Raw genomic sequence first — 57,671 nt, 5'->3', positions numbered from 1 at the left:
GTAATCGTGCCGAACAGCTGTGGCATTCCTCCCGCCTGTTGAACCCCCGCCTCTGCCCGCTGAGCCAGATCGCCTAACCCCATGTTGCAAGGAGTAATTGTGCTAAATCCGTTGGCTACGCCCACAATTGGCTTTGAAAAATCGTTGTCCTCAAAGCCAACAGCCCGCAACATAGCTCGGTTAGGAGTTCGTTGCACTCCCTGCGTAACGACTTGGCTTCTACGGTTATCCGACATGATGATTATGTCCGTCTGCTCTCAAAATTGCTCATCCAATCCTATCGAATGCGGTGGCTTCCGTTACATAGATGCAATCATTGAAAACCCATAAGCACAAACGCTTTGCGTAACTTAATGACCCTTTTACTAGCGGTTTACATATCTGCGCTTCTCGTCAAAAATGGCTGATTTTGTGAACAAAACAGTGTCCAACAGAAATCGCGTTAAGATTACTGAGCCGTGCTTTACGATGCCCCGTAAGCTTTTGAAAATTTGGGAAACGCTCCCAATTCCACCCTCGACAATAGCCCCTTTGCCAAAGCCGCGTTAGCGTAGGTAGCAAGCTAACGCAAGATGTTTTCCCAAGAATTCCTGAACCAGGATCAACTGTATGGATGCCAATGAAATAACAGCGCGATATGCCTCTGGGGAACGCGATTTTCGCGGTGCAGATTTGAAGGGCATTCGGCTTAAAAATGAAAACTTGAGGGATGTGAACTTCCGGCAAGCAAATCTGACTGGAGCGGATCTGTCAGGAGCCGATTTGAAGGGCGCAAATCTGCGAGAGGCTATTCTGACGAAATCTATCTTGCAGTATGCACAAATGGAGTTGGTAAATCTGATTGGCGCTGATTTATCCAATGCCAATATGAAGGGCGTGAACCTCGACGAAGCAGGAATTAGAGGCGCAAATCTGACATACACAATCCTAGAAAATGCCCGGATTCAAGATGCGAATCTCAACGAAGCTATCCTGGATCATGCCTTCCTCAGAGAAGCAAATCTGTCTCATTCAGCATTGAATCGATGTCATCTGATTGAGACGGATTTGACCTTATCAAAATTAGAAGGGGCTAGTTTTGCTAATGCAATTTTAACGGGGGCTACCTTGACCGGGGCCAGCTTGTCTACGGCACTGCTGAGCGGTGCCAATTTGGATGGTGCCGACCTTGGGGGCGCAGATTTAAGTCGAGCCAAACTTCAGGGCTGTACGCTGGTGAACGCTCAGCTTGTGCAGGCTAATTTGAGGGGAGCCAATCTAAGTTGGAGCTCTCTACGCGGAGCTGAGTTGCGAGGAGCAACATTCTATCGAGCCAAACTGAGTTGGTCCAACCTCAGCGGAGCAATGTTGAATGAAGCCGTTATGATCAACGCCAACATGGATTATGTCAATCTGAGAAATGCTGTTTTAACAGGTGCTATTCTGCCGGACGGGACGACTCACGATTAGACTGTCCCTCAGCAGTGCGATACGTTTTGGGTGCCCTTGGCGCCAGCCGATTAGCAACATCAGTTGGGCGAACGGGCAATCGTTCCAGCGTGTCTCGCCGCAAATTGGCAACTCGATGCTGAGCATCAATAAATTCTAAATGCAGCAGTGAGGCAATGCTCTTGAACGTTGGAGTGAAGCGATGGGTGAGACGATCTCGATTTGCTAACCATCGATCCACGCTCTTGGGGAGACGATCGCTATATCGAATGGGCAACTGGTCTGTCGAAAATAGCTGAGCATAATCCGAACTCAAAAAGGGCCGATACTGTTTTGCTTCGTGAGTTTGCTGCATCACAAAGCTCAACACCGTCCCATTCAAATAGTGCCGTAGCGGTAGCGTCTCTTCCTCAGGGTGCTCCGGCATAAAAGGAACTTGAGTTAAAGCAGGATTGATGTTTTGAGGATCGCCAACACTGAGATGAGTGCCTCCAATGATGGCGACGAGCGATCGCGGTCCCGTTAGCTGATTAAATGGGCGCAGCTGCTGATCCGATATTGAAGCAATGCCATCTTTAGTGCTGGTGATCACTAGAGTTGGGATCTTCACCTGGCGTAATCCCTTGTCGCCAAAAATGTGACCTGCCAGCGGATTCATCAAGACCAGCTGGGTAATCCGCGAATCTGCCAAACTATGGGGCGGTAACTCTGCGTCTGCCGCGGCACATTGAAACCAATCGGCGGGCGATGAAGCACCAATTGCTAGCCCATTACAGAAATTCGCAACCGCAACAGGATTGACCTTTCCGCCCGCTAGAACTAATCCGGTATAACCACCGAGAGAATGCCCTACCAGCGTGATCTTGTCCATCTTGAGGCGACCCTTGAGAAAGAAAGAATGTCGGTTCAGGTCCTCTAGACGATTTAGGATGAAGCTGACGTCCTGAGGTCGTTGAACAAACTCATGGGGCGGCAGTAGTGCCCCTTCTTCTTTGACTAAAGCATCAACGTTGCTTCCAGGATGTTCTAGGGCAACCACCGTTAGACCATGAGAAGCCAAATGTCGGGCTAAATAATCTAAGAAATGGCGATCAGCCCCGAATCCGTGGGAAAGAATCACCGTGGGACCCGGATTGAACTCAGTCCAATACAGATCGATGGGGATCACACGATCGCGCTCATGATCCCGAAAAGAAACCGACCACTGCTCAACGCGGCGATTGCCGGGGATGGAGGGTTCAAAGCGTCCTGAAAAAGGAACTGGAGATTTCTCTCGCAGCTCTTGATAAAGCACCTTACTGAGAGCAGTTTGTTCCAGATGTGACAGCCCTAATTGCGACAGCACTCGCAGAAGAGCAGCTCCATTGAGTGAGAGCGTTTCTCCTGGCAATGCCTGCAACAAACTGATTGCGGTCACGCCGTTGGCCCCTGCTTCAACTTCTCCTATCGCTGTTTGGATAGCTTCAGGCGTCAGGCTGGGGGCAATCTCTGAGAGCATGTTAACCAGAGGACGTCCATTTTCGGTTCCAATCAGATCTTGCAGAAAGCGATCGCGAATAGTGGGCTCAACATCGAGGGGATTGTAAAGGGTTTGCTGAAGCATAGGTGTCAGGAAAGAGCGATACAGCTTCAGCCGAGTGGGCACCTGTCCTGTCTGGGCAAATGACTCTAAATCACTGACGTGAATTTCAGTTTCAGCAGGACCTAACTCAATCGTAACCGTCTCAACAGCCTTTGCCGATGTCGCGACAGACACCAGCGTTCCCCCTGTTAATACCGCGACGCTAAAGCGTTTTATCCAGTTGTGAGCAAATCGTTTGATGGAATGAGACACGCGCATTGAAACAAACGAACCAAAATAAGAACCGAGCGGTAGTGATGAGCTAGGCGCCTATTCAATTTAAGTGACAACCCCGAGCTTTGGGAGTGGGCAGAATGTCAAATTTTGTTGCCGAAATTAACCTGAGCGTCACGCTGCTAAAGCGATCCATGGCCTGACGGCACTCCTAGTCTCTGATTCACTAGGGTTAATGTTCCCTCAAGAGAAGAGAGCCTAGCGAATGATACGGAAATTAGTTGGCATTATGGGACCGGGCGAAACCGCTTCAACAGTTGAAAAAGAGACGGCTTACGCTTTGGGACAGGCGATCGCCAAACAGGACTGGATACTCCTCACGGGTGGGCGCGCTACCGGCGTAATGGACGCAGCTAGTCGCGGTGCCCAATCAGTCAACGGTTTGGTGATCGGGATTTTGCCCGGAGAAAATAGGACAGCAATGTCAGCAGCTGTTGATATTCCCATTTTGACAGGAATGGGGAGTGGCCGAAATGTCATCAATATCCTCTCTAGTGAAGTCGTGGTCGCCTGCGGACTGGGAGCAGGCACGCTGTCTGAAATTGCCCTCGCACTGAAATTACAAAAGCCTCTTGTTTTAATTCACGTTCCTGATGCAGTTGTTGAGCAATGCCGCCTATTGGCTAAGGTGGCCATGGTTGATGTAGCAACGGTGGAAGTGGCGATCGCTCAGATCCAGGTGCTCATGGCAGCTGAGGAATAGATAGACCACTGTAAAGTAGGCCAATTGAGCGGGTTGTGCTGACGTTGAGAAATCCCGACGCCGCTATCGTATACAAACTTAATCTCCAACACATGGTGGGTCTAAGCCGTGACAGGCTCAGCTACAGAAGCAGGTTCGTAGAGATATTCGAACCAATTACCATCAGGATCTTTGCCATAGAACGAGGCTGTGCCGTCGCGATGTTCATGGATTTTGGTAACGTATACGCCCTGAGATTTGAGGCGATCGTAGGCGGAGTCAACTTCGGTGCGATCGCTAAACACAAAGCCGAAATGGGGACCTGCTTGTTCGTAGCTGGGACTTAGTAGGGCTAAGCCGTCATTTCCTGCTTTCACATAGGCCCAATCTTTATCGTGCCAAGCGACCTCCATGCCCAGGTTCTGGTAGAACTCAACAGCTTTATCAATGTCTTGTACGCAGATGGCGACATGGCCGAGACGATTCGGTTTCATGGGTTACAAATACTTTGCAGAACGGGCTAATTCTATTTTAGGGTAGCTATCTTTGGCTTGTTGCAGTCTGCGGTGCGTTGGCTGCGCCGAACACATCCTACAATTTCGTGAATGTCTTACTCCCCATGCTATTCAGCCTCACCAATCTGCCCTACTGGATCTTTTTAATCGCGGGTGTGCTGTTGTTTCTCTTCGTCATTTTGTCAGGCGGGGGAGACGATGACTTGGATATGGATGCTGACGTTGATGCTGACATTGACGCGAACTTGGATGCTGATGTGGATACAGGGCCATTGGACTGGGATTCTGAAATCGGCGGCGACGGGAATGGTGATTTTAGTCCGCTTCAGATCTTGACGTGGTTTGGTATTGGACGCACGCCGCTGATATTGCTGCTGGCGATGGATTTAACCTTATGGGGATTTGTAGGCTGGTTTCTCAATGTGGCGATTGGAAACTTTTTGGAGCGATCGCCTGCCGGAATTATCGCTATCGGCATCTTTTTTGGATCTCTGCTCTTTTCGTTGTTTGTGGGCAGTTTGCTCTCTCATCCCATTGGACAGATCTTTGCGGCCTTTGGCGAAGATGCGAGTAGCGATCGCCTGGTAGGTTGCTTAGGCATCGTGACTTCGGCCTTTGTCCCCTTTGAGCATTCCGGCAAAATTGGACAAGTCGATGTCAAAGATGCAGCTGCTAACTTTATCACCGTCAGTGCCAAATTGCCGGATTGGGCCACCATTACGCTACGACGGGGGGCTAAGGTACTGGTAATCGAGCGGTCTGGCGGCTACTACTTGGTGATCGCCCGAGACAGTCCCGATCAAGACCGCTGGCTGAGTGGTGAAAAGATTGCTTGATCAGAACTCTGCGAAATCGACGTTGGTCTAGTTGAATCTTGATTTGTGACGCTCACTATTGGTTATTGATCTACTGAGGCACCCATGCTGTACTGGCTTACTCTCCTGCAATCCCTGCCAACCATTCCTTCTGTTGACCTTTGGGACGAGCCGCATGCGACCGAGACCGTTGCCTTCACTGAAGAGATCCCCGTAAGTCCGACTCCAGTTGTAGGGCAGCTAGGCGGACTCGGCATTCTGGCCTCCAGTGGTGTGGTCACATTTATCATTCTGCTGTTGCTGGCAGTCGTCGCCTACACGCGGGTTTACACTATCACCCCGACCAACGAAGCCTTTGTCAAAACGGGGGGCGTCATTCGCAAGCAGAAGAAGGTCATTCTCAACGGTGGCTGTGTGGTGCTTCCTGGCTTTCATGAGCTGACGCGGGTGCCTTTGCGGGAACTCTCCATCGACGTAGAGCGAACGGGTAAGCTAGCCGTGCGGACCCAAGACTACCTACGGGCAGACATGCGCGTGACATTTTATGTCTGTATTAATGCGTCGGAGGATGATGTGTTGACCTCAGCAGCGCGACTGTCTCGCGAAGGCAGGATTACTCCGGAGGATATCAAGAACGCGCTAGAGAAAAGGGCTGATGATGGTATCCGCGCCGCCGCTAAGACGAAGACTTTGGCCGAAATCGACTCAGACAAGCTTGGGTTTGCTCAAGAGGTGCTGAACCTAATCGAACCAGATTTGAAGAAAGTCGGTCTGACGCTGAATAACTTGGCAATTTCAGAAATTGAAGAAAGCGATACCTACGACACCAACAACTTCTTCGATGCCCAAGGGGTGCGCCTCCGCACAGAAACCATCCAGCGCTCTATCCAGCAAAAGCGTGAGGTTGAACTGGTAACCCGAGTTGCCATTGAGCAGCGAGAACTGGATGCTGAAAAGCGATCGCTCGAAATTGCCAAAGACCAAGAAGACGCTAAGTTAGCGCAGTCATTACAAATCGAATCGCTTAAGGCGGAGCGCGATCGCGCCATTCAGGAAAAGCGCGATCGTGAAGCAGCAACAGCCCAGCGAACCAAAATTTTGCAGGAACAGTCCGTCGAGGAAGAAGAGATTCAGCGGAAGCTTAGCGTACGACAGAAGCAGATTGAAGCAGATATTGAACTAGAAGAACGCCAAAAAGCATTGAAGATTGCCCAGGCCCGTCAGCGAGAGGAATCCGACGTGGCTGAAGTTAATCGTCAGAAAGCGGTCGATTCTGCTCAATACCGGGCCATGGTAGATGTGGCGGAAGCTGAGAAGGAATCCAAAGTGGCGCAAGAGGAAGCGGCGATCGCGATCGCGGAACGAGAACGCAGCCGTTTCGAAGCTGAGGCCGAACGGGCACAAGCCGAAGCGGGTGTCCAAACGGCCACCGCTGTTGAGCAGGCCGAACGAGAGCAGCGCCTTACCGTAATTGCGGCTCAGCGAGCAGCTGAAGAACGCCGCATCGCCGATCAAAACGTCGTGGAAATCGATGTCTTCCGTAAGCGTCGGCAAGCTGAAATCGCTCGTCAAACGGCTGAATTAGAGGCGGAAGCCATCCGTACCCTGGCTCAAGCAGAACTCGATAAAGCCTTGGCTCAAGCTCAAGGAACTGAAGCTCAAATTGAGGCTCGGAACGCCATCAGCACCGCCAACCTCACCGCTGATGTTATTGCTCAAATCTGGCCCCAACTATCAGAACGTCTGCCTGAAGTTTTGCAAGCCCTAGCCCCTCAGCCCGGCGTGATTGGCGACGCCCGCATCTATGCTTTTCCGGGTGCTAACGGCAAGGGCAGCGGCAATGACAATGACAACGGCGCCGGCGATATCAATAAGTTGCTCTTGTCTACAAGCGGCCTCGCCTTAATCAACAGCCTGTTGGAAGACGGCAAACTCGGTGTGGTTCTAGAGCAAGTTAAGGGACTTATTCAGGGCAGTTCTACATCCGCTGACGCATCAAATCCTGAATCATTGACAAGAACGCCTGCATCGAGTGTCGGAACTGATCCAGAAAATCCAACAATTCAAATCACGTCTGAGGAAGAAACGACGAACTAGTACCGAGGCGGAATTTCAAAATACTCTACTCTTTGAGCACGCCAAAGGCGAACGGGAAGAGCAAAGCTCTCCAGAATTCAAAACTAAGGCAGATAAGCTTTCCCCGGCCCGTCGTCTTGTCCTAACGGAACTGACGACGGCTATATACCAATGCAAGATATTCTGACGATACGTTGATCAGATTCGCGGTGAATCTTCAACTATTGATCTTTGTCATCCACTATGTCACGTCTCATCCTGAAAGTTCCTCTCTATGGTGTTTTGATCCTGTGTCTTTTCCTGGGCAGCTATTTGCGTCTGAGTCATGTTGAAAAGAAGACCTTTTGGTATGACGAAACCTATACGGCAATCCCAGTGTCTGGACAAACCAAACGAGACGTGAAGGAAGACTGGCTACTGCATTTTGCTCAGACCGGAAGTGTTTTGCGAGCAGCTGATTTATCTCGATATCAAACACCGCAGCCAGGGACACATTTAATTGACGCGATCGCCTCTCTTGGCGCAGAAGAAGCTCATAACTCTCCCCTTTATTTTATACTGGCAAGACCCTTACTTAGCCTCACAACGATCTCACCGATCATCGGTATGAGAGGTCTTTCAATCTTCTTTGGTTTGTTATCGCTTGGAGGTCTGTTCTGGCTCTGTCAAGCGCTTTTCTCAAACGGGTTAATCAGTGGACTGGCAACATCTTTAATGGCAGTTTCGCCATTTCATATTCTGTATGCTCAAGAAGCCAGACAGTACAGCTTGTTTACAGCTACGGTTGTATTTTCAAGCGTCTTTTTGCTGAGATCACTTAAATCCAATAAACCTACCGACTGGCGCAACTATCTATTCGCGACCATTGCCGGACTCTACACACAGCCTCTTTTTATTTTCACAAATTTGGCTCACGGCCTCTACGTTTTGCTAGCGAGGAAGGTCTATTCCAAAGGCATTTTTCAGCGCTATTTAAGTGCTGCTCGTTGGAGTTATGTTGCTTTTCTACCCTGGGCCATTGTCATCTTGTTGACCTTAGGATCGATCGCAGATTGGCGCCGGAAAACCGTCTTGCCTCTGACATCACTGACGGGTAGATGGATTGTCAATATGAGCCGCAGCTTTTATGATCGCCCTCTGCCAGGTCCGAATCAGTATGACTTTCCCTCTTCTCAATCAGATCCGTTGTTGCTTATTTGGATGCTGATTTTTGGTTTGGGTATGTATTCTTTTATCTACTTAGTGAGGATATCGAAAAAGCAGGAATGGCTTTTTATCCTGTCATTGGCAGCCGTTCCAGCTTTGCCCTTCATGCTTTCAGATATTGTGCTGGGCGGCGTGCGCTCAGCAATTCCTCGTTATTTCATTCCCTGCTACATCGCGTTAGGACTAGCGGTTGCCTATTGTTTGGGTCATCAAATTCAAAAGAGCCGACGATCGCTGCAAAAACTCTTATGGACAGGAAGTGCGATCGCGCTGCTTCTTGTAGGTTTGTTCACCTCAGCACAAGCTGTTCAGGCAGATACTTGGTGGCACAAATATAGCAATATTTATGACCGTGACATTGCTTCAATCATAAACTCGTCGTCGGATCCCCTCCTGTTAGGAGACGAAGCGACTCGTTTGATCTCGCTGAGTTATCGTCTGCGGCCCGATGTGCCCATTCAACTGTTAGATGCTGACAGAATAAAAGAAATTCCCCCAAGATCTCATTTGTTTTTGTATGGCTCTACTGTTCTAAGAGAAACGATTGAACAGCAGAAGGGGTTATGTTCTTCTTTGAGCTATGAACAACCGTTGTATTACACCAATAGAACGGTGCAGCTATGGCAACTTAAGCCTTGTACAAAAGCAGTCTGAATCCAAAGCAGAAGCGTGAATCAAATTCTTACTAAGGTTTAAGCTTTCACGACTGGCCTCGCTACAGTCAATAGCAATTTTGCCAATCTCAGAAGGCTGTCCACTGCTGGAAAAAGAGCCGAAGCTGGCTGCTCAACCTTGACCTGAAGAATCTTAGCTCCCTAGTTATAGTGTGAGCATGGCTGTCCCATTGCCTCGTATCGCTCTCATTTCTCACCATGTTGCAGCATCAGTTCATCAAAACGAATGGCATTCAGCTTCATTACGTCACTCAAGGCACAGGCCCTCTGTTCCTGTTTTTGCACGGCTTTCCAGAATTTTGGTACACGTGGCGACATCAAATCCCTGTTTTTGCAGAACAATTCACTGTGGTGGCTTTGGATCTGCGAGGCTACAACGACAGCGACAAGCCCCCCAACGTTAGCGACTATGCTATGTCTGAACTGGTGAAAGACATCTCTGGGGTGATTGCCGCATTAGGTTATGAGCGATGTATCTTAGCGGGACACGATTGGGGCGGCGCGATCGCCTGGAGCTTTGCTTACACCTATCCTGAACAGGTTGAGAAGCTCATTATTCTAAATTGTCCTCATCCTCAACGCTTTCTCGACGGATTTGCCAATCCAGTTCAGTGGGTGCGGAGTGCTTACATTGGCTTTTTCCAAATCCCTTGGTTACCCGAACTGCTGCTTCAGGCCAATGACTACCAATTCATTTCCCAAGCATTTGACCGCATGGCAGTTAATCGTAACGCCATTACTGAAACCGATATTCAGACCTTCAAAACAGCGATCGCCCGACCTGGAGCCTTACAAGCCGCACTCAACTACTACCGCAATCTTCTATCTCCCTCAACGTTTCAGCAAGACTGGCCCGTTTTAGAAGTGCCGACTCTGATGATTTGGGGCGAAGACGACCCGGCCTTTGAAAGTTCACTGGCCAAAAAAACCGAGGAGTACGTCCGCGATTTTCACCTCCGCTATATTTCTCAGTGTGGGCACTGGGTTCCCCAAGAGTATCCCAACCTAGTCAACCAATATATTGGCGAATTCCTACAAATTCCTAGCCGTGACGATTAGCCCTCAATCGATTCAAGATTGTCTGTTGGCACTGGTGCGCGATCGCGGTCCCGATAAGACCATCTGTCCATCGGAGGTCGCGCGTGCTCTGGCCGATACAAACTGGCGGCAATGGATGCCTCAGGTGCGCGATGTGGGCACTCAGCTGGCGAGGGCAGGCAAGATTGCAGTTACTCAGAAGGGGAAAGTAGTTGATCCTGAACACGCGAAAGGTCCCATTCGCTATCGCCTCATTCAGACACTAGAAGACCAATAAGCCCACCCAACCCAAGACCCAAAATACAGGTCGCGGCTAAGACTAAAGTTGTTTGCAAACGGTTAAAGGTCCGCAAGAGGCGATCGCCTGTCTCAGCGCCTACGATCGCGCCTAACGCGGCGATGACAATGGCGAGAAAGCTTACTCGAATGACCTGAAAAGTTGTGGCTGTTAGTTTGATTTCGTCTAGCTGGTCAGTGCCAACGAACCCCAGTGCAGTTGCCAATGCGACAACAATTGCCCCTGTTCCCAAAATTGCCAAAAATACCAGGCTATTAGCGCTCCAATAGCGAAAATGCCTGAGTGCTTGAGGGCCGGCCAACGCCAATGCTTGGGCGATCGCGCCACCTAAGGCCAAATTCCAAATCCAGTAAGGTGCAGGGAAAGCAGCCATGACCATGCCGGTTGCCATATACAAAATGCCTGTCAGGCACATCCATCCCCAAGGGATAGTCGTTGGTACATTCGACGGCCTACGAGAACGCCGCCAAGGGCGCAACTTTCTTTGCTGACGACGGGGAGAAGCCATAAATACAAAAACGAGTTTACTCTCAGCTTGCACTCATAAAGAAGCCTTAAGCTAACGACAAGTATACAAGCTACCCGGTTTTGCCTTCAGTGCTCTTACTCCAGATGTTCAGATGCGGCCAATAACGCTTTTCTCAAACCGCAAGGTTAAAGGACTGATCCTAGTCGTCTCCATTGCCATCACGCTGGTGGTTGGTCAGGTGAGTTGGTCTTCCTCCGAACGACTTTCTCCTCAAGAACTTTCGATACGCTTAAATTCGGCAGATGTGCCTTTGCTCTTAGACGTTCGCTCTGAACGGGAATTCGCTGAAGGGCATATTCCTGGGGCCATCAATATTCCCTATCGTGACATTCCAAGTCGACTGAACGAGCTTGAAGGGTTTGCGACTAAAGAAGTTATTGTTTACTGCGAAATCGGTGTCAGAGCAGGCATTGCAGAGATTATGCTAGAACAGGAGGGTTTTGAGTATATCTTGACCCTTGAGGGCGATATGGAAGGTTGGCGTCAAGCAAATTTGCCCATTGATACAGCCTTGCCCGTCTCAACACCATAACGTCAGAATACTGTTGCATTCATGGGGGCCTTCGAGTTTATCTTAGGCTTGTGAACGATATCGGCTTATGCCCTTGGACGCACTACTTCAGGGATTTTTAGGAGCCTCAAGCTTAGTTATTGGGGCAGTATTAGGCATCTGCTGGAAGCCCGACCGCGTTGTAACAGCGGCCATTATGGCTTTTGGTAGCGGTACGTTGCTGGCCGCGATCGCCTTCGACATCACCCAGCCTGTTTTTGCTATGACGGGATTCTGGCCAATCTTGATTGGGTTCGTTTTAGGCGGAGCTTTGTTTACGATCATCATCAACTACATCGATGATCAAGGCGGCTTCATTCGTCATCCCTCCTCCTCAAGGCGATTCTTTTATCATCACCGTCAGGAAGAAACGTCAGAGGTACTGGATGAGATTGCTCACGTCGAGATGCTTCACAGTCTCTCCCCCTCCGAGGTTCAGGCCATTATTCCCTTGCTAAAGCCGCTCTCTGCTGAGCCAGGGACGATGATTTGCCAAGAAGGGATGCCTGGCGATGCCATGTTCATCATCGTGGATGGCGAAGCCGACATTTACAAAGGCCCTCAGCTCATGGCGAAGCTGGGAGCTGGAGAAATGTTTGGCGAGATGTCCCTTTTGACGGGTGAAGAACGCTCTGCCAGCGTCGTCGCTCGGACACCCATGCGGCTGTATGAGCTAGATAAGGTGAATTTTGATGGAATGCTGACGCGATCGCCCCACCTCGCGAGTGGTCTCAGCCGCATTTTGGCCCGTCGCCTGCGAGAGACGACTCAATCAACCGCAAACGCACGGGAAAAAGAAAAATCTGATGGACAGTGGCGCAAAGAAGTCCTTGATAGCGTAGAGGTCGATTTTCCACTCTCGGAACTCCAAATCAAGCAGCTCGCCAAAAGCTCAGCGCCGTTAGCCATTCTCGTCGGCACCCTAATGGATAACATCCCCGAAGCATTAGTCATTGGCTTCAATGCCGGCGGTGGACATCTCAGCGGCTCATTTCTGATGGCAGTCTTCATTTCCAACATTCCCGAAGCACTCTCCAGTTCCGTGGGTATGCAGCAGGCAGGCACCTCAGCTAAACGCATCCTGGCTCTCTGGGGCGGCGCTGTTTTACTGAGTGGACTGACAGCCATGCTGGGCAGCTTCCTGAGCAACTTCGCTAACGACTGGGTGCTGGGTACCGCTCAATCTCTTGCTGGAGGAGCCATTCTTGCCATGCTCTCCAGCACCATGATGCCAGAAGCCTATGAGCTAGGTGGCGGTACCGTTACTTACTCCACCATTGCAGGCTTTCTCGTCGGCTTCTGGGTAGTCACCCTATCCCTCGTTGGCTAACTGCTAGTTCCTCCTACAGCGGGCTTCTTTCCTGGGAAAGCAGCGATCGCCCACATTCAGAGCCAGAGTACTCAGTAGTGCGACTTATGTTGAAGTCTCATCGCGTTCTGCATATTCATTCCTTCATACAATCTCTATGGCATTGAAGCAGCCTCAATAAAGATGCGCTTGACCTCTGGATGAGCTTTGCGAATGCACCCCTCAATACGGCTGACAGCCACTTCTATCTCATCGGCAGACAGGGTGTCGTCAAATTCGATATTCAAAGCCAGCATGATGTCTTTGGGACCTAAGTGGAGTGTAATCAGGGGGCCAATTTCGGACACTGCTTGGTCCGCTTCAATAATGGCTTTGAGGCTGTCTTGAGTCTCTGGAAGTGCGCTTTCACCAATCAAGAGACCTTTAGTTTCCAAAACCAAAACCACTGCAACCAACGTCAAAATCAGGCCAATAACAATAGAGGCAATGCCGTCATAGACCGCATTTTGCTGCCACTCGCTCAGATATACGCCTGTGAAAGCGACGGCCAATCCTAGTAGAGCTGCCGCATCTTCGAAAATGACGATGAAACGGCTGGGGTCTTTACTTCGCCTTACAGCTGCCCAAAAGCTGACGTCATCTGTGCGTTCGTGGCTGAACTCCCGAACAGAAACGACCAAAGCCGCTCCTTCAAAGACAGCTGCCGCACCTAAAACGGTATAGCTAATCAACGGATTTTGAGACAGTTCTGGATGCTGAAAACTTTGAACGCCCTCATAAATGGAAAATCCACCCCCTAGCGAAAAGATCAGCACGGCGACGACTAATGACCAAAAGTACAGCTCCTGTCCGTGCCCTAGAGGATGAAGTTCATCAGGCCCCTTTTGACTTTGGTTCAGCCCGTACAGCAGCAAAATCTCGTTAACTGAATCGACAACGGAATGGATTCCCTCCGAGAGCATGGCCGAGCTGCCACTGATAGCAGCACCAATAAATTTAGCGATCGCAATAGCAATATTGGCAGCCATAGCTGCATAAATCGAAACCCGAGAAGAATCGGCCATATCTTCGTGTAAATTCTCAACGTCAAGATTGCAGGTAGAGCAAGGGGCAGATAGATCCAAGTGCCATAGCGATGTCTACTCCAAAGGAAGCAGAATCAAACCTTTGCGTAGGATGGATTCTAGCGTTCTTAATTGTCCTGGGCTATGGGGCTATGGCAATATCCCTACTTGTATCACTTTGAGCAGAGATAAAACGAATCTTGAGAGGTGACGCGCCCTGAGCTGCTTTATTGCACAAATCGAGGCATTACTTCAGCCGCAGTGTAGAGACCATGCTGACCTCTCCGATGAAGAGCAAGTCCTGCTTTGAGATAGCCAAACGCGGGACCACACACATTGGCTGCCATGCTGGTTTCATCCCCCAAGGTAAAGGTATGAGTGGACGTTTTTCCTTCAAACGTTCGTCCCGTCACCTGCACGTTGGTACTGAGGGGTTTCTTGGGGTTACGGGTATCGACAATACCGCCGACAGTAACCTGGTCGCGATCGCAAATTCCCGCCAGTTCCAGCATCAAATCATCGGCGTGCTCCATATTCTCAAGAGCAAGGATACCGTTGGTCCGATCCAGCAGCGCTTCCACCTCAGCATCCGTCATTGCACGCGCAGTCTCCACGTCGTAGTCGGGCATGTGAGCAATGTCCTCACGAATGGTGGCGCGATAGGCCTCCCAGTTCGCAATGCCGACGCCAAAGGTGATTTTGACGCTGTGAATCTCGGTGTAACTCTGAGCTGCAACTACTGCTGCTGCTGTCAGCAGTCCAGGGGTTGCTCCACATCCGGTCATATAGGTAATTCCAGCCGTTTTCAAGTCATCCCCCATAGCCCAAATCTGCTCCATTGCACTCGTTCGCTTCAGAGCATCCACCAGTACTCCCTGCCAACCAGCGTCAATAAACTGTCGCACGACTGAAGCCATAAACGTATTAGGCAAATTAGGCAGCGCTAAAAAATACCCTTGCACAGACTTGGCTGAAGCAATTAAATCCTGAATGCTGCGTTGACTAAGCACGCCACCCGGTTCTACGTGCCCTACAGAACCGCGATCGCGATACGCCGCTACACAAGCCTGAGCATCCAGTCCTCCAGGAACATAAACATAGCCCTGCTTATCAGCCGCAGCCGCTAAAACCATCTCGGACTTAGGGGCTAAAACGCGCATTGCCGCCTGCCCCAAACCGCCAAAGCCCAAGACACCCACAGATATAGGGTTGACCTGATAAGTGAGTTGAGAGTTCATGCCACTATCCTTTACATCACAGTCCCCTATTATCGGAGGCGATCGCGCTCCGTAAGCACGTCAGTTCATAGAGGAGATGATTTGTAACTAACCAGTCCGTCCGCTCATCTGTCTAATGACTTCAACCTAATGACTTCAACAATAAAGATATGCGAAGAAAAGTTAACTCTTTAGGATGAAAATCCTGGTTTTACAAGCCTGCTGTTGAGTTACAGGTTGACGGCTTCGGGGGATTTGCGTAACACTGATTCCTAGCTTGAAGCAGCTGCTCACGCTATCAATAAAGTCTATAAACTTTTGTTATGTCGTGATTAGCTGTCTTGCAAGAATGCTTAGTAGGATTAAGTTACGTAGTTGGCTTGATTCAGTTTCAGCTCAATGCTGAACGTTGTACTTACCTTTATCCCTAACGTTGTATGGAAACACTTGAGTTCATCATCTACCCCGACGGCCGTGTCAAAGAGATGGTGACTGGTGTGATCGGTCGGTCTTGCGAGGAAGTAACGAGGAAGATTGAAGCTCAATTAGGCAACGTAGTCAGTCGTGAAAGCACATCTGAGTACTATGCTCAACAGACTCAACAATCCTCGCTAGCGGAAACGCAAAACCAGGTCTCCTACAGCGATTGGGGCTAGTTCATTGGTTGTTTAAGCGCAATTAATATGTCACACTTTAGCCAAATCAGAACCAAAATTCGTAGCCTTTCCTCTCTGCAAGCTGCCTTAACTGACTTAGGCATTGATTGGAAATCAGGTCCTTCTCCTGTACGCGGATATCAAGGTTCCACGCAAACTGCTGAAATCATCATTGAACAGCCCAATGGCTTTGATATTGGGTTTCGTCTTAATCCTCAAACTGAGGATTATGAGCTAGTTGCAGATTTGCAATATTGGCAACAGCCTTTGTCCGTAGATGGATTCATCAATCAAATCAGTCAGCGTTATGCCTTTCACACAGTGCTGGAAGCGACTTCCAAAGAAGGCTTCCAGGTTGCTGAGCAAACAACGACTGAAGAAGGCGCGATTCGCCTTGTTGTCCAACGTTGGGCCTAGTTAGCAAACAAGGGGAGACGTAATGCCCCAGTATTTCGACGATATATCTGCTAAAGCAGATGATTCAAAAGAGACCTCTCCAACTGGGCTAGAGCCTGAGCTTGGTGGCGACCTAAGAGGCGCTGAAGATCGCTCTGGACTTGAACCTGAGCTTGGAGGGGTTTTACGACAAAACGGCGTTTATGTCGACGAATTAACTTGTATTGGTTGCAAGCACTGTGCCCATGTTGCTCGCAACACGTTCTACATCGAACCTGACTATGGTCGTGCTCGGGCAATTCGTCAAGATGGCGATACCGAGGAAGTTATTCAGGAAGCGATGGACACCTGCCCGGTGAACTGTATTCACTGGGTGGATTACACAGAACTGAAGCAACTTGAACGGGAACGCAAGGATCAGGTCATTCCAATCGCCGGATTTCCCGTTGATAAGGCAATGGCTCGAAGCGAACAGCGAAAGCGTCAGAAGCGCCGCAATCGCCCTGGAAGGCGCTCAAGTAGCTTAGAGTAACCGTGTCTTCAGCCTGACGTTGATCGGTTTGAATGCACGTTCATTCACAAGGCACTTCCGTTGCCGTTCTTGAACTTGCCTTTCAATTTTGCCTGACGCTCTTCAGCTTTTTTGGAAAACGTTCAAACTGCTCCTAACCAAGGGCTGGGAAGAGTGCTCTACGCAAGAGATAGTCTATGAATCCTGCTTACTCTTCAACGAGCTGGCGTTTTTTGGGCTATTTGTAAGTTTTCCCTGTCTAAAACCTCTACAGAATGTCATGAACTAGAGGGGAAGCTATAGCTTTAGCCTTCTAGGCTCGTATATCCAATAGCATCCAGTGCTAGCCAACGCTGAGTGGCTCACCGTCTTGTCCTAAGGGAACTGGCGATCGCTGTGAATCTTACTTTGACCTAAGTATTAAGTTATGTCGCTAAAAGCTCAAGGAATGCAGAGCTTTTGCTAAGAAGCGTATGATATGGTATACGAAACTTCGCAATTTAATACCCCCTATCAGCTCCTTAGAGCTGCGACAGGATGCTCTTGGATTAAATAGAGAGTCTAAAAATGCCTCGTATACTTGTTATTGACGACGATCCTTCGATCTCTGAGTTGGTCTCAGTGAACTTGGAAATGGCTGGCTATGACGTGAGTCAAGCGGGCGACGGAATCAAAGGCCAAGCTCTGGCAGTACAATTACTGCCAGATTTGATCATGCTTGACCTGATGCTGCCCAAGGTTGACGGCTTAACAGTCTGTCAACGGCTGCGCCGCGATAGCCGGACGGCTGAGATCCCTGTTCTGATGCTAACAGCTCTAGGCCAGACTCAGGATAAGGTCGATGGCTTCAATGCGGGTGCGGATGATTACCTCACTAAACCGTTCGAGCTAGAAGAAATGTTAGCTCGGGTAAGAGCGCTGCTTCGCAGGACCGACAGAATTCCTCAGGCTGCTAAGCATAGTGAAATTCTCAACTATGGCCCCCTGACGTTGATTCCTGAGCGCTTTGAGGCTGTCTGGTTCGACAACACTGTTAAGCTCACTCATCTAGAGTTTGAGCTACTGCATTGTCTACTTCAGCGCCACGGGCAAACTGTTTCACCCAGTGAAATTCTGAAAGAGGTTTGGGGGTATGATCCGAACGACGATATCGAAACGATTCGTGTTCATGTCCGTCACCTAAGAACCAAGATCGAGCCCGATCCTCGCCATCCTAAGTACATTAAAACGGTCTATGGTGCAGGGTATTGTTTGGAGTTGCCGGGAGATTGATGAGGCAAGACAGTATTAGAATAGGAGAGGACACTACGGTAGAGACAGGCTCACCATTCAAAACTCTGGGAAAGCTTGTCTGCCTTAGTTTTGCAGAGCTTTGCTTTTCTCGCAGAGTATTCTGAGTTTTGCATTTTGAATTCTGCGTAGCGATACCAGTAGAATGCCTTGTTGAATCCAACCCTACAATTCTTGTTCAATGATTTCTGGGTATTGTTGCAAGAAGCCCTTTATTTGCTGAGACCATGAAATATTTTGAGAAACCGGGAGCTGATGTCGCTGATCGCGTTCCCCCCGGGCAGCACTTGGCAAAAGGTTTCCCAGTCTTAACGTATGGTGACACTCCACAAGTTTCGCAGGCCGACTGGAAGCTCAAGACATGGGGCCATGCCGAGAGAAAAACCTATACCTGGGAAGACATGATGGCGCTGCCGCAGCAGGATTTCACTGCTGATTTCCATTGCGTGACAACGTGGTCAAAATTAGATGTGAAATGGACTGGAATTGCGGTTCCTGATTTTCTCCAAACTCTTGCTGTCGAGAAAACTGCAAGTCACGTACTCCTTCACTGTTTTGGTGATTACACGACAAATCTGACTCTGGAGGATTTTAACCGCCCAGAAAACTTTTTTGCCCATACGCTTTATGGGGAACCGCTACCGGTAGACCATGGTGGACCGATGCGTTTGGTAGTGCCTCACCTTTACGCCTGGAAAAGCGCCAAGTGGCTTAATGGGATTGAGTTTTTGCCTCAGGAAAATCTAGGATTTTGGGAAAGAAATGGTTATCACCGCAGAGGCGAACCTTTTGCAGAAGAGCGCTACAGTGGCCGCTAATGATATAGCTTTAGCCATCTAGGCTTGTGCACCCAATAGCGTCCGGATGTTAATGGATGCCAGATGGCTCGTCGTCTTGTCCTAGCGGAACTAGCGACGGCTATAAAATGCCATCCCTATTAATGAGGGCTGGCAAACAAGGAAAATCAGGTTGCGATCGCACGACTTTTTCTCCAGGGATCAGCCTGATGTTGCTTGAGAGGCTTTCAACATATCAGGGCTGGAGAAAAACCGTGTAGGCAATTCCGTAAATCACTGAGCAGACACTTTGAACCATAAGACTGTTGCAATACCTGCGGTTAAGTGTTTTGGATGGGAAAAAAGGAGCATGCTAAAGCGATGCTCCTTTGGCACACTTTATACGCAAGGTTGAGGCTTTTCGAAGCAAGTTCAATGCTTCGAAAGGCGAGCCTAAGGCTCAGTTTGTAGAGTTTGAGGATGTAGGAACGCAATCATCTGATCGATGCCGCGCTGAATCCGGCGAGTAACGGTCATCGGGCTGACACCAATGCGCTCTGCCACCTCTTTACGAGACAGGCCATTGAAAAAGACATACTCAATAGCAGAGCGTGTCTTATCCTCTAGCTGAGCCATTGCTCGCTGAAGCTGCTGACGGTCTTCTTCAAGCAACTGCATCCGCTGGTAATAAGTATCTGGCAGCGTATCCCCCAATGTAATGTTGGAATCAGTCTGCTGGCATACAGTGGCATCCAAGCTAAGCGGCATCCGATTCTTGTTTGCCATCTTCACTTCGCGCCATTCTTCAACAGAAACGTTGAGGGTTTTTGCCATTTCGGAATCACTGGGTTGACGCCCTAGTTCTCGAATCAAGTCGCCCTGGCATTTCTGGGCTTCTTTTTGCAAGTCTTGCCAGCGACGAGGAATTTTGACAGTCGTGCCGCGATCGCGCAGAAAATGGAGCATTTCACCGCGAATGTAGGGCACTGCGAAAGAACTGAATGCACAGCCCTGAACTGGGTTAAAACGCTCAATGGCGCGGATAAGACCTAAGTAACCAATCTGTTCTAGATCCTCATACGGCTCTGAACACTGATGACTAACGCGGTGAGCAATCTTTCTAACTAAGCCTGCATTGAGGCGAACTAAACGGTTACGAAGCTCGACGGACGGCTGGCTTTTATATGCAATAAGCATTTCCATGCCGCGAGAGCGAAGAGAAGAAGTCTGAGTAGCCATTGATGGGATTTCCTTGCGTTTTAAAGTGACAGGTTTAGGAAACTGGCTTTATTTTCGATGTCAATTCTTCTCACAACCATCGTTGTTATACGGGACTCTCAGTAGGACCTGAAAAAAGTCTCCGTATATATTCGGAATACATTTCAAATTTGATTTGTTCAAGCCTGATATGAAAGGCTTTCAGCCATTGTCAGTAGTACCGAAAATTCCCTGTAAATATGCCCAAACCTGGACACAGAAGCAAAGTTTTCCGGAAAAAATCAGTCTTAAATTACAAATTCTTCAACTAAATGGGCATAGAAATAAAATGTACATAAGATCCCATCCCTAGCGTTGACATTTTATCTGCAACTATCAGTTTGACAATATGAAAACAATTTTTGAAAAACAACGCTCTTTATAAAGTTTTCCCACAAAACTTGATTGTCTTTACATATCTATCAACAAAATAAGACGTACAAAGTTCCTATGAAGCGAACTTATAGCTTTAGTGATCTAATGCTTTGTCAACGTTTAAACTGGGTGTCTTTGTAGGTTGGCGTGGAGCACAGTGTAGGTTTCACAGTGTAGGCTTCACAGTGTAGGCTTCGCCGTCTTGCAGAGTAAACCGACACTGACAAAGGATAGGTTAGGTTTTCTAACGGCACCCAACCAACAATTCAAGCTTGATTAGTGCACTCAATAGCATCCGAGTGCTTAGCGCATCGCCAGATGGCTTGCTGTCTGGTTTCAGCGGAACTGACGACGGCTATGTCGTGAAGCCAAAAGGCCAAGATTTGCTTCTGCGTAGGATTAGCAAACCTTGGCCTTTTGTGGGAGAAACGAATAGATCTAGATTTTGCAGTTGAGCTTAGGGTAATTGCGTTGATGCCCCTTGCCCTAGAAATTTGGAGGTTCTGAAGCTGAAATTCCCTGACCAGAAGGCTTTAGGGGGACAGTTGCAGGACATTGTGCTAAATGCAAGATGTCAGGGGATGGGATGTGTTTGTTTAGCGACAGCAACTAGGGCTGTGGACATAGAGCTAATACATCTCCGTAATAAGCCAAAAAGCTATAATTCGCGAGATTGCAGAGATCTTGCTGAATGATGTCTTCCTGCTGTTCATAGGTCAGATTGATAGGCGTCCGTCCCAATAGAACTTCCAGCAATCCAGGCGCATCAAAACCGACAGCAACAAGTTGATAGTCTTCCAGTTCTAAGGACTCTGCGAGAGCTGCGATCGCTTCAGGACGCCCCATCGTGTCGTCAATCAGTTGATACTGCTTTGCTTGCTCAGTTCCAAAGATGTAGGCTCCCATGTCTTCACGGATTGTTTGCTCAGGGATACCTCGGGTTTCAGACACATGACTCACGAAGTTGTCATATTCGTTGTTGATATTCTCTCGTAGCACTTGAAGTTCTTCTTCAGTAGGTTGGCGAAAAGGATTGCCAAGATCTTTGCCCTTGCCAGCAGAGACAACAAACTGCTGAATACCGCCCTGAGTCGTAACGCCACCCCCCAAGATACCTCCGTCAATCGCGATGGGATTGTTGAAGTAAATGAGGCTTGGCCCAATGACACCAATACTGCCGACGATGCTGCCTGGGGCCGCCAGAATTTGATCGGCAGCCACCATTGCCCATACCCCACCAGACGCTGAAAGGCCCTCAACATAGGCATATATTGGGTTCTCGGTGGCTTCCTTATAATCCACTAAAGCTTCGTAGACGACGTTGGAACCCACGACAGTACCACCCGGGGTAGAGAGGCGCAGGAAAAGACCGTTGATGCGCTCGTCCTCAGCAACTTCCTCTAAAAGCTCTTGCAATTGATAGGCATAGGTCACGCTGGTATCAAGCCCAAAAAAACCAGCGTTAGAAGGGGTATTTAGAATGGGACCGTTGATGCGAATTTCTAACAGGTAGTTATCGCTGTTTTCATCGCCATCAATATATTCAAATTCGAGCGCGTCATCATCAACTCTGTTAGAGCTTTTAGGAATACCGGGTACGCAGGCGATCGCCCCGAAACCAATAGCGCTTAATCCAGATAGAACAGCTAACCACCGCACAAATCGCTTCATGAATCCTCATTGCTAACTTAAAACGTGACGAGTAGCTCCATGATCGCTATGGTAAGAGGTATTCATCAATTTGCGTTTCAAGTTCACAATTTCGATGGGCGATCGCAGCTTGCTTTTGATTACTTTCCTAACCTAATCGCCGAAGTGAGTAATGATTGCTTGAGCAAACTCAGAACATTTCAAGGGCGGTTCGACAGGAGGGTCCATCATTCGTGCCAAATCGTAAGTGACTTCACGATTGGAGATGGCCGCACCGATTCCTTTTTTAATTAAATCAGCAGCTTCCTGCCAGCCCATGTATTCCAGCATCATGACGCCAGACAGAATAACAGAACCAGGATTAATCCGATCTAATCCTGCGTGTTTAGGGGCTGTACCGTGAGTGGCCTCAAAAATAGCGCAGGTGTCGCCAATGTTAGCGCCTGGTCCCATGCCAAGGCCACCCACAACTGCCGCCGCTGCATCAGACAGGTAATCTCCATTCAAGTTCATGGTCGCCAAAATGGAATATTCATTGGGACGAGTCTGAATTTGCTGAAAGATGCTGTCAGCGATGCGATCGTTCACCATCACTTTGTCTTTCCACTGACCGTTGCCGTGGGTTTCCCAAATTCCATTGAGGATGGCTTCAACCTCATCACGGGCTTCCGCCTGCTTTTCAGGCGTTAGGGCATCGTACCCTGGTTCAACTTTACGGGCATTGTCTTCAATGGAAATATCAGGATTAGCCTCTTTGTTGCTAAGCACCCAAGATTCTCGCTCAGTGACGCATTCTGAACGGAATTCAGAGGAAGTCGCTAGCTCGTAGCCCCAGTCTCGAAAAGCGCCTTCGGTGTACTTCATGATGTTGCCCTTGTGCACCAACGTCACCTGCTGCTTCTCTTTGGGCAACCGTAAGGCATGTTTGATGGCACGACGGACAAGTCTTTGGGTCCCAAACTTGCTGATGGGCTTGATGCCAATGCCTGAATCGAGGCGAATTTGTTTAGCCCCATGCTCCGGCGTTGCGGGAATAAACTCTTCGTTTAGAAGCTTGATCAGGCGATCGCCTCGTTCATCCCCTTGCTTCCATTCAATTCCCAAATAGATGTCCTCAGTGTTTTCCCGATAGACAATGACATCTAGCTTTTCAGGGCTTTTGTGGGGCGAGGGTGTGCCCTGATAATACTTACAAGGACGAACACAAGCATAAAGATCGTTAATTTGTCTCAGGGCAACATTCAGAGAACGAATGCCGCCGCCGATGGGTGTCGTCAGAGGTCCTTTAATGGCAATCCCAAAATCGCGAATGGCCTGTAGGGTATCTTCCGGTAGATACTGATACTGCCCGTAGAGGTCGCAGGCTTCATCACCCGCATATATTTTGAGCCAAACAATCCGCCGCTGACTCCCATAAGCTGCCGCCACAGCAGCGTCAAAAACGTTTTGAGCCGCAGGCCAGATATCGACTCCAGTTCCGTCTCCTCGAATAAAGGGGATAATCGGCATATCAGGAACGATAGGCTCGCCCGCTTCAAAGGTAATCTTTTCTCCGGTCGTTGGAAGGGTGATGCGTTCGTACATAGCGCTGCGCTGGAGACTATCAGACATACTACGGTTCCTCGTTGGATTGAGCAACTAAGCAGCCTACTATTTTTTCGAATGGTGGAGAATAAACGCTTTTTGTCAATGAAGCTTACCAATGGCAAAAGCGGTTAACTGCTGTCATCCTGATAAGTCCAGCTTGGATAGCAGACAATTTGAGTTGTAGGATCAGACACAGGGATTGATAATCTTAGATTTTAGTTTCCTGTGTTACTGGGAGTCCCTTATTTCAGTCAATAGTCGGTCTGAGGATTTTCATTAATCAACATGAGCAGTTCTGTCGCGCATAATTCACAGTCATCCTTAGAACTGCTGGAGTCTCTCAAACGCCAGCTCTCGGAGGCTTTGCCCCAAAAACAGCTTTTATTGCTGCCGCAAATCATGGAAGCGGGTGTTCCGGGATATCAGGTATTGATGGACTTTTTGCTAGAGGCAAAGACACAGCTTGTGCCGTCCGTTAGCGCGGGGCGATCGCTACAGCTGCTGCATCAAGTAGACGACCCTAACATTCAGAATTTTCTAGAAACTCACTTTAAGTCAGGCTTAGTATCTCTACCCAACACCTGTGGGGTTGATTACACCGACCTTCAAACCGCTCTGATTCAACAGGACTTCGAGTTGGCGGATCGGCTAACGCTGCAAAAAATGTGTGAACTGGCAGGAACGAATGCCATTCAGCGCAAATGGCTCTACTTCACTGAGGTCAAGACGTTTCCAAACGTCGATTTGCAGACTTTGGATCAGCTGTGGTTAATCTACTCAGAAGGTAAGTTTGGCTTCTCTAAGCAGCGAGAAATCTGGTTAGGCGTTGGGCAAGACTGGGAAAAGCTATGGCCGAAAATTGCTTGGAAAGACGGCAATGTCTGGACTCGGTATCCCGGTGGATTCATCTGGGATCTGCAAGCACCTGCAGGGCATCTGCCGCTGACAAATCAGTTGCGCGGCGTTCGGGTGATGGATGCCTTGATGAATCATCCAGCCTGGCAGACATCTTAGAAGATCTCCAGAAAACCATTTACCGCTGGTAGGGTATTATCGTCGCACCGTAATGTACCGCAGCCGGGTGTCTTTATTTTCAGAAATCTTCTTAGAAGTCTCAAGGAGCCGAGGAGCAATAAAGGCAAATTCTGGCTGCTGGTTTCACATAATGCATAATTTTGGGTTTACGATGAGCCATTGAAGGTATAGCCGTCGCTAGCTCGTTAGGGCAAGACGGTGAACCATTTGGCTATGAACTTGGCACCTGGATACTATTCGGTGCACAAGCCTGATGGCTAGAGCTATTCTCTCAGCGCTGAAATTACCTGCTGGCTGACGCTGTAGCCTGATTGCCTCACGATGGCGATCGCACCACTATTCACCCAATATTCCGGGTCATGCTAAAACCGAAATTTTTGTTCCTAGCTCTGGCCTTTGCCCTGATGTTTGCGGCTATGCCCACTTTCCAGTCCAATGTGCTAGCTAATTCACCAATGCTGACACCCGGCGACAATCTCGTCACTCAGAATATTCCGCCTATCCCAATGTCGTTGGTGGAGCAGGTTGATCGCTATACCCAGTTCCGCACGGCTTCTCTCCAAAGCTGGCATCCTACTCGTCAGGAAATGCTGATCTCCACTCGCTTTGGCGATACATCTCAAGTTCATCGGGTTAGTCAGCCATTAGGCGTTCGCTATCAGCTGACGTTCTTTCCAGAACGGGTTTCAAACGTTAGCTATCAGCCTACTGAGGGAGACTATTTCATTTTTAGCAAAGATATTGGGGGAACGGAGGCCAACCAAACATATCGCTACGACTTTGCAACCGGAGACGTAACTTTGCTGACCGATGGTTCTTCACGCAATAGCGGTGGAGTTTGGTCTACGGCAGGTGATCGCTTGATTTACACCTCTAATCGCCGTAACGGCAAAGATTCTGATTTGTACATCATGAATCCTCGTGAGCCGGAGAGCGATCGCTTGCTGGCAGAGGTCGAGGGGGGCGGCTGGTTTCCCACGGATTGGTCACCTGACGATAGCCAGATTGCCGTCATTCAGTACATTTCCATTACTGAAACCTACGTGTGGTTGTTTGACGCTGAAACCGGCGATCGCACTCGCATCACTGAACTCAATGGCGATGAGGCCGTTTCCTATCTAGAGGCTCTTTTTAGTCCCGATGGACAGGGCTTATATGTAGTGAGTGATCTTGATTCGGAGTTTTTACAGCTTTGTTATCTGGAGTTGACCACGGGGGAACTCACTGTTTTGTCAGGTGACATTCCTTGGAATATCGAGGCCGTTGTCCTGTCTCCTGAGGGCACTCAAATTGCTTTCGTCGCGAATGAGAATGGTGCTAGTGTCCTTCACTTAGTGGACGCGGCAACGGGGCAAAGCCTGCCCCTGCCGGAACTGCCCCTCGGTATGATTCGCGGTCTAGAGTGGCATCCTCAGGGACATTCACTCGGCTTCACCTTGATGTCTGCCCGTTCTACCGCAGACGTTTTCTCCTTGAATGTCGATAGTGGCGAACTTCAACGCTGGACCCAAAGCGAAACGGCAGGCTTGAATACGGAAACATTTTCAGAACCCGAATTAGTCTCATGGCAAAGCTTTGACGGTCGCACCATCACAGGGTTTCTCTATCGCCCCCCAGCCAAATTTACCGGAAAACGTCCAGTTGCCATGTACATTCACGGCGGACCAGAGAGCCAGTTTCGTCCGGCTTATCTGGGTCGCCTCAACTATTATCTGAACGAGTTAGGAATCGCGCTCCTTTTTCCCAACGTTCGGGGATCCACAGGCTACGGCAAGACTTTTGTTAAGTTGGACAACGGTTATCAGCGAGAAGATGCCGTCAAAGATATTGGTGCTCTGTTTGATTGGATTGCGGCTCAGCCCGATTTGGATAGCGATCGCGTCCTAGTCACCGGGGCGAGCTATGGCGGCTACATGTCTCTGGCAGTGGCGACTCAGTATAGCGATCGCATTCGCGCCTCAATCAACGTTGTCGGTATTTCTAATTTCGTGACCTTTCTGGAGAATACAGAAGACTATCGGCGGGACTTGCGGCGAGTTGAGTATGGCGATGAGCGAGACCCAGAGATGCGTCAGTTCTTGATCGATATTTCGCCTCTGACCCATGCCGACAAAATACAGAAACCTATGCTAGTCGTTCACGGTGCCAACGATCCTCGTGTGCCTTTGAGCGAAGCAGAACAGCTCGTCGAGATTCTTGAAGATGAAGACGTTCCTGTTTGGTATCTCGTTGCCAGTGACGAGGGGCACGGCTTCTCGAAGAAGCAGAATATTGATTTCCAGTTCTACACTAATATCCTTTTCATGAAGGAGTTTTTGCTGCAATCGGCTTTCCCCTAATCGTGCAGCAACATCCCGACAGCTTTAGCTTGAAGCGTAGGCGTCATGAGTAAAGTTGCCTCTATCTCTTCTCAGATAAGAAGCAAGACTTTCGAGTATAGGCAATGGGGCATAGTCAATGCAGAATAGCGCTTACTCACCGCACATTATCATCAACTGATAGCTGTTTGTAAGTTCAAGAATTCAACATCAAAGCTTCATCAGAACTTCACGATATCTACAACTTCATACCACCTATAGCCATCTCAGATAATTCTGGGGATAAGAAGGCTTTTTGGAGTCAGGTTGTCTTGGAAAAACCTGACTCCAAATCCAAATAGATCGCTATAAATCGCTACATACGGTAGAGATTACCGTTTTTTGCTGACATCTATACATCAACACTCGCGCTTTCAACAGAAGATACTTTTTCTGTATTCATTCCTGAAATATCTTTGAATTACTTCAAAATATGACAGATCTGACTTTTAAACTTTTCCTTATTCCACTTTTAACCTTTTTGATATTGTCGACATGATATCTTCTGTATTGAAAACTTCAGCTAATTCATGAAATAGATTCAGCAGACCTATGCTTTTGGTCTTCTGTGATTAGGTCTATTCTGGCTCCCACAAAGTGATTCTCTAAAGGCTATATTCCAAGAGAATTAACAGTTCAATTATTGGGTTGGGATTGATTCTTTACGGGTAAGAATCATTGTCCAAAGAATACTTCTTATATAAAGGCTGTTAATTCTGTCTCTAAGAATTAGCTGATCGCTATCTTGCTCTGACTTTTTCCACCTTAATAAAAGAGTTAAAGTCCTTGCTATCTAATAGCCGGGGTGGTTGGACAATTATTCCCCTCTCTAAGCATTTTGACGTGATTTTTGGTCTTTAAAAATTTCACACAAGCTCTGTAAGTAAGCTCAATTCCGATAAAGGACACTACCAAATTATGTCATTTCGAGTTAATCCGTATTTGCAGCAACCGTCTAGCGATGGCATCTACATCACTTGGTTTGGCGAAACGAATGCTGCTGGTGAGGTATCTATTACAGGACCAGGATTAGATGCTCCCGTTACTTTCACAACAACCCCAACCTTCGAGCCGCTTCTCAGCTATACCAATGCGGAACTGAATCAAGACATTGATGGACTAGAGCAGGGTTCTTGGTTGCTAGGTAATGAAAACTATAAGCACACGGTTGATGTGGATGGTTTATCACCTGATAGCACCTATACCTACACCGTTACTGTAGAAGATGACGTTTTTGAAGCGAGTTTCACAACCGCCCCCAGTGCTGAAGACTGGGATGAGATTCGCTTTGTTGCATTTTCAGATAGTGAAACTGAGCCCCGTGGTCGAGTCAATCGTCGCGATTGGCAACAAGGCGCTCTAGCCCCTGATTCATTGCCCCGCCCTTCTACGGAAGAGAGTCTTTGGGCTGAGACTATTGGTGTTAGAGGCGATCGCCTTAACTATCCCTTGACTGAAAATGTGGGTTATCGCGAAAATCTTGAAATTATCAACAGCCGCGAACCTGATTTCTTGGTGATGCCTGGAGATTTGATGCAAGGGGGAGGATATCAACCTGGTTGGGATGAGTTCTTCCGTCACAACGCGGGCGAATTTGATAGTGGCCTATCGGAATACGCCATCCTACCTGCTCTAGGCAACTGGGAAAACTTTGGTGCCCTTAATGGTGGCTACGGGACGGATGACGATGGGCGTTTTGGACCTTTGTTTGGTCGTGAGAAGTTCCATGTCTACTTCGATGCTCCTGAGAATGGTATACCGGAACATCAAGATAATTATTACCGGATTGATTATGGCCCCATCACCGTCCTGACCCTAGATAGTTCTAATGGCGAACCTGATGATAGCCGCGATAATTATGGTAGCGAAGGACAGCCTCCAAAAATCAGCGGCCAAGAATTTACAGGTCCAGGAACGGATACACAAGAAAACATCAGTCGTGAACAGTACGAAGCAGCAGGCGGTACGGATTTAGCCGACTTTAACCCTGGTAGTCCTCAATGGAATTGGGTAATTGAACAGCTTGAAGATGCCCGAGAAGATGGACAAATCATCTTTGCTCAGTGGCACCATGCGGCCTACTCTAGTGGCACTCATGGTCTTCCCATGAACCATGAGGATTCTTCGGGACAGGGAGGAACGCCGATGCGTCAATACCATCCTCTGTTTGAGGAGTATGGGGTTGCAGCAGTCTTCTCTGGTCACAGTGAGATGTTCGAGCGCAGCTTTGTCGATGAGAATAATGATGGGATTGGCGTTCACTATTACGATGTGGGCGTTGCCGGCGATGGCATGCGCGGACAACGTACCGATGAAGAGGGGGAACTGCTAAACTACAACGAATTTAGCGAGTGGACTGCGGATCAAAGTGAACCTGAGTTGTGGGCAGAAGTAGAGGGTGTGCTCCAAATCGTAGAAGGGGGTAAGCACTACGGTCACTTAGAAGTCAATTTGGAGCGTCTTGATGGGCCCGATGAAGGGGCACAAATCACGCTGACGCCAGTCTACAGCTTCCCCATTCTCGACTCAAACTACGAGTTAGTCGATACGGAACGTCGGGTTTATGGCGATGAAATTGTTTTGACGACTAACGCCGAAGGTGAGGTCGTCGCGGATACTGAGCCTGCATTTGCCGAAATTATTGACTTGACGGGCTTTGACGGTGACGTTGTAGCCGAACTCACTTTGTCTCGTGAGGCTGCGTTTGACAACATCCTCAAATTCTATGAAACGGATGCTGAAGGAGCGATCGCAGGTCTAAAACCCGGAGATGAAGGCTACGAAGACGCTGTTCGTTCTGCTTTGGTCGACGGACCAGAGCTCTTTGTAAATAATCTGACAACAATTGACGAGTCTATCGTGTTAGCAGGGGGAACTTACTATGCGCCTGCCTTGCTCATCGACGGCAATATCGACAGCCTAGCCACGATTGATGACGGTGTGGTTGGGATGAGCCGTGTCGAACGTGAAGGAAATGAGTGGCAGTTTGAGGACTTAACCGATTTTGACTTTAACGACTTTGTGCTCAACGTTAATAGTTTGACCGGAACTGCTCAATCCGCTTCATAAGCAAATAATGGTTTGCTGATAGCCGTCGCCAATTCCATTAGCGAGCCATCAAGCTATGCACTCAGCATCGTGCTGCTACTAGGTGCAAAAGCTTAGACGGCTGCAGCCATCCTTTGGAAAATCATCGACCTCAGATGCATTTTCTGAAACTGCCTTCTGTGTTCCAGAAGGCAGTTTTTAAAGCATAACTAATCATTTGCCCTGCATTCTGCTGGTTATTGGCTAGAGCCAATAGTCTTTTGAAAGGCAATTGCTGTGGACATCTACAGTCTTCCCCATGCGCCTAAAAATGTTGGTTCGACCCCTAGCAAACTGTTAACTATTACGGGTTCTGACTGGTTTCAAAATTTTCTGCTGGAGGCTTCAACTGACACTGAAAGTGAAGCTTCAGAGTTAGGGGTTCCCTCTTTGGAGAAGCTGGCGCCTGTCGCAGCCAAGTATGGCATTGAGTTTGTCGATCCTAATGATTTCTAGAGGTAAGGCTGAAGACACCTCTATTTTGTGGGTGCCAACCACTCACCAAATTCTTCAACAAAGCGATCGCCCAAAATGGCAGCTCGAATACGCTGAGTGAAGCTCACCAGTTCGGTGATGTTGTGAATTGAGAGGAGGGTGTGGGCGAGGGCTTCACGGGCGTGAATGAGGTGACACAAATAGGCTCGGCTGAAGTTGCGACAGGTGTAGCACGAACAGGTCTCATCCAACGGGGACAAGTCTTTGCGGAAACGAGCATTTTTCAAATTCCAACGATCGCCCCGAACTATAGCTGTACCGTGACGAGCTAAACGAGTAGGAATCACGCAGTCAAACAAATCCATGCCAGCAGCGATCGCCTGCACCATTTCGCGGTGAGTACCTACACCCATCAGGTAGCGGGGTTTGTGAAGGGGCAACATGGGCGTAGTAGACCGGACAATCTTTTCAATCAGTTCCGAGGGTTCTCCGACACTGACGCCGCCGATGGCATATCCCGGCAGGTCTAGCTGGGTCAACATTTCGGCAGCTTGCGATCGCAAATCTGTGAAAACCCCTCCCTGAACAATGCCAAAGAGGGCCTGATCAGAGCGATCGTGGGCAAGGACACAACGCTTCAGCCAGCGGTAGGTGCGATCAGTGGCGAGTTCAACGGCTTCGCGACTGGCTGGATAAGGCGGGCATTCGTCAAATGCCATGATCACATCTGCGCCTAGTTCATTCTGAATCCGAATTGATTCCTCCGGCGTCATGTTAATCAGGCGGCCATCACGGGGTGACTTGAACATAACCCCTGCTTCCGAAATAGTCCGAATTTTACTCAAGCTAAACACCTGAAAACCACCTGAATCCGTCAGCATGGGACCATCCCAACCCATGAACCGATGGACTCCTCCTGCAGCCGCAATCAGTTCTTCTCCCGGCTGTAGATGCAGGTGATAGGTATTCGCTAGCACCATCTGCGCTCCGGTTTCTTGAAGCTGAGCCGGGGTTACCGTTTTGACGTTGGCTAAGGTGCCGACCGGCATGAACCGTGGCGTATCCACCTTGCCATGAGGGGTCTGAAAGCAACCGGCTCGTGCTGAGGTATGACTACAGCAAGCCTCGACCTTATACTCAAAATTGTTCAATGCCATTTCTCCGAGACGAGCTACCTAAGCAAAAGGCCCGTCATCGTCTAAACAAGCGTCCCAGCTGGCAGAGAGCGCTTCGGCAACAATCGCCTCAAGGGCAACCGCGTTCATGTTGCGAGTCGATTGCTCTTGAATAGGGGTCGTGAGAGGCAAAAGCTGTAAGCAGCGATTTTCCTGTACTAACTTAAAGCAGGCCTGCCCATCCGGCAACTTTTTGAGTTCTAAATAGTCAAAGCTACAGACGTTGAGATATAAGCTTTGATTGGCGACCAGTGTTGATACGCCCTGCTCGGCAAAAACATCCATAATGTAGCCTGTACCTTCGCTCAACACATCGCCTTCTTGGATGTCAGCGTAGGTGACTTTGCCCAGATCGTTGAGCAGCCTCAGCATGTCTGCCTTGTTAATTACAATGCCATTATCGACAAGGCAAGGCGCAGGCAGATTAGACGAGTTAGCAGGATCGTGGGCCATAGGACTGTCACAAATGCAAACTTCGCTCTGGCAGAACCGAAAATGAAGACGGCCTGTTAAGAGGCTATCTCCACGATAGTCGATCATTAGGGATCGGATCTCAGGGATAGGACGGTTTTCTAAAATCAGCCCTATTCACAAGCACAGCGAAAATCTACGATGTCGCTGAAACGACTTTCTATCAACGTTTTTTGTATAAGTAGTGGGAAATAACAGACTGTGGCAGCTGTACTTTCTTGCTTCAAAACACCGCAATTCAAAGGTTTTCAGCGACGCTAAAACTCGATGTTTGTCTATTGATGACTTGTAGCGAGACCATTATCTATCCTACCTAGGGGGATCAGCTAATGTCTCAACGCCATGGATAGCGTTACGGTCTTTGCATGCAGTGTTCTATACCAAGGTCTCCTTAGTTTTGTAATGTCATGAGCTTCTCACAAAATGAATCCGAAGCACCTCAACGGTTTCCTCTTCACCAATGGGCGATCACATTAATGGGAGCAATTGTCTTTTATACCCGTATTCCGCTTCCCCATTCATGGCCTATGAGCTTTGAGGGTATTGCCCGCTACGCTCCTTTAATTGGGTTAGGCATTGGCGCTGCCCTATTGGGCATTGACAGTCTACTAATCGGGATAGCAGTTCCCTCGTCAACTCGCAGCGGACTAATTGTGGCGCTATGGCTGTTGATTACCGGAGGGCTTCATTTAGACGGTGCAATGGACACAGCAGATGGTCTTGCTGTTCCCGATGAGAAGCGCAGGCTTGAGGTTATGGCAGATAGTCAGTCAGGGGCGTTTGGCGTTATGGTTGCCGTCGTCATTCTGGGATTGAAAGGACTTTTCCTGAACGATTTAGAGTCGCTGCGATGGTTCAGCGTATTATCGGCTACAGGATGGAGTCGATGGGGCCAAGTTGTTGCGATCGCCCGCTATTCCTATCTCAAAACGGAAGGCAAAGGCGCTTTCCACAAAGCTTATGCCCGTCCTGCAACTGACTGGCTGCTTGGCTTTATGACACTTCTCATTCTCAGCGGTATTATCCTGTACTTTAATCCTGCCTGCTGGCAATTCATTATAGGGATCACCCTTAGCGGCGCCGCGATCGCCCTTCTAACCGGAGCGTGGCTCAATCATCAGCTTGGGGGACACACTGGAGATACCTATGGTGCGATCGTGGAGTGGACAGAAGCTTTGGTCTTGTGTGTCGCAGTAGTGCTGTCGTCTAGCTTTCTAAAGTAAGGGATTGCTGAGTTCTAGCTGAAGCCATTGCCAGTTCCGTTAAAACGGAGACGAGTCATTTGGTTATAAACTAGGCACCCAAATGCTATCGGGTGCACAAGCCTTAGAGCTACACCTGTAACTCTATAGCTGTAGTTGGTCTGAGTCAGGAAATTTGCTTTCTACTCTTATAGGCAAGGATATGAAACCCTGTTGTATTCCATCAGTGAACTGGAGAATATTTTGGGGCAACTGCACTATATCTTTCAACACTGTGAGCAAAATTTAGCTGGAAATGGACAATCAATCAACGAGTCCAGCAGCAAAGGTTGAATCCTTCCCATTTTTTTGCTCCTAAAGGGAGGCGACCCATCCATCCTCCATGTTTACTCACCCACTCGGTCATTTATTCGTTCGTGCGCTCGTCCCGTCGCTATAGTGGAAAAGTACTTAACCCTCGCTTCATTCTGTTCATGCAGATTCCGCTTTTTGGCAAGGTTCGCCGTCCATTTATCTGGCTACTGGGTTTCATGGCTGTCGGCATCGTTGGCCTGGGTGCGATCTCGTTTGTGGTTAGTCGTACTCGGGGAACTCCTTATGATGTCGAAGCGCTGACGGTGCCTGTGGAGGCAACTGCCCTGACAGTGCGGATTACAGCAAGTGGAACCGTAGAGCCAATTCAGACAGTGAATTTGAGTCCTGAGACATCAGGCATTTTAGAGGAATTGTACGTAGAGCAGGGCGATCGCGTGACGGAGGGACAGCTCATTGCGCAAATGGAGAGCGATGACATCGAGACCCAGATTCGGTTACGGGAGGCAGCGGTCGCTGAGACTGAGGCCCAGCTAGCTGATGTTATTAGAGGCGCTGACAGGGAGGAAATTGCTCAGGCAGAAGCCGCCGTGCAAGCCGCCAACGCACAGGTCGAGGATTTAGAAGCCCGACTCGACCTTGCCATAGCAGAACTCGACCGTAATCGGCAGCTAGAAGCTGCTGGAGCAATTTCAGACAACGAGTTAGATAACTTTGTCCAAGCCGTTCGAAGTGCAGAGGCCAGTCTGGAAAGTGCTCGGTTTCAAGCAGAGGAAACTGAACAGCGACTAGCCGATTTGCAAGACGGTGCTCGTCCTGAAGAAATTGCTCAAGCGGAAGCACGATTAGCTCAGGCTCAAGCTCAGTTAGAGTCCACTCGGGTGCAGTTGGGTGACACTCGTATCCGCGCTCCTTTTTCCGGTATCGTGACTCAAAAGTTTGCCAATGAGGGAGCTGTGGTAACGCCAACGACATCAGCTTCTGACGCGACTTCCGCAACCTCAACGGCCATTGTAGCGATCGCCAGCGAACTGGAGATTGTCGCTGATGTGCCGGAAGCCGATATTGCTCGAATCCGTCCAGGCCAAGCGGTTGAGATTGTCGCCGATGCTTTCCCCGATGAAGTCTTTGAAGGCACTGTGCGACTGATAGCTCCTGAAGCAATCGAGCGTCAAAATGTGACGTTATTCCAAGTCAGAGTTGAGTTACTCTCGGGTCAAGATGTTCTTCGCTCCAACATGAATGTCACCGTGGCCTTTATTGGCGACCAACTCAGTGATGCATTGGTTGTTCCCACTGTGGCGATTGTGACGCAAGAAGGGCAGTCCGGTGTTTTGGTGCCGGGTGAACGCGATCGCATTCGCTTTAAACCGGTGACATTGGGGTCTCAAGCTGGCAATCAGATCCAGATCTTAGAGGGCGTTGAAGAAGGTGATCTGGTCTTTGTAGATCTGCCGCCGGGACAAACATTGGACAATTTGACCTTTGGTCGAGACTCGGCAACCGATACAGAATAGCTGTAGACCAACCAAATTATCCCAGTAGTCGCCCTTCAGCACGTCCGGCGCGGAAGAAATGCTCCATGCCGCTAGAGAAATCTCCGTTTGACACAGCCGCTGCAACATCTGGATAGGCCTCAAGGTAAGCCCTTTCATTGAACGCCGCACTGGAGTTTCGCACTTCTCGCTGCCCTACACTGACGTAGTGATCAAAACCGGAATCAAAGTCACCCTTGACGACAGCCTCAGCAACATCAGGGTTCTGCGATAGATAGAATGCCTCTTCAAACAGCAAGATCGGGAGCCTACCCTCCTCAGCACCAAATTCGATGAGATGATCGAAAGCGCTATCAAAGGTGCCGTTAGCGATCGCGGCCTGAATGCCGTCGTTGTTGAGCAGATAGTCTTGAGGATCGAACAATTCACTGGCCGTTCGATTTTCGATGTGACCAATTGTTAGGTAGTGGACTAACCCACTACTAAATAGGCCGTCGTCAATAGCAGTTTCAACATCGGAGTTATGGTCTAGATAAAACGCCTCATCATAGTAGTCGCTAGGATTACGTCCTTCTGTTAAGCCTGCTTGAACGAAGTGATCAAAACCGCTGTTGAAGAAACCTTGGACAACAGCATCGGCAACGTCAGAATATTGGCTGAGGTAGTTGGTTTCGTCAAACAGAGCTGCTAGTTTGAGTCCACCGACTTCTAGATCAAGCGGCAGCGTGGGGCGTCCCTCTACAGCACCAAACTGACTGAAATGTTGGAATCCATTCGCAATCAATCCTTGATTCACAGCAGCCTGGACATCAGGATTGGCCAACAAATATAGAGTCTCGCTGAAAGGCAAACTGCCGCCTTTGTTGATCACCTGATATCGAACGAACTGCTCAAAGGTAAAGATGAGAGATGCAGGCCGTTCACGGCTAGCATCGTTATCAGAGATATCAACGGTGATGGGAGCGATCGCAATGCCGTTATAGTTTGGATCGTTGCTACTCGCGCTGTGGCTGATCGTGCCTGTGTGGTCACCCTCTACGTCAGAATCGTCAATGGCGGCGACTGTAATAGTTTGCTGCTGCCCCCACTCGTTGGGAACGAACGTGATAGTTTCAGGGGTGACTAACTCGTCCCCACCGTCAAACGTGAGGACAACATCAGCGGTAGGTTGGGACGTCAGCGCTACCCGGTAAGTGTCGGTATCGCCGGCTTCGCTGACAGTCGCAGTCGTTTTGGTAAAAGTAAAGCCTGGAACCTCTTCTTCACTGACAGTAATGGTGAAGGTCTGAGACTCGGACAAGTTAGCTCCACTGCCGCTGTCCTGCACGGCAACTTCAAAAGTAGACGTGCCAGAAATATCCTCTGCCAGCGTATAGGTCAGATTGCCGTCAGTATCAACACTTGGAGCAACCACAAACAGGTTACTGTCTGAAATATTGCTGATCACATAGGTTGCTGTCTGAGTCGCTTCATCTACGCCACCGCCCGCAGCAAAGCTTGCCCAGTTCTCCACCGTCACCAGACCGCTGTTTTCTTCAACGGTGGGAGGATTGCTAGCAGTGAAGGACGGCGAGTCGTTGATAGGATTAACAGTGAGGGTGCCTGCGATCGCATCAGCACTCAGCGCGGTCGCGCCTCCGTTGACAGACGCATCGACCGTTTGCCCGTTAGCAACTCTATCCGAAGTATCCCAGGCCCGAAACGTTAGCGTTGAATCACCGCTATAGTCAGCATTGGGGACAAAGCGGATCCGAGTATCGGTCGTCACAGCGACTTGGCTTAGCAGAAAGCTGCTTTGAGCCGACGTTGTGTTGTCTCCTAAAAAGACAAGATTAGGCAACTCATAGGGATCCGGTACCCCTTGCGGTGGAGAAAACGCGGTGTAATCTCGAAGGACACCGGAAAGAATAGGAAGCCCATTTGCAAAGAGCTGATAGCTATCATTTTTTACGGACAAAGTATAGCGAGTCGCTGGATTCGTGTCGAAAGCAACCGCCTCTGCGGCTGTAAAAAGTGGATTGTCGCTTTGAGCAAAGATATTCCCTGTCGTTTCAGAGGTCTTTTGAAAACCGAGTTCGATCGCCTTGGTTGTATCTTCACTGACGGCAAGAATGCTAAAGCCAGCCCGATTGGGGTTGGTGCCAGATTCCTCCAAGAGCTGCATGTCGAAGGCAATCTGATAGCCCAGGGTGTTGTCTAGCGTAGGAAAGTCAGCGTTGACAAAGGTGGGATTAGAAGGATTCGCGGCGTAGTTGCCATAGCCGGCATAGATGTTTTGATCGTTGGTCGTGTCCAGAGTCGTGCCGCTAGCATTGACGGTCTCAGTTGCTGCTGTGCCGAAGGGATTCGCAAGATTGACTGCTGTGTAAGACAGCCAGTTTTGAGTATCGGGCGCACTATTGGACAGAGCGGTGTAGAGGCCCGTTGGTCCCAAAAGAACGGCATTGCTGTCTGAAACTGGACCCAAATCCTGCCAGATATCCCCTTCCGTAGAGTACTGCCACGTTCCGTTGGCAGTGTCAGCGCCAGTGACCGCAATGCCTGTCGGTTGAGCATTGGAAATGTCGGGATCAGAAACTGAAACTCCGACAAGGTCAAGCACCGGAGTACCTGTGTTGAGGGCATCAACAGTATCTTCGTCAATAGGATCGAAGACAGCACTACCAGAGATTGCTGGAGCATCATTAACGGGAGTGACATCAATGGTCAGCGTTGCAACGGCGCTAACGTCAGTCCCATCACTGACTTGGAATTGCAGGCTGGTGTAGTCTGCGCCACTAGCGTCGGCTGCGGGTACAAACTTAAGTTGGGCAATCTCAGCGATCGCAATCTCCTGATTCTGAACAACCGCCTCGCTGCCACTGGGTGTACCGCTGCCATCAGCATCAATAAAAAGCTGTCCTACAGAGGGGAGTGCAGTAATGCGGACGACTTGTAGAGTGTCGCCGCTATCCGTATCTGCAAAGGGAAAATTGCTACTACTGAAGGTGTAGACGGTATCTTCGGTGAGAACGATTTGGCTATCGGCAGTGACTGGAACCTCATTAGCCGTATTGGTAACGCTGTTGGCTGTGCCAGGGGTTGGCGCTTGAGTCTGAAAAGGTCCCGTACCGTCTGGAACCCGACTATTTGACTCATCGCTTTGATTGCCATTGGCGTTTTCATCAAACTGTGTAGACTGCCCCAGACCTGCCAACAATCCAGCATCATCTACATCTCCGGTACCGTAAATGATCGCGTCAAGCAGTCCGGTTGTGGTGACCGGGGTGTCGTTGGGAAAGTCGATAGCGTCTGCCCGATAGAGGGCGATCGCATCAGCCCCATTTTGCAGACTACCCGTTCCACCCGGATCAAAGGTCAGATCTACGTTGGCGACACCCGGATTCCCTAAAACGAAAAAGCCATCGGCGTCTGTGCTGAAGCCATCCAAGTCAAACGCTTCGTAGGAGGCATCATCCGTACCGTTAAAGAAAACAATCGCGAGGCCATCTAGAGGAGTATTACCGACACCACCATCATAAAGTTCCGTAAACTCTGCCGCGTCACTACCGGGAGTATCCGCGTCTGCCTCGTTAATAAAGATGCTGGCAGTTGCCTCATTCAGGGCGCTGACCGTCTGGATGGTTTCTAAACGCAGCGTAGACGCTAGCGGAATGGTGTAATCAGCGAGCGAGCGTTCGTCTTCCAGGATTTCATCAGCAAAAAGTAGCGTCTGTTCCTCAAGGGGAATCCCCTCTTGGTCGCGAATTTTGACCTTAATGCTGTTGATCGTGTCATTAGAATTAGCTGCTAACGCTATCGTTTTGCCAGTAGAAATTTTCACGAAAATCTGCATGGCTCGCGATCGCTCCTTATAGAAGTAGATGTCTGATTGAGAGTAATTTCAGAGATCGACTTTGCCCTTTGTCTATTTTTTAGGACTTGGTTGGGGTGCCCATCCATAAGAACAGAGAATATAGCCGTCGCTAGTTCCGTTGGAGCAAGATGGTAGGCCATCAGCTATTCGCTGAGCACCTGTGCGCTACCTACTGCATTACGCTAGATGGCTAAAGCTATTACGTCGATTCTGAAAATTACAACGCTTCAAGAGTTCCCTACACGCTGCAAAAAACACAGAAGCACCACACCAATAACTCGTGTTAAAGGAATGCTTAGATAGCGCAAAGGGGCACTCGTTAACGTTAAAGGACACTTGTACAGGTGTTTTGATTTTTGATACTGCTGACGACATTATTTCGCAAATTTTCGAATGGATTAAAAGCCCCCTAAATCCGTCAGGATTAGGGGGCGAATGCGAAATATTGTGCCAGTACGAGCTGTCAGCTATCAGGATTGTAAATCGGACCCGAAATTCCTGGCGGTCTCTTCAACGAACGTCAAGCTTAAAGATTATCAAGTTGTGTTTTCAATTCTTCTAATTCAGCATCAACGGCAGCATCTTTGGGTGTCGCCACTGGTTCATCAGCCGAGGGGAGCTGGCCTTGCCCAGTGGAACCGCCAGCGAGCTGAGCTTTCATGGCAGCCAGTTCATCATCAACATCACCACCGGCTTCTAACGCTGCAAACTGACTTTCTAAGTCAGCACCCGCAAGTTCCTGAGCCGCTTGAGACTTGGCTTCCATCATCAAGACTTTTTCTTCCATACGCTCAAAAGCTCCCATTGCACTGCTCGTACTCATGGAAGACATCGTGCTCTGGAGCTGCTCATTGGCTTTAGCGGCACTAACCCGCGCCTTGAGCATATCTTTCTTAGTCTTGGCCTCAGAGATTTTACTCTCAAGACCGATTAGGTTCTTCTTCAGCTGATCAACTTGTCCATTCTGAGCATCCAGCTGACCCTTAAGTGCAGTAGCGGTCTCAGTTTGAGCTTTTTTGCGAGTCAGTGCTTCCCGAGCCAGATTCTCGTCGCCTTTTTGCAAAGCTAGCTGTGCTCGCTGATGCCAAGTATTCGATTCAGACTGAGCACGCTCGTACTGTTGCTGGACTCGTTTTTGAGACGCGATCGCCTTAGCCACGGCCTGTCGCATCTGTACCAAATCTTCCTGCATGTCGATAATGGCTTGGTCCAAGATCTTTTCAGGATCTTCAGCATTGCTGACAGCGGCGTTTAGATTAGAGCGAACGACTCGGCTGACTCGATCAAACAACCCCATGACTCTATAATTCCTTCCAATGTGGTTTTTCGCAGGGAGGCAGACCTCCCGATAAGTCCCTCAGCCCTTAGGATAGCGTTCACCGAGGGATTAGATGCCTTCTTAAGCAATTTTGAGCAACTAGCAAGGTGCTCATCAGACAATCGCAATTGTCTGCTCTAGTCTTAGCACATAGCCTCTCTTTCTGAAGTATGGCCTCTGCCCGTAATATAGCTTTATTCCCAAAGATCTTTCGAGCTTCATCAAAACGCCAGTGCTGATAGGTGTCAAGACCGATCTCACCGTTGCTGTTTCTAACTCTCAGTCATGTCACTGAGATTAGTGGCTTCCCATTTCAGCACAGAGGCATTGACCCCTTCCTCTTGCTTCCGCTTAGAGTCAGCCTCAAACCATTGAATAATCTGCTGTGGTGATAGCTCTTCTACCGAAAGGTTTAAATCCTTGGCAATCACCTTCAGAAGTTTGCTGGTTGAGATGGTTAGTCGAGTTAAGAATTTTTCAGGAGAAGTCAACAGTGCCTTGTCAACGTCTGCCGATTCTTCGGGCGTTAGGAATTGTACGGATTGGTCAAGCATTTTGGATGATGAAGACAGAATAAGCAAGAAGATGACTGCTGCCTAGTGGTTAGCCATACGGCATTCCATAAGGAAAAACGCTGCAATTCAAGACAGCAATAAAAGCCAGCTAGGACTTATGCAGCTGAATCTAGCCTTGTCCCTTACTCCTCAAACATAGAAGCCGGATTCGACGTTCCTAGAGTTGAGAAATTCAAGGGACTACACATAAGCCCTAATCACCTTTCTTTATTAGGGTACTTAAGAAACGGGTCGACCTTCAGCGCTGTTCTGAGTACGAGACCCCCACCAGGCTCCAATCAAGTAGCCCGCAGTACAAAGAATCAAGCCGTAAACATTCACCCCCAGATCGATCGCGTACCTGCCACCGCCTAAACTCATCCAGGCTGGGAAAATTGTCGTGCTGAGAGCATTTTCTAAAACACGAAGAACACCCGCAATCAGACCCGGCCAAAAAGCAAGATGAAAACTTAGTGCCCCAGCTCCAGGGAGGAAAGCCAGAAGAAAAATAGGGGCCAGTCCCATTACCATCGTCCCGCTGATGGTGGTTGCCATGATGATGGCAGGCCCAACTTGGTCACCCATATAGATACTTAGTAGAGGGACATTGCCAAGCAGGGCGATCGCGATGATCCACCAGCGTCCGATGAAGGCTTGAGTCTCCGTAGGCTGCCCTTTGCGGTTGTCCCAATCTCTCGCCCCTAATTTGGCGACGCTGGAAAATGTCGAGTCCAAGGTTGAGCCGGCGCTGGTCAGCATGATTGCGTTGAAGACCAACAGCATGGGCAAGCCAAACAAGGCAGGCACCGTATAACTAGGTGCTCCCTCAACGCCAAATGCCCTGGCATATAGTCCCACAGAGCTAAACAATAAGATAAATCCTCCGCTGATTACCCCGGCCCAGATAAACGCTCTCACCATTGTGCGAGGGCCCGTGATGAAGGCACGGTCGGTCATAACCGGATCGTGAAAGGGATAGCTGAAGATTTGCACAAACGCTAGGCCGCAGAATGTCAGCCCCGCCAAGCGCGTATCAGCATCAACAACGGGCAGTCCTTGATTGACAAGTCCAGGCCCGAGGGTAATCAAAATGACCACTAGCAAAACGGCTGCCAACAACATTTGTGCGCCATCCGTCAGCAGGCTGCTACGGAGTCCACCTAACAGGCTGTAGTAAACCGTAAAAAGGGTAACAATTAGCGCAGCGAGCCAATACCCCAAACTACCCTCTGCCCCGAAATATAGAGAAAAGACTTTGGTATTTGACCAAACTTCGTTAATTAATCGAATGGCGATCGCAATCAGAAAAAGCCGGGAGCATAGCTTTCCATACTTACCCACCAAAAATTCTGGGATAGACCGATAGCCGCCACGAGTGCGGATGAAATAGAGGGCGATCGCGGCAGTCACAAAACTTAGGTAGTAAATGGAGTACCCAATGCCACCCAAAATGCCAAAGGCATTGCCTAAACTTGCAGCGTTATCAATCGATTTGGCAAAAATCCAAGAAATAGCGGCACTCGCTATGAGTAACCACTGTCCTGGAACTTCACCGTTTTTAGACTGGCCTTCAAAAAATTCCGGCGCAGTGACCCGTTGGGGTGTGGTTTGATGCACTAGGTAAAAGATCAGGCTGCCATATCCGGCTAGCAAGGCCCAAGTTAGGGTAGTTACAAACATGGTTAATCAGTAGATACAGACATGAAGTGAATGAAAGGGGACTTAACCCTGAAGTGCAAAGTTAGAATCGAGCAGTGATGAGCCAAAAACCAAATCTTTGAGTCGTCTAAACAAAGCCCATTAAGCATACTGCCAAGTCGTTCACAAAGGTGCGGATTTTTGTTGAGTAACACGATTCCAATTCACGCTTGCAGTAACTGAAATGGGTGGTACTTATTGTGACAAAATCAAGCACAACAGGCATCATCAAAACATTCAAGGAAAACGGCATTGAGCAAATCCAGGCAGAGTACAGAGAATTTCAGATAGAAATACCTTCTCAGAAACACCTGAATATTGTCTGAGAAGACCTTGACAAAAGCCTGTTGAACCAAGATTTTTTTAATTAGTAACATAGAGATATTCTTCAACTTCGAGCAGATTTTATGACTCCTCAATCCACTGAGATTTGGCTCGGCTATGCGGTGAAGAAATTGCAACAGGCTTTAGACCCAGAGCAAATCCTTCTGTTTGGTTCCTGGGCGCGGGGAACAGCAACTCGTCATTCTGATATTGATTTATTTGTAGTTTGGGCCTGTAATCTGTCGCCGCTAGACCGCATCAGTCAAGTACTGGCTCTGCTTGCTGATGCCCCTTATCCAGTCGAGGTGATAGTGTACACTCCAGACGAGTTGACTCAAAGACGCGATCGCCCCTTCATCCAACAGATTTTGTCAGAAGGAAAAGTTCTCTATGAGCGTGGAAAAGCTTCGGCGGGAAGCTCAACGATGGCATCAACAGGGGATTGACGACCTAGAGGCTGCTACTGCGTTATTGACAGCCAGCAAATATCCTCAAGCCTGTTTCTATGCTCAACAGGCCGCTGAAAAAGCACTCAAGGCAGTCTGGTTTCGGCTAGATCTCGACCCCTGGGGTCATTCCTGCGGTCGGCTAATTCGTGACCTACCTGATCCTGTAAAGAAAGATTTTTTAGTCCTGATGGACACTGCTCTGGCACTGGATAAGCTTTATATTCCGACACGCTATCCCGACGCACTGGCTGAGCTGACGCCATCGGAAGCCTTTACCCGCTCTGAAGCGGAGTCCGCTATTCAATCGGGAGAGCGCTTGATACAGCAAGTGACTAATTGGTTAAGCTCAACTGACTAGACAGGCATTTCAGTCTGCCTTCATCATCTACCTTTTACTTTTGCTATATCTTTAGAAAAGCTGTCGAAAATTCCCAAGGCAGCTAGGGTGCACGAACCAGCGAACGTATACGGAAAGCTTCTGTGATTACCTTGAAGCAGCCTGAGGTTTCGTCACCCGTCCCCTCTTCTTTTAGTTTGCGAAAGTGGCTTCGTGAGCACTGGAAAAAGGCCACTGTCATTATTGGCACCAGCGTTGCTGTTTCCGCCAGCACAGTTGTGCTAGCTCAATCCGGTGCGATTGAAAGCCTTGAACAGAAAGTCTACGACCAAATGGTGCGTTTGCGACACGAGACACAGCCACTACCCAAAGACGATCGCCTTCTCGTCGTGACGGTTACCGAGCGTGACTTAGAAACCCTCAAAGAATTTCCCCTGTCCGATCGCACAGTTGCCCAAGCCATTGACCAACTTCAGCAGCATGCCCCTGCCACCGTTGGGCTGGATATTTTTCGAGCGATCCCCAAACCCCCTGGACGAACGGAGCTGATGCGATCGCTTCAGGCGAAGAATGTCATTGTCATTACTCAAATATCGAATCCTAGGGGTGGCCCTGGAATTCCACCACCAGCAGGGATTGATTCCACACAAGTTGGCTTCAATGATGTAGTGGTTGACTCTGACGGAAAAATTCGTCGAGCGCTCCTGCTAGGTGAACAAGTAACACCAGAAGGAAGCACAACGCTGTATTCCTTCTCACTACAGCTGGCTCTACAATACTTGGCGATGCAAAACATCACTCCCGAAGCCAGTCCCGTTAATCCCAATTACATGAAGCTAGGCCCAGCAACATTATTGCCCCTACAGTCAGGAGCCGGAGGGTATGCGATCGCGGATACACGAGGGCATCAAATCATGCTGGACTATCGGGACCGCACCTCTCCTAGCCGAGAAGTCACACTGACACAGGTCCTCAACAACGAAGTGGACCCCGCATGGATCAAAAACAAAATTGTTTTAATTGGTAACACTACCGCATCCAGCTTTAAGGATTTGTTTTACACACCTTTCACGGCTGGAACCAGCGATGATGCTCACCAAATGCCGGGCGTCATCGTACATGCTCAGATGGTCAGCCAACTGTTGGATCTAGCAACGGGCGATCGCGCCTTGATATGGACTAGTCAACCTTGGCAAGAATGGCTATGGTGCTGCTTTTGGGCTCTCTTAGGAAGCGCATTAGCTTGGATTCTGCGGCATCCACTGCTGTTAACCATCAGCCAAACCACCGTTCTTATGGGCATTCTGGTGGTAGGATATGGCTTCTTTACTACTGGCGGCTGGATTCCCCTAGTTGCCCCAATCCTATCTGTCATCGGCAGCAGTAGCGTGGTGCTGGCTTACCAAGCTCAGCAATCCTTTCGACAGCGACAAATGATGCAGGAACTGCTGGGTCAAACAGCTTCTCCTGAAATCGCCAAAGCCCTTTGGGAGAACCGCGATCGCCTCCTAAAATCGGGGAAGCTCCCAGGGCAAAAAATGATCGCCACCATGATGTTTATCGACATCAAAGGCTTTAGCACACTAGCTGAGACGACGCCCCCTGAGCAGTTGCTGGAATGGCTCAACGATTACTTAGAGGCGATGACCGAGGAAATCCAAGCTCACCATGGCATCGTCAATAAATTTACTGGAGATGGCCTGCTGGCGGTCTTTGGAGTGCCCATTGCTAGTCAGACAACCGAAGAAATCAATACAGATGCTCAAGCAGCTGTAGCCTGCGCTCTCTGCATGGAAAAGCGGCTAGTTGAAATCAATCGTTACCGTCAGTCTCAAAGGCTGCCAATACTACAGATGCGAGTGGGCATCTTTACAGGTCCAGTCGTGGTAGGAAGCCTAGGAGGGTCCAACCGCATGGAGTACGGAATTATCGGCGACAGTGTTAACATTGCATCCCGCTTAGAAAGCCTTAACAAGGAAGAGCAACCTTCTAATTGCCGGATGCTCATCGGAGAAGACACCCTTCAACATCTTGAGAGCAAATTCAAAGTCGAGTCTTGGGGAGCGCTTCACCTTAAGGGGAGACAAGCATCTGTCGAGGTCTATCGCATCCTAGCTGCCAAGGCGTAAAGGCGATCGCGCATAAATGCCCTAACCCAGGGCACGGAGAACATGACTTACACAAACTAAATTTTTAGGCTAAGGCCATAACGCTCAGCCTACAGCCAAACAGCTCGCTACCTTGTCCTAACTAACCTAACAACGGCTATAAGGCCTCAACTTGTTGGTGCTCCAGTAGTAGCTTCCGAGTCAGTAGGAGTTCCGTCTGGTGTTACAGGTTGAACCGTGGGATCAGCAGGCTGTACGCCTGGATCAACAGGCTGCACACCTGGATCAACAGGCTGCACGGGGTTTTCAGGGGTAGTAGGTAGTTGTCCCTCTGGTGCAACAGAAGGACCTTCAGCAGGTTGCCCGTCTTCAGGTGAAGGTGTAATGACGCCAGCAGGCACCACCGATTCGCTATTGATCGTAGGTTCATTCGGAATGGGCGAAATGTCTACGGGGGAATTATCAACAGGTAAAGGAGTTGGATTCGAAACCGATTGAACCGCATCCGTCGTAGGAGCAGGAGCTACATTCCCAGGAGGATTGAAAGTTTCAGGAACCACAGCGGGTTGAGTCACAGGTTCCACAGGGGCGATGGGCTGCTCCATGGATGGCGCTGTGGGCTCAATTGGGGCAACGCTACCGGGTGGGTTAAATGGCTCCGTAGGCGTCACACTGGGGGGAGTAATCGGCTCTACGGGAGTGACAGGCTCCTGCACAGGATTAGTGGGTTCGATAGGCGCTTGATTCCCGGGTGGGTTAAATGGCTCCGTAGGCGTCACACTAGGAGGTGTAATCGGCTCTACGGGAGTGACAGGCTCCTGCACAGGATTAGTGGGTTCGATAGGTGCCTGATTCCCAGGTGGATTAAACGGCTCCGTGGGGGTAACTGGTTCTGTAGGAGTAACCGGTTCTACAGGAGCAACCGGCTCTGTAGGAGCAACCGGTTCTACGGGAGTAACCGGTTCTACAGGAGCAACCGGTTCTACAGGAGTAACTGGTTCTACAGGAGTAACCGGTTCTACAGGTGCTTGGTTCCCAGGTGGGTTGAACGGTTCCGTAGGCGTGCTAGGCTGCTCACCGGATGGCGGCCTGCTTGGACCCGCGTTTGAGGGAGGAGTCTGAGGTTCTCCAGCAGGGGGAGTTGGAGTCACTGGATCGGGTTCTTGACCACCAGGCTCAGGTCCAGGCTGTTGAGGTGTTCCAGGCTGCTCGGTAGGGTTGGTAGGTTGACGTGGAGTTGTTCCCGGATTGTCCGCTCCGGTGTCTGTACCACCGCCACCCCCTATAGGAGCCTCCGGAGTGGTTGGTCCTGTTCCAGCTGCAGGAGGCTGCTGACCCACTACATTGGGATCTTCAACGGCTGGTTTCTGACCGGGCTGTCGAGTACTCCCCCCCATCGTGCCTCCACCAGAAGCTGGAGCAGAAGGGAGACGTGAGGAATGAGGATTGATGATACCCGGAGCAAGGTTAGCTCTCGTAGTATCTAAATTAGCCATGCTGTTGTTGAGCCTAGCGCCCATTAAGTTCTGAGTCTTGCTATTCTGGCTCGTCTGATTTGCCACATTTTGAACCCCAGTCGCATTGCTATCAGCCACTGAGTCTAATGGGAAGATACTTTCAGAAGCATCGGCTGGCAGCAACCAGCTTGTCGTGACCGTCGGTTGCTCAGACATACCGATTACTTCAGGATTAAGCAAGTAGCTCCCTTCAAAGCCTTGCTGTAACTGAATACCATCCCAGGTTTCTTGTCGAACCGGATCGGTTGGTGAGCCACTTCCTTCAAAATTTGGATTATTCAGGTCTAGCCCTTGAACCAAAGGACTTGTCTCGTAAAAAAGCTCTAGGTTGAACTCTAGGATTTGAATAGAGTCGCCTTCAATAACCGCCATGTTTCCGGCTGAGAGGGCTTCTGAATTCCCATCAGAAGTCGTCACTTCAACGGGGCCTTTCGGACTCTCCGTTAACACCATCACAACAGTTCGGCCGGGGCACTCCTGAAGCGGTTGTTGATTGCCCAATTTATGAGTATTGGTCTCACACTCGTAAGGGATGTGTCGGACTACTAAAGCCGTTCCCTGAATACCGGTGATGGCACTCGGTGTTTGAATATTGCTGGGACCTCTGTCAGGTGGAATGAGAAACAGCGCTGTCCCATTGGATAGGCGAAAGTCCCGAGTGTTAGGGATGAACCAAAAAGTTGCCTGCTCTCCTACCCGAGCCAGAGAACCATCGTTAAACCGCAACTCTGCCCTCGCATTTTCGGACGTTCTAACAGCATCCCCAATGGCTAGCCAGTCGTTCAGCGTTGCCGGGCGAGCAGCTTGTCCATTAGGAATAAATTCGACCTGGTTGTAAACAGATTCGACATCCGCTCGGGTGAGGGGAACTTCTGCTCGAAGGAGGTTGGGCGCGATCGCACCACCGATCCCCCAAATCAGACTCGCTAAACCTAGTAAACGAAACTGTTGGAAACATAAGTGACGATTCATAGTTAGCAATCCGAGTTTCGAAGGAACAGTGCTAGGAATTCCTACCCAATGAAGGCATTTGACTTCATCAAGCTATCAGGCTTGTCAAGCATCCTCACTGTGCTTGTCAGTAGCCCCACCTGCCTGATAATCCAGTACAAACACTACATGCTTATTCCAGGGGGCTATGTGCTTGCAGTCACACAGAGCACGGCTCAAGTGTGCGTTTACCCGATATGCCACCTACATCCTATAGAGAAATCCGCTAGACTTCATCGAATCCCTACGCCTCAACGTAAAGACTTCATGAATTTTTCCGTAGATTTTGTGCGAAGTCTGTATGTCTGGGCAAGACGGCTAAGTCTAATCTGAGGTGGCAGGATTTGGGATCTGTTCTTCTCCTGACTGTTGAGGAACGGGAGAAGTTTCATTCGGTATCGGAGTAATTACGCCGGGGGGTAATACATCGCCATCGGTTCCATCGGTAGGTGCAGGCGGATTATCAATAGATGGCATGTCTATTGTTTCAGGCGGACTTAACTCGCCTTCCAAGTCGGCTGTGCCTTCATGAGGAGCCGAAATTCCAGCATCATCGTCAAGATTTTCGGTTGACTCGGTGGCTGACTCATCTACTGGTGAGGCAGGGTTGATAGGAAACAACCATCCACTTCCGGTTGAAATATCGGTATCAGGACTCAAAAAGGATGGATTCAAGAAGTAGTCACCGGCAAAATCCTGCTGATTCTCTAATCCTTCCACCATCTCTTGTCGTACAGGAGCTGTTGGAGAACTGTCGAGATAATTAGCGTCCTCCAGAAACAGCCCTTCTAGTAGCGGACTGGTTTCATAGAAAAGCCCTAAGTCAAACTCGAAAAGATAAAGATTGCCGTTATCAACAATGGCAACTTCTCCAGAAGACACATTAACGCTGCGACCATCCTGTAGTTTGATTTCAGCAGGCCCACCAGGACTATCAGTCAACACCATGACCGCCGTTCGTCCCGTATCTCCTGTCAAATTAGCTAGCGGATCAGTTTGCTCGGACAGGTTCTCATCAGGAGACGGAAAGTGGCGCACAACGATCGCGGTCCCCTGTATGCCCACCACTACATTTGGCGTCTCTATCGTGCTGCTACCGTTACCAGGGGGAACCAAAAACAGCACCGTTCCGTTCGACAGCCGAAAGTCACGTGTATTGGGAATGAACCAAAAGGTAGCAAGCTCACCGACACGGGCAAATGAACCATCGTTAAATCTCAGATCAACTTGAGATGCAGTGTCTGTTCGAACGGCATCGCCTGTACCGAGGCGATCGCTCAAGCGCACAGGACGAGTAGGCCCGCCACGCAACAATATTTCAACTCTATTTTGAAAAGACTCTACATCTGCTCTTGTCAGCACAGTCTCAGCCCGAGACGCAGGAGCCGCGATCGCGCTCAAAACCCAATAAACAAGACCAACTAACCCGCTGCAGCGGAGAAAGTATTGACGAATGACCATCTGCTTAATAGCCTTTCTAGAGGAACTACCATCTGCATCCAAGAGTCAAAACAGTATTCGTCCTGCCAACCCATAAGACTTAATCAGCTTCTATCATTAATATCCCGACGATAAAGAAACATTGAACGTTTCTCAAACGAGTGTGTTCTCCGACATCAGAATTTCATGATAGATGTGTCAAAAATGGCACATGCTTGGCTATAGGAAGAAGTCTCAACCTCTTTTGCGGAACCGTTTGTGCTAAGCCATATCTTTTTATCCAAGTACACGTATTGGATTATATGCTGGGTGCCTATCTTCTGGAGCTTGCATCAAACCAATGCTACTGCTAGTTCAGCCATAGCACCTGCATCGGAAGACCGTGTTGCTAGCGGCTTCTCATCCAATACCTCCAATACCCCTTCCCACGTCAACGCTCTTGACTCAGGAGAGCGAACAGAAGAACATTTAGTTCAGGTCACAACCATTGCAGTTGAACCGACTGTAATTGAGTCGTCTGCGAAAGGTATCGAGCCTATATCCGATGTCAGCGAAAGACCCAACGACGCTGTTTGGGTTGAAGAATCCGCGATCGCGGCGACCTCTCAGTTCCCAGAAAACCTCACAGATAGGGCAGCAAAACCCAATACGGATAAGAAGGAGCCTAAAAGTGCTACCCCCCTTCTAGAAACATTTCTAGAATCTTTTCCGGAGGACAATCCTCCCCGTGCGACTTCTCCATCTCCTGATGACGCCGTTACATCAGCACCCGATGAAAGCGCTTTACCTGCTGACATCGCCTCAGTCCCAGCTGATCCAGAACTGGGCGTAATTGAGGTTGAAGACCCTCGCAGAGATCCAGAGTTGGGCATTATTCAACTGCGCAGTCCACTTCAGGATCCTGAATTAGGAATTTTGCAACTCCGTCAGATTGCACCACCCCCACCCCCTCGTCCCTCAATCTTTCTATCAACCTATGTGTCAGCGTCTAGTAGCGACAATGTTTTTCTTGTGGAGGATGCCATTCAGGGGCGATTTGGTGACAACTTCATCCGCCCAGGCATCCGGTTAACGGCCTTTCCCCAAATTGGGCCTAGCACTAATATCGTGGCATCCGTCGAAACCAATTTTTTACGCTATCAAGAACAAAGCAACTCTAGCTACGACGAGATCAGATTTCGAGCAGGCATTCGCCATCGTTTCAGCGATCGCGTCTATGGGCAATTAACCTTTAGCCATCAAATGCTTTTTGATGAAGGTTATCAAGATCAATTTTTCAGCAATGACGGTATTGAACTGACTATTGGCCGCCGAGATTTCCTAACCCCTCAGCTCACTCTGGATACTTACTACCAAGGCCAAGTCTTTTTCAGCGATCCAGAGCGATTTAGTAATGTCCTAAACTCCGTAGGCGCTTACTTGGGCTATCGCATCGACCCCCGCTGGGATACAGGTCTCAGCTATCGGCTCACCGTCTCTGACTTTACCCAACAAAACCGCCATGAGACCTATCAGCGCATCACAGGACAGATCCGTTATGCCATTAGTCCATCAGTAAGAGTCTCACTGTTCGGGGGATTGAGCTACGGACGCTCATCGGAAGAGCGCATCACTTTCGACGATTCCTTCTTTGGTATTAGCTTTGACGCTACCATTCCTCTCTTTTAAGGGGGAGACAGCAGCCACACATGAACAAGACCAAAGCATTAGAAATCAAGCGTCTAAAGGGTCAAAGCACAGCTTCATGGCTCTAAAACATTACCCCTTGTGATCAAGATCGATTTGCCTATAGATAAGAAACACAGTTTTAGCCCTGTAACTTCTGATGGAGCAGTGGTTGATACCTACAGCCGCACCTTAAGCCCCAACTATGAAGAAGTACCTGTATCTATGTTTGCTAATCCTAGCGAGTGTTGAACCCTTAGCAAAGCCCATCGATCGCTATCAGCTCTCTACAGCTTCCGCTCAATCAACCTACATCACATCGTAAATAGCCTGAAGCTATAGCGGCATGCATTTGAGTCAACATGCCCCATTCCCTGTTCCTTGCTCCCTTAAGACATCGATATGGACTTGACCAAGCTGACAGGGCTATGGGTCTTTGCCTCAGATGTTTGGCGAGATAGGGTGTCTAAAGGGTTTCTCAGCCAGATTAGGAGACCGTGCGCTATTACGATTTCCCAAAGCTTCTCTCGTAATTTAAGGGGAATGCTACAATACAGCCTGACCCAGGGCACGTAGCTCAGTTGGATAGAGCATCAGATTCCGGTTCTGAGGGTCGGGGGTTCGAATCCCTCCGTGCTCGTTCTCTTGCATAAGTCTTGTATAAGGTCCAGTCACTTGTCACAGCCGGCAGCGACCTTCAGTTTCACAGCTTAAACGCTCTTGTCGTTGAGCCACTAAGGTTTGCAAGTCAGGGCGTCCAGTTACCTTCAACCGCAAATCAGCCCAGATGTCGTAGAGCTTATCGATAATTGGGCCTACAATCGGCCAGCGGGTGGGTGCATACATCCAGCCAATTCCAAGTACGCTATAGATCTGGCGAAAGACTTCAACGTTTTTAATGACCGTGCCGTCTGGATAAACGGCATGAATACGTCCCATCGCAGTTTCAAAATCCACACCGCCACTTTCTGCTGGATTATAGTCATCGTCTGCAATGTCCACAAATCTCACTAATCCTCGACCAGCATCTTTTTTCCGCAAAAAATTAACTTCACGCAAACACAAAGGACAATCGCCATCGTAGAGCAAGGCAATTTTCCAGGATTGAGGATTCGCTTCAGGAGGATTAACGCGATCGCGGGTAGAAGTAGAAGTCATACGTGAACGATGAATGAGTTAAATCAGCTCTTATCTATTCTATTTTAAGAAATGTTTCGGATACTTGGGGCTACAATCTGCGTTTGCATCAAAATCTAACCACTCATCGAATGACCCAGCTAAAACAATAGCTTACCTAGTTTAGGCAAGCTGAGTTTAGCTATAGGCTAGCCAGTCAGACATTCACTACTTTGACGCTGATTTAACCTGCATTTTTAATGTGGTCAGTTTAGTGAACGGACTATTTCTAGGGGTAGAGCCTACAGAGAGTCTGCGCCATGGGACACTGTCACTGTTCTACGAAAACAGTATTGAATCAATTCTCCTAATGCCACCTTTGTCTGTAGACGAAAACACTCAAATTCTTCAGACTCTGCTGCACAGCGGTCATCAGGCTCGTCAAGCAGCACTAGAGACTTTCGATGTGTTTGAGAAAGGCCATGAAGACTACGTTACAACCGTGGATCGAGCTTTAGATCGATATCTCTCCCAGGCATTTGCAACGCAATTTCCCGCAGACGGCATTATCACTGAGGAAAATCAATCTTCTGCAGCACAGTTTTTGACCGCGTATCGTCGTCTGTGGGTTATCGATCCAATCGATGGGACCGAAGACTTTATTAATCGCGGTCAACATTATTCGGTCATGGTGGGATTGTTAGAAAATGACCAACCTCAAGCAGGTTGGGTCTATGCTCCCGCTCAAGACCGCTTGTATTGGGGAGGACCTGAATGGGGATTGTTTCAACGCGGTAGCGATGGCAAGACGGTTTCGTTGCATCCCTGCCCCCAGAAATTGGGCGATCGTTCAATACTGCTGTTAGGCGATCGCGATCAGCGTCGGTTTGGCAATGCCATCAGCGATCGTATTCCTAAGCTTACGTTTAACTCCATTGGCAGCTTTGGGCTCAAGGTTTTAGAGGTCATCAAGGGGCAGGCAGGGTTATACGTTTATCTCAACGGTCGAGTTAAATTGTGGGATACCACAGGGCCTTTAGCTCTAGCTGCCGCCGCTGGCCTTACCTGCTGTGATTTGGACGGTTTTCCCATTCGTTTCAGCATCAACAACGTTTATCCCCATACACTAATTCATCGTCAACCTATGTTGATTGGCTGGCCTGAATATGTGAAGGCCCTCCGTCCCCAAATTCGCCAAGCTGTCATAGATATCCGATGTCAAGAGCTAGCTCTGCCCAAGCGAAGTTGATGTCTTTTTGCCAGAACGCTGACAAAAATTCCTGTGCTCTTCATCAAAGAGGGATGGATATTGCCTAAGGTTTGTGGGTAGTATGAGTGCAGATTTTTAACAGCCGCTTGCGATCGCACTGTTTCTAGATAAAATCAGTACCCTGAAACTCGTAATCTCTAGCTCAAACACTCTAAACTCCCATGCAGCCAGAAGCCTTTAGTGAGCTTTTCCCGCTTTTCGATGTTGCCAATCCTGAAACCGTCGAATGGCTCTTGTCCGTTGCGACTGAGCATGAATATCCTGCTGACCGAGCGGTTCTGATGGAGGACGCTTGGGGCAACGCTGTTTATTTCATCGAGTCAGGCTGGGTGAAAGTTCGTCGTCACGCGGGTGATGGTGCTGTTACTTTAGCCGTGCTTGGACCGGGAGACTTTTTTGGAGAAATGGCGATCCTAGACGAATCCCCCCGATCAACGGACGTGGTCGCCCTAGCACCCGTGAAGCTTTTAAGCGTCTCTGCACAGCGGTTCATTCAAACTTTGTTTAAGGACTCCCAATTGCACCACCGGATGCTTCAGCTGATGGTGCAGCGACTCCGACTCACTAATTTTCGCTTTCAGCTTCGTAATCAACCACCTGCTATCAAGCTGGCGAATACATTGGCAACTCTCTGTGAAGCTTATGGTCAGTCCAGTGAAGAAGGCATTGCCATCTTCAACATTCCCCAAGACGACCTAGCTGATGTGGCAGACATCTCTGAGGAAGAAACCAGCAAAATTATGGAGAAGTTAATTGAAAAAGGGTGGGTCAAAGTTGACGAAGCTCAAAATGCCATTTTGTTAACTAACACAAAGCAATTAAGTCAGCTTGCGGGTAAGAGCTAGAACCTGTTTCACAATCCAAAGCAATAAAAATCAGATATTGCAGAGACTTTACAGACGTTTGTACAGCTTTAACCGTCATGGCTATGTTGCTTGAAACCTCTGAAGCTTGCTCCGGGCGGGGGATAGAGTTATTTTTTTGCCGTCAGCCATGACAAGCTGTGTAGCGATCAGTTAAGAGTCTGTCAGCCAACCAGATAGGTCATGTTAGCTTGAGCCATAATTCAGCCAGTCAATTGTTGCTGCACTCTTTAGGAGTTTGTAATGGCTCTCCAAGTTCCACCACCACCCTCAATTTCTCCTCGTCAAATGACATTGATGCGAATTGTTGCTTCAATGGCTTGGAGTGACGGTGAGCTTGCGACTGAGGAAGTCGATTTGATGCTCGAACGGTTTAGTAGTCTGTTTGCCCAAAACGCTGAACAGCAGTCAGGATTACAGAAAGAGTTACGCGATTATTTGATGCAAAACATCCCTCTTGAAGAATCAGTACCCAAGCTACAGTCACAAGAGGAACGGGAATTTGTACTGCGCTTAGGATACGAAGTCATCAGTAGCAGTTCTCGTACGCCGGAGGAGGATTTGATTAACTCGGAAGAGGAAGACGCCTATGTTCGTCTTGTAAAATTGCTTGACCTCCCTTCAGAAACCGTTCAACGTTTGGAAGCTGATATCGAGACGGCAGGCTCTGACCATTCAGTTGTTGATAGCATGACTGAACAGCTTAGGCAGTTTTTTAACCTTGCCTGATTTAGTCCTTCAGAACTTACGCAGACTATCTACGACTAATAGTGCATCCGAGGTTCAGCAAGTGCCTTGTTTAGATTGGTATTGAACACAATAAGACTCAGTGTTGGTAGTACCTTTATTGAGTTTTCCACAGCAATTCAATCTACAGTTTTAGTCAGGTGAGTCTAGCGGGAGAAGTAGTGGTTGCCTAATCGTAGCCGTTACCGGTTCCATTAGGACCAGACGGCAAGCAACCTGGCTATTCATCACAACCTTCTAAATACTTGGTGCATTAGCCTAAATGGCCAGTGTTATGGCCATAGCGCACTTTAGGCACAAACGCCAAGTTCTTTCCATTTGGGAAGTGTCTGGTGAAGAAATTTCTGGGCTAGTTCTTCCGCATACGGCAACAGAGTTTCTTGTGTTGTTAAGGGTTTGCCGTTTTGAGTAAGTCCTCTACCCAGTGTCAATAGACGTGTTGTCAATGCTGAGCCAAGATCCACTGCTGCAACATTAGGATTGTTGAAAGTTTCTGCGAGAAACATGAGATCAACATCGCTTACCGTCAGTACATGACCTATACGACTTGCAATTACAAACCGATAGGGTGCGCCTTCTGCTACTGCTATTGCGATCGCTTTGTTCAGAGCCAAAGCTGGACCGCGATCATGAGGAGGCCGAAAGAAGGTAATATGCCCAGCACTTAACATAAACGAAATGGCCTGTGAAATATCCCCTAAATTCAACGCCTTAGATGTTTTGACGCTCATCAATTCAGCAGCTGTCTTAGGCCCACTACCGAGTTCTTCGTAAAACAACGTGTAAATTTCAGACTTACCTTTCAGTTCTCCTATTGAGGTCTTAAACTTCACTTCCTCAACGTTTCCAGGTCGGTTCACTAACGCAAATCGCTGCTGTAAAAGAGCGTCTCTTCGTTGAATGGGCCACAACGGTGTCGCACCGCGACTAAAAACATCACGACGGAAGCTCTGATTAGTCAAGACATCGATGATCACCTCACGCACAATAGGATCAGAATAGGTGTTCAAAATAGATTTGAATTTATCTGGCATAAAGCTCGCGATGTACAAATCGCTTAAGCTAGCAGTACCTACATAGTTGAGCTTTGCCGGTTTGAGTTCGTCTACGACCTGGTCAAACCACCTAGGATGCCAATTATCGTGAAGATACTCTTGGACAAGATAGGCGCGATCTCGACTACCGACCTTCTCAAGCATTGCCTTCATGCCAGGCAGCAGCTTTGCCATCCCTGCTTGAGCTTCCGTAATATCCTGCAGGCGGCTAATTCCTGTCTCAATAGCTTTGACTGATTCCAGGCTTTCCGCTGTTTGCCAAAGGCGCATCAAATGCTGAATTGGATACGAGGATACCCAAGCAGGTAATGCATTATAGCTAACGTAAAATAAAGCTCCTGGAGCAGCTGCATGATCGACTGTTTGAACAATAGCCCTACAAACATCAGAGCTCATCCAAGAATAGATACCATGAGCACTTAAGTAATCAAATTGGCCCCAAGCAGCGGGCCACTCCTTGGCAGTTTCGAGAAAGTCCGCTTCTTCAAAGTGAATATTGCTTAATCCCGAAGCTCGTACTAAGCCACGAGCATGAGTCACATGAACAGGGTTAAAGTCAATGCCTAAGAAATCGTGGTCAGGATTCAGGGCTGCGAGAAGCGTCAATCCATAACCTTGTCCGCATCCTAATTCTAAATAACGCCACTGTTCAGAGGGAGGCGTAACTGACCTAGTCAAAGCGACATAATCGAGCCACTCTGGACTAATTTCGCGATAAAAACCAAAAGTATAGCCGAGATCAGTATTATAGCCAGATGACCAGGTAGACATAAAAAGACTCGTTCAAAACGCTTCTATAGTTATAGACCTGGAACTGAAAGGCAACTTAGATTTCTCGGGAAGCTCCCTATAAAAAACCACCCCTGTCACCAAATATAGTGAAACAGAGGTGGTTCTTTAGTATAAACCTGGCACCGAGCTATTTTGCCGTGGGGTGGCCCCCAAAGTATCTTCGCCGCAGGCCCGTTTCACGTTCGAGTTCGGGAAGGGTCGAGGTGGTTCCAGACCGCCATAGGCACCAGGAAAGAGCGTAGAGAGCT

The 57,671-nt window shown here is 48.9% G+C and carries 46 protein-coding genes, 1 tRNA gene and 1 rRNA gene (1 of these 48 running past the window's edge); 28 read left to right on the top strand and 20 right to left on the bottom strand.

The features are described from left to right. On the bottom strand, nt 1-236 hold the 5' end (the start) of the coding sequence (gene ilvD / locus PN498_RS04275; RefSeq protein ID WP_272061443.1) for a dihydroxy-acid dehydratase. Its footprint begins 1,453 nt before the window's first position; only the first 236 of its 1,689 coding nucleotides appear in the window; its start codon is at nt 234-236; its stop codon lies beyond the left edge, outside the window. Between the two features lie 373 nt (nt 237-609). On the opposite strand from ilvD, the gene PN498_RS04270 reads away from it, so the two are divergent. Further along, complete coding sequence (locus tag PN498_RS04270) at nt 610-1,449, top strand: pentapeptide repeat-containing protein (RefSeq protein WP_272061442.1); 840 nt, start codon at nt 610-612, stop codon at nt 1,447-1,449. Here PN498_RS04270 and PN498_RS04265 read toward each other — a convergent pair. Next, nucleotides 1,418-3,268 carry an alpha/beta hydrolase gene (locus PN498_RS04265; protein ID WP_272061441.1) on the bottom strand — a complete coding sequence of 617 codons (1,851 nt, stop codon included), beginning with the start codon at nt 3,266-3,268 and terminating at the stop codon, nt 1,418-1,420. The genes PN498_RS04270 and PN498_RS04265 overlap by 32 nt on opposite strands. Before the next feature lie 220 nt (nt 3,269-3,488). Between PN498_RS04265 and PN498_RS04260 the strand changes: the two genes are divergently transcribed. After that, nucleotides 3,489-3,986 (top strand): TIGR00725 family protein, encoded by a 498-nt coding sequence (locus PN498_RS04260; protein WP_272061440.1) that lies wholly within the window; start codon nt 3,489-3,491, stop codon nt 3,984-3,986. Between the two features lie 101 nt (nt 3,987-4,087). On the opposite strand, the gene PN498_RS04255 is transcribed toward PN498_RS04260, so the two are convergent. Next, entirely contained in the window at nt 4,088-4,459 is a 372-nt protein-coding gene (locus tag PN498_RS04255) for a VOC family protein (RefSeq protein ID WP_272061439.1), read from the bottom strand. A gap of 107 nt (nt 4,460-4,566) precedes the next feature. Between PN498_RS04255 and PN498_RS04250 the strand changes: the two genes are divergently transcribed. The 5 genes from PN498_RS04250 to PN498_RS04230 all read left to right on the top strand — a co-directional run bounded on the left by PN498_RS04250 (nt 4,567) and on the right by PN498_RS04230 (nt 10,566). Beyond that, nucleotides 4,567-5,316 (top strand): DUF1449 domain-containing protein, encoded by a 750-nt coding sequence (locus PN498_RS04250; RefSeq protein ID WP_334312220.1) that lies wholly within the window; start codon nt 4,567-4,569, stop codon nt 5,314-5,316. Between the two features lie 84 nt (nt 5,317-5,400). Then, nucleotides 5,401-7,392: a flotillin family protein gene (locus PN498_RS04245; RefSeq protein ID WP_272061438.1), complete on the top strand. Its 1,992-nt coding sequence runs from the start codon at nt 5,401-5,403 to the stop codon at nt 7,390-7,392. Between the two features lie 222 nt (nt 7,393-7,614). After that, a complete protein-coding gene (locus PN498_RS04240; RefSeq protein WP_272061437.1) occupies nt 7,615-9,231 on the top strand; it encodes a glycosyltransferase family 39 protein in 1,617 nt (538 codons plus the stop codon). 218 nt (nt 9,232-9,449) lie between these two features. Further along, complete coding sequence (locus tag PN498_RS04235; protein ID WP_272061436.1) at nt 9,450-10,310, top strand: alpha/beta fold hydrolase; 861 nt, start codon at nt 9,450-9,452, stop codon at nt 10,308-10,310. Beyond that, nucleotides 10,300-10,566 carry a DUF3253 domain-containing protein gene (locus PN498_RS04230; RefSeq protein WP_272061435.1) on the top strand — a complete coding sequence of 89 codons (267 nt, stop codon included), beginning with the start codon at nt 10,300-10,302 and terminating at the stop codon, nt 10,564-10,566. Before PN498_RS04235 ends, PN498_RS04230 begins: the two co-directional genes overlap by 11 nt. On the opposite strand, the gene PN498_RS04225 is transcribed toward PN498_RS04230, so the two are convergent. After that, complete coding sequence (locus PN498_RS04225) at nt 10,541-11,095, bottom strand: hypothetical protein (protein ID WP_272061434.1); 555 nt, start codon at nt 11,093-11,095, stop codon at nt 10,541-10,543. The two genes, PN498_RS04230 and PN498_RS04225, sit on opposite strands and share 26 nt — an antisense overlap. Before the next feature lie 112 nt (nt 11,096-11,207). Between PN498_RS04225 and PN498_RS04220 the strand changes: the two genes are divergently transcribed. Both PN498_RS04220 and PN498_RS04215 read left to right on the top strand, forming a co-directional pair. Further along, nucleotides 11,208-11,648: a rhodanese-like domain-containing protein gene (locus tag PN498_RS04220; RefSeq protein WP_272061433.1), complete on the top strand. Its 441-nt coding sequence runs from the start codon at nt 11,208-11,210 to the stop codon at nt 11,646-11,648. 73 nt (nt 11,649-11,721) lie between these two features. Beyond that, nucleotides 11,722-12,996 (top strand): cyclic nucleotide-binding domain-containing protein, encoded by a 1,275-nt coding sequence (locus tag PN498_RS04215; RefSeq protein WP_272061432.1) that lies wholly within the window; start codon nt 11,722-11,724, stop codon nt 12,994-12,996. Nucleotides 12,997-13,130: 134 nt separating this feature from the next. On the opposite strand, the gene PN498_RS04210 is transcribed toward PN498_RS04215, so the two are convergent. Both PN498_RS04210 and bioU read right to left on the bottom strand, forming a co-directional pair. After that, nucleotides 13,131-14,039: a cation diffusion facilitator family transporter gene (locus PN498_RS04210; protein ID WP_272061431.1), complete on the bottom strand. Its 909-nt coding sequence runs from the start codon at nt 14,037-14,039 to the stop codon at nt 13,131-13,133. Nucleotides 14,040-14,266: 227 nt separating this feature from the next. Continuing rightward, a complete protein-coding gene (bioU, locus tag PN498_RS04205; protein WP_272061430.1) occupies nt 14,267-15,277 on the bottom strand; it encodes a (S)-8-amino-7-oxononanoate synthase BioU in 1,011 nt (336 codons plus the stop codon). 416 nt (nt 15,278-15,693) lie between these two features. On the opposite strand from bioU, the gene PN498_RS04200 reads away from it, so the two are divergent. The 5 genes from PN498_RS04200 to PN498_RS04180 all read left to right on the top strand — a co-directional run bounded on the left by PN498_RS04200 (nt 15,694) and on the right by PN498_RS04180 (nt 18,927). Then, entirely contained in the window at nt 15,694-15,912 is a 219-nt protein-coding gene (locus tag PN498_RS04200) for a DUF2997 domain-containing protein (RefSeq protein WP_272061429.1), read from the top strand. 27 nt (nt 15,913-15,939) lie between these two features. Beyond that, complete coding sequence (locus PN498_RS04195) at nt 15,940-16,329, top strand: DUF1257 domain-containing protein (protein ID WP_272061428.1); 390 nt, start codon at nt 15,940-15,942, stop codon at nt 16,327-16,329. 22 nt (nt 16,330-16,351) lie between these two features. Continuing rightward, nucleotides 16,352-16,840, top strand: a complete 489-nt coding sequence (locus PN498_RS04190) for a ferredoxin (protein ID WP_272061427.1) — start codon at nt 16,352-16,354, stop codon at nt 16,838-16,840. Nucleotides 16,841-17,386: 546 nt separating this feature from the next. Beyond that, nucleotides 17,387-18,091, top strand: coding sequence for a response regulator transcription factor (locus PN498_RS04185; RefSeq protein ID WP_272061426.1), 705 nt, complete (start codon nt 17,387-17,389; stop codon nt 18,089-18,091). A gap of 245 nt (nt 18,092-18,336) precedes the next feature. After that, nucleotides 18,337-18,927 (top strand): sulfite oxidase-like oxidoreductase, encoded by a 591-nt coding sequence (locus PN498_RS04180; protein WP_272061425.1) that lies wholly within the window; start codon nt 18,337-18,339, stop codon nt 18,925-18,927. 411 nt (nt 18,928-19,338) lie between these two features. Here PN498_RS04180 and PN498_RS04175 read toward each other — a convergent pair whose 3' ends face one another. From PN498_RS04175 to PN498_RS04165, 3 genes are all read right to left on the bottom strand, one after another. Then, nucleotides 19,339-20,124, bottom strand: coding sequence for an RNA polymerase sigma factor SigF (locus PN498_RS04175; RefSeq protein WP_272061424.1), 786 nt, complete (start codon nt 20,122-20,124; stop codon nt 19,339-19,341). A 1,002-nt stretch (nt 20,125-21,126) separates the two neighbouring features. Continuing rightward, nucleotides 21,127-22,188 (bottom strand): S49 family peptidase, encoded by a 1,062-nt coding sequence (locus PN498_RS04170; RefSeq protein ID WP_272061423.1) that lies wholly within the window; start codon nt 22,186-22,188, stop codon nt 21,127-21,129. A 132-nt stretch (nt 22,189-22,320) separates the two neighbouring features. Then, on the bottom strand, nt 22,321-23,751 hold the full coding sequence (locus PN498_RS04165; RefSeq protein WP_272061444.1) for an NADP-dependent isocitrate dehydrogenase: 1,431 nt from the start codon (nt 23,749-23,751) through the stop codon (nt 22,321-22,323). A gap of 288 nt (nt 23,752-24,039) precedes the next feature. On the opposite strand from PN498_RS04165, the gene PN498_RS04160 reads away from it, so the two are divergent. The 4 genes from PN498_RS04160 to PN498_RS04145 all read left to right on the top strand — a co-directional run bounded on the left by PN498_RS04160 (nt 24,040) and on the right by PN498_RS04145 (nt 30,689). Continuing rightward, nucleotides 24,040-24,768 (top strand): GUN4 domain-containing protein, encoded by a 729-nt coding sequence (locus PN498_RS04160; RefSeq protein ID WP_272061422.1) that lies wholly within the window; start codon nt 24,040-24,042, stop codon nt 24,766-24,768. A gap of 380 nt (nt 24,769-25,148) precedes the next feature. Further along, nucleotides 25,149-27,128: a S9 family peptidase gene (locus tag PN498_RS04155; RefSeq protein WP_272061421.1), complete on the top strand. Its 1,980-nt coding sequence runs from the start codon at nt 25,149-25,151 to the stop codon at nt 27,126-27,128. Nucleotides 27,129-28,064: 936 nt separating this feature from the next. Continuing rightward, a complete protein-coding gene (locus PN498_RS04150) occupies nt 28,065-30,215 on the top strand; it encodes a metallophosphoesterase family protein (protein ID WP_272061420.1) in 2,151 nt (716 codons plus the stop codon). 255 nt (nt 30,216-30,470) lie between these two features. Beyond that, nucleotides 30,471-30,689, top strand: coding sequence for a hypothetical protein (locus PN498_RS04145; protein WP_272061419.1), 219 nt, complete (start codon nt 30,471-30,473; stop codon nt 30,687-30,689). Between the two features lie 20 nt (nt 30,690-30,709). Here PN498_RS04145 and tgt read toward each other — a convergent pair whose 3' ends face one another. Together tgt and PN498_RS04135 are read right to left on the bottom strand one after the other, a co-directional pair. Continuing rightward, nucleotides 30,710-31,825 (bottom strand): tRNA guanosine(34) transglycosylase Tgt, encoded by a 1,116-nt coding sequence (tgt, locus tag PN498_RS04140; protein ID WP_272061418.1) that lies wholly within the window; start codon nt 31,823-31,825, stop codon nt 30,710-30,712. An 18-nt stretch (nt 31,826-31,843) separates the two neighbouring features. Continuing rightward, complete coding sequence (locus tag PN498_RS04135; protein WP_272061417.1) at nt 31,844-32,296, bottom strand: hypothetical protein; 453 nt, start codon at nt 32,294-32,296, stop codon at nt 31,844-31,846. 425 nt (nt 32,297-32,721) lie between these two features. Here PN498_RS04135 and cobS point away from each other — a divergent pair, with 425 nt between their 5' ends. Both cobS and PN498_RS04125 read left to right on the top strand, forming a co-directional pair. Next, on the top strand, nt 32,722-33,537 hold the full coding sequence (cobS, locus tag PN498_RS04130; RefSeq protein ID WP_272061416.1) for an adenosylcobinamide-GDP ribazoletransferase: 816 nt from the start codon (nt 32,722-32,724) through the stop codon (nt 33,535-33,537). Nucleotides 33,538-33,989: 452 nt separating this feature from the next. Further along, nucleotides 33,990-35,345, top strand: coding sequence for an efflux RND transporter periplasmic adaptor subunit (locus PN498_RS04125; RefSeq protein ID WP_272061415.1), 1,356 nt, complete (start codon nt 33,990-33,992; stop codon nt 35,343-35,345). Nucleotides 35,346-35,361: 16 nt separating this feature from the next. Here PN498_RS04125 and PN498_RS04120 read toward each other — a convergent pair whose 3' ends face one another. The 4 genes from PN498_RS04120 to PN498_RS04105 all read right to left on the bottom strand — a co-directional run bounded on the left by PN498_RS04120 (nt 35,362) and on the right by PN498_RS04105 (nt 42,732). After that, nucleotides 35,362-39,147, bottom strand: coding sequence for a choice-of-anchor Y domain-containing protein (locus tag PN498_RS04120; RefSeq protein ID WP_272061414.1), 3,786 nt, complete (start codon nt 39,145-39,147; stop codon nt 35,362-35,364). A 559-nt stretch (nt 39,148-39,706) separates the two neighbouring features. Then, entirely contained in the window at nt 39,707-40,477 is a 771-nt protein-coding gene (locus PN498_RS04115) for a PspA/IM30 family protein (RefSeq protein WP_272061413.1), read from the bottom strand. Nucleotides 40,478-40,770: 293 nt separating this feature from the next. Beyond that, nucleotides 40,771-41,052: a hypothetical protein gene (locus PN498_RS04110; RefSeq protein WP_272061412.1), complete on the bottom strand. Its 282-nt coding sequence runs from the start codon at nt 41,050-41,052 to the stop codon at nt 40,771-40,773. Nucleotides 41,053-41,292: 240 nt separating this feature from the next. Then, nucleotides 41,293-42,732, bottom strand: a complete 1,440-nt coding sequence (locus PN498_RS04105; protein WP_272061411.1) for a hypothetical protein — start codon at nt 42,730-42,732, stop codon at nt 41,293-41,295. A 425-nt stretch (nt 42,733-43,157) separates the two neighbouring features. Between PN498_RS04105 and PN498_RS04100 the strand changes: the two genes are divergently transcribed. The 3 genes from PN498_RS04100 to PN498_RS04090 all read left to right on the top strand — a co-directional run bounded on the left by PN498_RS04100 (nt 43,158) and on the right by PN498_RS04090 (nt 45,989). Further along, a complete protein-coding gene (locus PN498_RS04100) occupies nt 43,158-43,520 on the top strand; it encodes a nucleotidyltransferase domain-containing protein (RefSeq protein ID WP_272061410.1) in 363 nt (120 codons plus the stop codon). Then, a complete protein-coding gene (locus tag PN498_RS04095) occupies nt 43,465-43,881 on the top strand; it encodes a HEPN domain-containing protein (RefSeq protein ID WP_272061409.1) in 417 nt (138 codons plus the stop codon). The genes PN498_RS04100 and PN498_RS04095 overlap by 56 nt, the downstream gene beginning before the upstream one ends. Before the next feature lie 122 nt (nt 43,882-44,003). Continuing rightward, on the top strand, nt 44,004-45,989 hold the full coding sequence (locus tag PN498_RS04090; protein ID WP_272061408.1) for a CHASE2 domain-containing protein: 1,986 nt from the start codon (nt 44,004-44,006) through the stop codon (nt 45,987-45,989). 146 nt (nt 45,990-46,135) lie between these two features. Here PN498_RS04090 and PN498_RS04085 read toward each other — a convergent pair whose 3' ends face one another. Further along, on the bottom strand, nt 46,136-48,457 hold the full coding sequence (locus PN498_RS04085; protein WP_272061407.1) for a FecR domain-containing protein: 2,322 nt from the start codon (nt 48,455-48,457) through the stop codon (nt 46,136-46,138). Between the two features lie 342 nt (nt 48,458-48,799). Then, entirely contained in the window at nt 48,800-49,936 is a 1,137-nt protein-coding gene (locus PN498_RS04080; protein WP_272061406.1) for a FecR family protein, read from the bottom strand. A 288-nt stretch (nt 49,937-50,224) separates the two neighbouring features. Between PN498_RS04080 and PN498_RS04075 the strand changes: the two genes are divergently transcribed. Continuing rightward, on the top strand, nt 50,225-51,583 hold the full coding sequence (locus PN498_RS04075) for a hypothetical protein (protein WP_272061405.1): 1,359 nt from the start codon (nt 50,225-50,227) through the stop codon (nt 51,581-51,583). Between the two features lie 563 nt (nt 51,584-52,146). Next, a tRNA-Arg gene (locus PN498_RS04070) sits at nt 52,147-52,220 on the top strand. A gap of 38 nt (nt 52,221-52,258) precedes the next feature. Here the strand turns inward: PN498_RS04070 and PN498_RS04065 are convergent. Next, complete coding sequence (locus PN498_RS04065; protein ID WP_272061404.1) at nt 52,259-52,738, bottom strand: thiol-disulfide oxidoreductase DCC family protein; 480 nt, start codon at nt 52,736-52,738, stop codon at nt 52,259-52,261. A 220-nt stretch (nt 52,739-52,958) separates the two neighbouring features. Here PN498_RS04065 and PN498_RS04060 point away from each other — a divergent pair, with 220 nt between their 5' ends. From PN498_RS04060 to PN498_RS04050, 3 genes are all read left to right on the top strand, one after another. After that, a complete protein-coding gene (locus PN498_RS04060) occupies nt 52,959-53,945 on the top strand; it encodes a 3'(2'),5'-bisphosphate nucleotidase CysQ family protein (RefSeq protein WP_272061403.1) in 987 nt (328 codons plus the stop codon). Nucleotides 53,946-54,127: 182 nt separating this feature from the next. After that, nucleotides 54,128-54,811, top strand: coding sequence for a Crp/Fnr family transcriptional regulator (locus PN498_RS04055; protein ID WP_272061402.1), 684 nt, complete (start codon nt 54,128-54,130; stop codon nt 54,809-54,811). Between the two features lie 261 nt (nt 54,812-55,072). Then, nucleotides 55,073-55,558 (top strand): tellurite resistance TerB family protein, encoded by a 486-nt coding sequence (locus tag PN498_RS04050; protein WP_272061401.1) that lies wholly within the window; start codon nt 55,073-55,075, stop codon nt 55,556-55,558. A 308-nt stretch (nt 55,559-55,866) separates the two neighbouring features. On the opposite strand, the gene PN498_RS04045 is transcribed toward PN498_RS04050, so the two are convergent. Both PN498_RS04045 and rrf read right to left on the bottom strand, forming a co-directional pair. After that, entirely contained in the window at nt 55,867-57,402 is a 1,536-nt protein-coding gene (locus PN498_RS04045) for a class I SAM-dependent methyltransferase (RefSeq protein WP_272061400.1), read from the bottom strand. A gap of 135 nt (nt 57,403-57,537) precedes the next feature. After that, nucleotides 57,538-57,654: ribosomal RNA gene (rrf, locus tag PN498_RS04040) — 5S ribosomal RNA — on the bottom strand. Nucleotides 57,655-57,671 lie beyond the last annotated feature (17 nt).

This window comes from Oscillatoria sp. CS-180 (assembly GCF_028330965.1).
Lineage (GTDB): Bacteria > Cyanobacteriota > Cyanobacteriia > Phormidesmidales > Phormidesmidaceae > Halomicronema.
The sequence above is the reverse complement of the archived record's forward strand: the minus strand, read 5'-3'. Positions and strand labels throughout refer to the sequence as shown.

What these genes read in the sequence shown, in the direction of transcription:
- PN498_RS04270 (WP_272061442.1), top strand. Translation starts at nt 610, where the DNA reads ATGGATGCCAATGAAATAACAGCGCGATATGCCTCTGGGGAACGCGAT.
- PN498_RS04265 (WP_272061441.1), bottom strand. Translation starts at nt 3,268, where the DNA reads ATGCGCGTGTCTCATTCCATCAAACGATTTGCTCACAACTGGATAAAA.
- PN498_RS04260 (WP_272061440.1), top strand. Translation starts at nt 3,489, where the DNA reads ATGATACGGAAATTAGTTGGCATTATGGGACCGGGCGAAACCGCTTCA.
- PN498_RS04255 (WP_272061439.1), bottom strand. Translation starts at nt 4,459, where the DNA reads ATGAAACCGAATCGTCTCGGCCATGTCGCCATCTGCGTACAAGACATT.
- PN498_RS04245 (WP_272061438.1), top strand. Translation starts at nt 5,401, where the DNA reads ATGCTGTACTGGCTTACTCTCCTGCAATCCCTGCCAACCATTCCTTCT.
- PN498_RS04240 (WP_272061437.1), top strand. Translation starts at nt 7,615, where the DNA reads ATGTCACGTCTCATCCTGAAAGTTCCTCTCTATGGTGTTTTGATCCTG.
- PN498_RS04235 (WP_272061436.1), top strand. Translation starts at nt 9,450, where the DNA reads ATGTTGCAGCATCAGTTCATCAAAACGAATGGCATTCAGCTTCATTAC.
- PN498_RS04225 (WP_272061434.1), bottom strand. Translation starts at nt 11,095, where the DNA reads ATGGCTTCTCCCCGTCGTCAGCAAAGAAAGTTGCGCCCTTGGCGGCGT.
- PN498_RS04220 (WP_272061433.1), top strand. Translation starts at nt 11,208, where the DNA reads ATGCGGCCAATAACGCTTTTCTCAAACCGCAAGGTTAAAGGACTGATC.
- PN498_RS04210 (WP_272061431.1), bottom strand. Translation starts at nt 14,039, where the DNA reads ATGGCCGATTCTTCTCGGGTTTCGATTTATGCAGCTATGGCTGCCAAT.
- bioU (WP_272061430.1), bottom strand. Translation starts at nt 15,277, where the DNA reads ATGAACTCTCAACTCACTTATCAGGTCAACCCTATATCTGTGGGTGTC.
- PN498_RS04200 (WP_272061429.1), top strand. Translation starts at nt 15,694, where the DNA reads ATGGAAACACTTGAGTTCATCATCTACCCCGACGGCCGTGTCAAAGAG.
- PN498_RS04195 (WP_272061428.1), top strand. Translation starts at nt 15,940, where the DNA reads ATGTCACACTTTAGCCAAATCAGAACCAAAATTCGTAGCCTTTCCTCT.
- PN498_RS04190 (WP_272061427.1), top strand. Translation starts at nt 16,352, where the DNA reads ATGCCCCAGTATTTCGACGATATATCTGCTAAAGCAGATGATTCAAAA.
- PN498_RS04185 (WP_272061426.1), top strand. Translation starts at nt 17,387, where the DNA reads ATGCCTCGTATACTTGTTATTGACGACGATCCTTCGATCTCTGAGTTG.
- PN498_RS04180 (WP_272061425.1), top strand. Translation starts at nt 18,337, where the DNA reads ATGAAATATTTTGAGAAACCGGGAGCTGATGTCGCTGATCGCGTTCCC.
- PN498_RS04175 (WP_272061424.1), bottom strand. Translation starts at nt 20,124, where the DNA reads ATGGCTACTCAGACTTCTTCTCTTCGCTCTCGCGGCATGGAAATGCTT.
- PN498_RS04170 (WP_272061423.1), bottom strand. Translation starts at nt 22,188, where the DNA reads ATGAAGCGATTTGTGCGGTGGTTAGCTGTTCTATCTGGATTAAGCGCT.
- PN498_RS04165 (WP_272061444.1), bottom strand. Translation starts at nt 23,751, where the DNA reads ATGTACGAACGCATCACCCTTCCAACGACCGGAGAAAAGATTACCTTT.
- PN498_RS04160 (WP_272061422.1), top strand. Translation starts at nt 24,040, where the DNA reads ATGAGCAGTTCTGTCGCGCATAATTCACAGTCATCCTTAGAACTGCTG.
- PN498_RS04155 (WP_272061421.1), top strand. Translation starts at nt 25,149, where the DNA reads ATGCTAAAACCGAAATTTTTGTTCCTAGCTCTGGCCTTTGCCCTGATG.
- PN498_RS04150 (WP_272061420.1), top strand. Translation starts at nt 28,065, where the DNA reads ATGTCATTTCGAGTTAATCCGTATTTGCAGCAACCGTCTAGCGATGGC.
- tgt (WP_272061418.1), bottom strand. Translation starts at nt 31,825, where the DNA reads ATGGCATTGAACAATTTTGAGTATAAGGTCGAGGCTTGCTGTAGTCAT.
- PN498_RS04135 (WP_272061417.1), bottom strand. Translation starts at nt 32,296, where the DNA reads ATGGCCCACGATCCTGCTAACTCGTCTAATCTGCCTGCGCCTTGCCTT.
- cobS (WP_272061416.1), top strand. Translation starts at nt 32,722, where the DNA reads ATGAGCTTCTCACAAAATGAATCCGAAGCACCTCAACGGTTTCCTCTT.
- PN498_RS04125 (WP_272061415.1), top strand. Translation starts at nt 33,990, where the DNA reads ATGCAGATTCCGCTTTTTGGCAAGGTTCGCCGTCCATTTATCTGGCTA.
- PN498_RS04115 (WP_272061413.1), bottom strand. Translation starts at nt 40,477, where the DNA reads ATGGGGTTGTTTGATCGAGTCAGCCGAGTCGTTCGCTCTAATCTAAAC.
- PN498_RS04110 (WP_272061412.1), bottom strand. Translation starts at nt 41,052, where the DNA reads ATGCTTGACCAATCCGTACAATTCCTAACGCCCGAAGAATCGGCAGAC.
- PN498_RS04105 (WP_272061411.1), bottom strand. Translation starts at nt 42,732, where the DNA reads ATGTTTGTAACTACCCTAACTTGGGCCTTGCTAGCCGGATATGGCAGC.
- PN498_RS04100 (WP_272061410.1), top strand. Translation starts at nt 43,158, where the DNA reads ATGACTCCTCAATCCACTGAGATTTGGCTCGGCTATGCGGTGAAGAAA.
- PN498_RS04095 (WP_272061409.1), top strand. Translation starts at nt 43,465, where the DNA reads ATGAGCGTGGAAAAGCTTCGGCGGGAAGCTCAACGATGGCATCAACAG.
- PN498_RS04085 (WP_272061407.1), bottom strand. Translation starts at nt 48,457, where the DNA reads ATGAATCGTCACTTATGTTTCCAACAGTTTCGTTTACTAGGTTTAGCG.
- PN498_RS04080 (WP_272061406.1), bottom strand. Translation starts at nt 49,936, where the DNA reads ATGGTCATTCGTCAATACTTTCTCCGCTGCAGCGGGTTAGTTGGTCTT.
- PN498_RS04065 (WP_272061404.1), bottom strand. Translation starts at nt 52,738, where the DNA reads ATGACTTCTACTTCTACCCGCGATCGCGTTAATCCTCCTGAAGCGAAT.
- PN498_RS04055 (WP_272061402.1), top strand. Translation starts at nt 54,128, where the DNA reads ATGCAGCCAGAAGCCTTTAGTGAGCTTTTCCCGCTTTTCGATGTTGCC.
- PN498_RS04050 (WP_272061401.1), top strand. Translation starts at nt 55,073, where the DNA reads ATGGCTCTCCAAGTTCCACCACCACCCTCAATTTCTCCTCGTCAAATG.
- PN498_RS04045 (WP_272061400.1), bottom strand. Translation starts at nt 57,402, where the DNA reads ATGTCTACCTGGTCATCTGGCTATAATACTGATCTCGGCTATACTTTT.